This window comes from Pseudoxanthomonas sp. CCNWLW251, assembly GCF_037402255.1.
GTDB lineage: Bacteria > Pseudomonadota > Gammaproteobacteria > Xanthomonadales > Xanthomonadaceae > Pseudoxanthomonas_A.
Genome location: NZ_JBBEGA010000002.1, coordinates 615,990 through 672,023 on the forward strand (window position 1 = coordinate 615,990; position 56,034 = coordinate 672,023).

General features: G+C 67.8%; 57 protein-coding genes (2 of these 57 running past the window's edge). 22 read left to right on the plus strand and 35 right to left on the minus strand.

Features of this window, described 5'->3' with window-relative positions; all coding sequences use genetic code 11:
- A protein-coding gene (locus tag WBN46_RS09920; RefSeq protein WP_337731354.1) for a glutathione S-transferase family protein crosses the window boundary here: on the minus strand, positions 1-240 show its start. It extends 429 nt beyond the left edge of the window; the window shows 240 of its 669 coding nt (coding positions 1-240); the start codon lies at positions 238-240; the stop codon falls past the left edge of the window.
- A 91-nt stretch (positions 241-331) separates the two neighbouring features.
- Between WBN46_RS09920 and WBN46_RS09925 the strand changes: the two genes are divergently transcribed.
- The 6 genes from WBN46_RS09925 to WBN46_RS09950 all read left to right on the plus strand — a co-directional run bounded on the left by WBN46_RS09925 (position 332) and on the right by WBN46_RS09950 (position 6,057).
- Entirely contained in the window at positions 332-2,089 is a 1,758-nt protein-coding gene (locus WBN46_RS09925) for a glutamine--tRNA ligase/YqeY domain fusion protein (RefSeq protein WP_337731355.1), read from the plus strand.
- A 74-nt stretch (positions 2,090-2,163) separates the two neighbouring features.
- The gene (locus tag WBN46_RS09930) at positions 2,164-2,586 is read left to right on the plus strand and encodes a hypothetical protein (RefSeq protein WP_337731356.1); all 423 of its coding nucleotides are present in this window, start codon (positions 2,164-2,166) and stop codon (positions 2,584-2,586) included.
- On the plus strand, positions 2,586-3,146 hold the full coding sequence (locus WBN46_RS09935; RefSeq protein WP_192201916.1) for a nucleoside deaminase: 561 nt from the start codon (positions 2,586-2,588) through the stop codon (positions 3,144-3,146). The genes WBN46_RS09930 and WBN46_RS09935 overlap by 1 nt, the downstream gene beginning before the upstream one ends.
- Before the next feature lie 90 nt (positions 3,147-3,236).
- Complete coding sequence (rlmM, locus tag WBN46_RS09940; RefSeq protein ID WP_337731357.1) at positions 3,237-4,289, plus strand: 23S rRNA (cytidine(2498)-2'-O)-methyltransferase RlmM; 1,053 nt, start codon at positions 3,237-3,239, stop codon at positions 4,287-4,289.
- Between the two features lie 40 nt (positions 4,290-4,329).
- Complete coding sequence (locus tag WBN46_RS09945; RefSeq protein WP_337731358.1) at positions 4,330-5,262, plus strand: SMP-30/gluconolactonase/LRE family protein; 933 nt, start codon at positions 4,330-4,332, stop codon at positions 5,260-5,262.
- A gap of 72 nt (positions 5,263-5,334) precedes the next feature.
- On the plus strand, positions 5,335-6,057 hold the full coding sequence (locus WBN46_RS09950; protein ID WP_337731359.1) for a hypothetical protein: 723 nt from the start codon (positions 5,335-5,337) through the stop codon (positions 6,055-6,057).
- Positions 6,058-6,063: 6 nt separating this feature from the next.
- Here the strand turns inward: WBN46_RS09950 and WBN46_RS09955 are convergent, their stop codons facing one another.
- Genes WBN46_RS09955 through ubiH form a run of 3 tightly spaced genes read right to left on the minus strand, consistent with a single transcriptional unit; the run spans position 6,064 to position 9,636 of the window.
- Positions 6,064-7,188 carry a Gfo/Idh/MocA family oxidoreductase gene (locus tag WBN46_RS09955; RefSeq protein ID WP_337731360.1) on the minus strand — a complete coding sequence of 375 codons (1,125 nt, stop codon included), beginning with the start codon at positions 7,186-7,188 and terminating at the stop codon, positions 6,064-6,066.
- A gap of 55 nt (positions 7,189-7,243) precedes the next feature.
- Positions 7,244-8,431 (minus strand): UbiH/UbiF family hydroxylase, encoded by a 1,188-nt coding sequence (locus WBN46_RS09960; RefSeq protein ID WP_337731361.1) that lies wholly within the window; start codon positions 8,429-8,431, stop codon positions 7,244-7,246.
- On the minus strand, positions 8,428-9,636 hold the full coding sequence (ubiH, locus tag WBN46_RS09965) for a 2-octaprenyl-6-methoxyphenyl hydroxylase (protein ID WP_337731362.1): 1,209 nt from the start codon (positions 9,634-9,636) through the stop codon (positions 8,428-8,430). The genes WBN46_RS09960 and ubiH overlap by 4 nt, the downstream gene beginning before the upstream one ends.
- Before the next feature lie 97 nt (positions 9,637-9,733).
- On the opposite strand from ubiH, the gene WBN46_RS09970 reads away from it, so the two are divergent.
- The 10 genes from WBN46_RS09970 (at position 9,734) to WBN46_RS10015 (ending at position 19,626) form a co-directional block, all read left to right on the plus strand.
- Entirely contained in the window at positions 9,734-10,336 is a 603-nt protein-coding gene (locus WBN46_RS09970) for a hypothetical protein (protein WP_337731363.1), read from the plus strand.
- A gap of 16 nt (positions 10,337-10,352) precedes the next feature.
- Positions 10,353-10,910 carry a cob(I)yrinic acid a,c-diamide adenosyltransferase gene (locus tag WBN46_RS09975; protein WP_192201923.1) on the plus strand — a complete coding sequence of 186 codons (558 nt, stop codon included), beginning with the start codon at positions 10,353-10,355 and terminating at the stop codon, positions 10,908-10,910.
- A gap of 115 nt (positions 10,911-11,025) precedes the next feature.
- Positions 11,026-11,934, plus strand: coding sequence for a histone deacetylase family protein (locus tag WBN46_RS09980; protein WP_337731364.1), 909 nt, complete (start codon positions 11,026-11,028; stop codon positions 11,932-11,934).
- A 119-nt stretch (positions 11,935-12,053) separates the two neighbouring features.
- On the plus strand, positions 12,054-14,522 hold the full coding sequence (gene lptD / locus WBN46_RS09985; RefSeq protein ID WP_337731365.1) for an LPS assembly protein LptD: 2,469 nt from the start codon (positions 12,054-12,056) through the stop codon (positions 14,520-14,522).
- Complete coding sequence (locus WBN46_RS09990; protein ID WP_337731366.1) at positions 14,519-15,847, plus strand: peptidylprolyl isomerase; 1,329 nt, start codon at positions 14,519-14,521, stop codon at positions 15,845-15,847. Before lptD ends, WBN46_RS09990 begins: the two co-directional genes overlap by 4 nt.
- A gap of 1 nt (position 15,848) precedes the next feature.
- On the plus strand, positions 15,849-16,832 hold the full coding sequence (pdxA, locus tag WBN46_RS09995) for a 4-hydroxythreonine-4-phosphate dehydrogenase PdxA (RefSeq protein WP_337731367.1): 984 nt from the start codon (positions 15,849-15,851) through the stop codon (positions 16,830-16,832).
- Positions 16,833-16,870: 38 nt separating this feature from the next.
- The gene (gene rsmA / locus WBN46_RS10000) at positions 16,871-17,659 is read left to right on the plus strand and encodes a 16S rRNA (adenine(1518)-N(6)/adenine(1519)-N(6))-dimethyltransferase RsmA (protein WP_337731368.1); all 789 of its coding nucleotides are present in this window, start codon (positions 16,871-16,873) and stop codon (positions 17,657-17,659) included.
- 51 nt (positions 17,660-17,710) lie between these two features.
- Positions 17,711-18,091: a Co2+/Mg2+ efflux protein ApaG gene (gene apaG, locus WBN46_RS10005; protein WP_192201929.1), complete on the plus strand. Its 381-nt coding sequence runs from the start codon at positions 17,711-17,713 to the stop codon at positions 18,089-18,091.
- Between the two features lie 12 nt (positions 18,092-18,103).
- Positions 18,104-18,958, plus strand: coding sequence for a symmetrical bis(5'-nucleosyl)-tetraphosphatase (locus tag WBN46_RS10010; RefSeq protein WP_337731369.1), 855 nt, complete (start codon positions 18,104-18,106; stop codon positions 18,956-18,958).
- A gap of 2 nt (positions 18,959-18,960) precedes the next feature.
- On the plus strand, positions 18,961-19,626 hold the full coding sequence (locus tag WBN46_RS10015) for a DUF1287 domain-containing protein (protein WP_337731370.1): 666 nt from the start codon (positions 18,961-18,963) through the stop codon (positions 19,624-19,626).
- A 199-nt stretch (positions 19,627-19,825) separates the two neighbouring features.
- Here WBN46_RS10015 and WBN46_RS10020 read toward each other — a convergent pair whose 3' ends face one another.
- From WBN46_RS10020 to WBN46_RS10055, 8 genes are all read right to left on the minus strand, one after another.
- Entirely contained in the window at positions 19,826-20,320 is a 495-nt protein-coding gene (locus WBN46_RS10020; protein ID WP_337731371.1) for a dihydrofolate reductase, read from the minus strand.
- 6 nt (positions 20,321-20,326) lie between these two features.
- Entirely contained in the window at positions 20,327-21,121 is a 795-nt protein-coding gene (locus WBN46_RS10025) for a thymidylate synthase (protein ID WP_337731372.1), read from the minus strand.
- Between the two features lie 22 nt (positions 21,122-21,143).
- Positions 21,144-22,034 carry a prolipoprotein diacylglyceryl transferase gene (gene lgt, locus WBN46_RS10030; RefSeq protein ID WP_337731373.1) on the minus strand — a complete coding sequence of 297 codons (891 nt, stop codon included), beginning with the start codon at positions 22,032-22,034 and terminating at the stop codon, positions 21,144-21,146.
- 87 nt (positions 22,035-22,121) lie between these two features.
- Positions 22,122-22,613: a TPM domain-containing protein gene (locus tag WBN46_RS10035; protein ID WP_142125810.1), complete on the minus strand. Its 492-nt coding sequence runs from the start codon at positions 22,611-22,613 to the stop codon at positions 22,122-22,124.
- Positions 22,613-23,494 (minus strand): TPM domain-containing protein, encoded by an 882-nt coding sequence (locus WBN46_RS10040; protein WP_337731374.1) that lies wholly within the window; start codon positions 23,492-23,494, stop codon positions 22,613-22,615. Before WBN46_RS10040 ends, WBN46_RS10035 begins: the two co-directional genes overlap by 1 nt.
- Positions 23,495-23,513: 19 nt before the next feature.
- Complete coding sequence (locus WBN46_RS10045; protein WP_337731375.1) at positions 23,514-24,152, minus strand: LemA family protein; 639 nt, start codon at positions 24,150-24,152, stop codon at positions 23,514-23,516.
- A 162-nt stretch (positions 24,153-24,314) separates the two neighbouring features.
- Positions 24,315-25,049, minus strand: a complete 735-nt coding sequence (locus WBN46_RS10050) for a TerC family protein (protein ID WP_142125807.1) — start codon at positions 25,047-25,049, stop codon at positions 24,315-24,317.
- A gap of 29 nt (positions 25,050-25,078) precedes the next feature.
- Entirely contained in the window at positions 25,079-25,459 is a 381-nt protein-coding gene (locus WBN46_RS10055; protein ID WP_337731376.1) for a diacylglycerol kinase, read from the minus strand.
- Positions 25,460-25,673: 214 nt separating this feature from the next.
- Here WBN46_RS10055 and WBN46_RS10060 point away from each other — a divergent pair, with 214 nt between their 5' ends.
- A complete protein-coding gene (locus WBN46_RS10060; RefSeq protein WP_337731377.1) occupies positions 25,674-26,405 on the plus strand; it encodes an SGNH/GDSL hydrolase family protein in 732 nt (243 codons plus the stop codon).
- 58 nt (positions 26,406-26,463) lie between these two features.
- Here WBN46_RS10060 and WBN46_RS10065 read toward each other — a convergent pair whose 3' ends face one another.
- From WBN46_RS10065 to WBN46_RS10105, 9 genes are all read right to left on the minus strand, one after another.
- On the minus strand, positions 26,464-27,837 hold the full coding sequence (locus WBN46_RS10065; RefSeq protein ID WP_337731378.1) for a S8 family serine peptidase: 1,374 nt from the start codon (positions 27,835-27,837) through the stop codon (positions 26,464-26,466).
- Positions 27,838-28,043: 206 nt separating this feature from the next.
- On the minus strand, positions 28,044-28,421 hold the full coding sequence (locus WBN46_RS10070) for a VOC family protein (protein WP_337731379.1): 378 nt from the start codon (positions 28,419-28,421) through the stop codon (positions 28,044-28,046).
- 20 nt (positions 28,422-28,441) lie between these two features.
- Positions 28,442-29,107, minus strand: a complete 666-nt coding sequence (locus WBN46_RS10075) for a hypothetical protein (protein WP_337731380.1) — start codon at positions 29,105-29,107, stop codon at positions 28,442-28,444.
- Positions 29,108-30,064 (minus strand): isoaspartyl peptidase/L-asparaginase, encoded by a 957-nt coding sequence (locus tag WBN46_RS10080; RefSeq protein ID WP_337731381.1) that lies wholly within the window; start codon positions 30,062-30,064, stop codon positions 29,108-29,110. It lies immediately after the preceding gene.
- 75 nt (positions 30,065-30,139) lie between these two features.
- Positions 30,140-31,381, minus strand: a complete 1,242-nt coding sequence (locus WBN46_RS10085) for an ABC transporter permease (RefSeq protein ID WP_337731382.1) — start codon at positions 31,379-31,381, stop codon at positions 30,140-30,142.
- Positions 31,378-32,103 (minus strand): ABC transporter ATP-binding protein, encoded by a 726-nt coding sequence (locus WBN46_RS10090; protein ID WP_337731383.1) that lies wholly within the window; start codon positions 32,101-32,103, stop codon positions 31,378-31,380. Before WBN46_RS10090 ends, WBN46_RS10085 begins: the two co-directional genes overlap by 4 nt.
- A gap of 2 nt (positions 32,104-32,105) precedes the next feature.
- Positions 32,106-33,641 carry an efflux RND transporter periplasmic adaptor subunit gene (locus WBN46_RS10095; RefSeq protein WP_337731384.1) on the minus strand — a complete coding sequence of 512 codons (1,536 nt, stop codon included), beginning with the start codon at positions 33,639-33,641 and terminating at the stop codon, positions 32,106-32,108.
- Positions 33,642-33,737: 96 nt separating this feature from the next.
- Positions 33,738-35,009 (minus strand): HAMP domain-containing sensor histidine kinase, encoded by a 1,272-nt coding sequence (locus WBN46_RS10100; protein WP_192201944.1) that lies wholly within the window; start codon positions 35,007-35,009, stop codon positions 33,738-33,740.
- Between the two features lie 53 nt (positions 35,010-35,062).
- A complete protein-coding gene (locus WBN46_RS10105) occupies positions 35,063-35,764 on the minus strand; it encodes a response regulator transcription factor (protein WP_055940490.1) in 702 nt (233 codons plus the stop codon).
- Between the two features lie 128 nt (positions 35,765-35,892).
- Here WBN46_RS10105 and WBN46_RS10110 point away from each other — a divergent pair, with 128 nt between their 5' ends.
- Positions 35,893-36,231: a DMT family protein gene (locus WBN46_RS10110; RefSeq protein ID WP_337731385.1), complete on the plus strand. Its 339-nt coding sequence runs from the start codon at positions 35,893-35,895 to the stop codon at positions 36,229-36,231.
- A 19-nt stretch (positions 36,232-36,250) separates the two neighbouring features.
- Here WBN46_RS10110 and WBN46_RS10115 read toward each other — a convergent pair whose 3' ends face one another.
- From WBN46_RS10115 to nudE, 6 genes are all read right to left on the minus strand, one after another.
- Positions 36,251-36,793 (minus strand): hypothetical protein, encoded by a 543-nt coding sequence (locus WBN46_RS10115; RefSeq protein WP_337731386.1) that lies wholly within the window; start codon positions 36,791-36,793, stop codon positions 36,251-36,253.
- Between the two features lie 7 nt (positions 36,794-36,800).
- Entirely contained in the window at positions 36,801-37,103 is a 303-nt protein-coding gene (locus tag WBN46_RS10120) for a DUF962 domain-containing protein (protein WP_337731387.1), read from the minus strand.
- A 16-nt stretch (positions 37,104-37,119) separates the two neighbouring features.
- Positions 37,120-37,443, minus strand: coding sequence for a YnfA family protein (locus tag WBN46_RS10125; protein ID WP_337731388.1), 324 nt, complete (start codon positions 37,441-37,443; stop codon positions 37,120-37,122).
- A gap of 61 nt (positions 37,444-37,504) precedes the next feature.
- Complete coding sequence (gene mazG / locus WBN46_RS10130) at positions 37,505-38,317, minus strand: nucleoside triphosphate pyrophosphohydrolase (protein ID WP_337731911.1); 813 nt, start codon at positions 38,315-38,317, stop codon at positions 37,505-37,507.
- Positions 38,301-39,137, minus strand: coding sequence for a 3'(2'),5'-bisphosphate nucleotidase CysQ (gene cysQ, locus WBN46_RS10135; protein ID WP_337731389.1), 837 nt, complete (start codon positions 39,135-39,137; stop codon positions 38,301-38,303). Before cysQ ends, mazG begins: the two co-directional genes overlap by 17 nt.
- Positions 39,134-39,682, minus strand: a complete 549-nt coding sequence (gene nudE / locus WBN46_RS10140) for an ADP compounds hydrolase NudE (RefSeq protein WP_142125793.1) — start codon at positions 39,680-39,682, stop codon at positions 39,134-39,136. The genes cysQ and nudE overlap by 4 nt, the downstream gene beginning before the upstream one ends.
- Positions 39,683-39,756: 74 nt before the next feature.
- On the opposite strand from nudE, the gene bioA reads away from it, so the two are divergent.
- On the plus strand, positions 39,757-41,151 hold the full coding sequence (gene bioA / locus WBN46_RS10145; protein ID WP_337731390.1) for an adenosylmethionine--8-amino-7-oxononanoate transaminase: 1,395 nt from the start codon (positions 39,757-39,759) through the stop codon (positions 41,149-41,151).
- 166 nt (positions 41,152-41,317) lie between these two features.
- Complete coding sequence (locus WBN46_RS10150; RefSeq protein ID WP_337731391.1) at positions 41,318-42,049, plus strand: 16S rRNA (uracil(1498)-N(3))-methyltransferase; 732 nt, start codon at positions 41,318-41,320, stop codon at positions 42,047-42,049.
- A gap of 96 nt (positions 42,050-42,145) precedes the next feature.
- Here the strand turns inward: WBN46_RS10150 and WBN46_RS10155 are convergent, their stop codons facing one another.
- The 6 genes from WBN46_RS10155 to WBN46_RS10180 all read right to left on the minus strand — a co-directional run bounded on the left by WBN46_RS10155 (position 42,146) and on the right by WBN46_RS10180 (position 53,122).
- Complete coding sequence (locus WBN46_RS10155; protein WP_192201951.1) at positions 42,146-42,616, minus strand: chemotaxis protein CheW; 471 nt, start codon at positions 42,614-42,616, stop codon at positions 42,146-42,148.
- A 10-nt stretch (positions 42,617-42,626) separates the two neighbouring features.
- Positions 42,627-43,868, minus strand: coding sequence for a chemotaxis protein CheB (locus WBN46_RS10160; RefSeq protein WP_337731392.1), 1,242 nt, complete (start codon positions 43,866-43,868; stop codon positions 42,627-42,629).
- Complete coding sequence (locus tag WBN46_RS10165; RefSeq protein ID WP_337731393.1) at positions 43,861-49,974, minus strand: Hpt domain-containing protein; 6,114 nt, start codon at positions 49,972-49,974, stop codon at positions 43,861-43,863. The genes WBN46_RS10160 and WBN46_RS10165 overlap by 8 nt, the downstream gene beginning before the upstream one ends.
- A 90-nt stretch (positions 49,975-50,064) precedes the next feature.
- Positions 50,065-52,101 (minus strand): methyl-accepting chemotaxis protein, encoded by a 2,037-nt coding sequence (locus WBN46_RS10170; protein ID WP_337731394.1) that lies wholly within the window; start codon positions 52,099-52,101, stop codon positions 50,065-50,067.
- 34 nt (positions 52,102-52,135) lie between these two features.
- Positions 52,136-52,666 carry a chemotaxis protein CheW gene (locus tag WBN46_RS10175; RefSeq protein WP_185742153.1) on the minus strand — a complete coding sequence of 177 codons (531 nt, stop codon included), beginning with the start codon at positions 52,664-52,666 and terminating at the stop codon, positions 52,136-52,138.
- A gap of 54 nt (positions 52,667-52,720) precedes the next feature.
- Positions 52,721-53,122: a response regulator gene (locus tag WBN46_RS10180; protein ID WP_055940451.1), complete on the minus strand. Its 402-nt coding sequence runs from the start codon at positions 53,120-53,122 to the stop codon at positions 52,721-52,723.
- A 242-nt stretch (positions 53,123-53,364) separates the two neighbouring features.
- On the opposite strand from WBN46_RS10180, the gene gshB reads away from it, so the two are divergent.
- A complete protein-coding gene (gshB, locus tag WBN46_RS10185; RefSeq protein ID WP_337731395.1) occupies positions 53,365-54,309 on the plus strand; it encodes a glutathione synthase in 945 nt (314 codons plus the stop codon).
- A gap of 1 nt (position 54,310) precedes the next feature.
- Positions 54,311-55,186 carry a TonB family protein gene (locus WBN46_RS10190; protein ID WP_337731396.1) on the plus strand — a complete coding sequence of 292 codons (876 nt, stop codon included), beginning with the start codon at positions 54,311-54,313 and terminating at the stop codon, positions 55,184-55,186.
- Between the two features lie 11 nt (positions 55,187-55,197).
- Here WBN46_RS10190 and tsaB read toward each other — a convergent pair whose 3' ends face one another.
- Together tsaB and WBN46_RS10200 are read right to left on the minus strand one after the other, a co-directional pair.
- Positions 55,198-55,938 (minus strand): tRNA (adenosine(37)-N6)-threonylcarbamoyltransferase complex dimerization subunit type 1 TsaB, encoded by a 741-nt coding sequence (gene tsaB, locus WBN46_RS10195; protein ID WP_337731397.1) that lies wholly within the window; start codon positions 55,936-55,938, stop codon positions 55,198-55,200.
- Positions 55,939-55,993: 55 nt separating this feature from the next.
- Positions 55,994-56,034, minus strand: partial view of an ATP-dependent DNA helicase gene (locus tag WBN46_RS10200; protein ID WP_337731398.1) — the 3' end only. The gene runs 2,005 nt beyond the window's last position; the window shows 41 of its 2,046 coding nt (coding positions 2,006-2,046); its start codon lies beyond the right edge, outside the window; it ends in the stop codon at positions 55,994-55,996.

Genomic DNA, 56,034 nt, shown 5'->3' on the forward strand with positions numbered 1-56,034 from the left:
CCAGCGCTCGTTGGCGTACTCGCAGATGGCCAGCGAATCCCAGACCTGGACGTCGCCATCATGCAGTGCAGGTACCTTGCCCGTCGGGGAGTGGCGCAGGACCTCATCGGCGAACTGCGGCGTATCGAGGGGCAACCGGACCTCCTCGAAGCCCACCCCGAAGTGCCGCAGCAGCAGCCACGGCCGCAGCGACCAGGACGAGTAGTTCTTGTTGCCGATGACCAGGACGGGAAGGCTCATGCGGGGATCCACGCGCGTCGGGCTGTTCAGGATAGACCAGTGCGAGCGCCGGACCGGCTAAACTTGCGTTTTTCCGAGCCTGTCCGCCCCGATGTCCAACGACGACGCCCGCCCTGCCGCCCTTCCGGATGATGTCGCTCCCGAGAAACGGGATTTCATCCGCCAGATCGTGCGCGAGGACCTGGCCAGCGGTCGCCACACCTCGGTGAAGACCCGCTTCCCGCCCGAGCCCAACGGCTACCTGCACATCGGCCACGCCAAGGCGATCTGTCTGGATTTCGGCATCGCCGGCGAGTTCGATGGCGTGTGCAACCTGCGCCTGGACGACACCAATCCGGCCAAGGAAGACCCCGAGTACGTCCGCGCCATCCAGGACGACGTGCGCTGGCTGGGCTTCGACTGGCACGACCTGCGCCACGCCTCGGATTACTTCGAGGTGCTGTACCTGGCCGGCGAGAAGCTGATCCGCCAGGGCGACGCGTTCGTATGCGATCTGAGCGCGGACGAAGTGCGCGCATACCGCGGCACGCTGACCGAACCCGGCCGCAACTCGCCGTATCGCGACCGCAGCGTGGAAGAGAACCTGGACCTGTTCCGGCGCATGCGCGCGGGCGAGTTCCCGGACGGCGCGCGCACGCTGCGCGCGAAGATCGACATGGCCAGCGGCAACATCAACCTGCGCGACCCTGCGCTGTACCGCATCAAGCACGTCGAGCACCAGAACACCGGCAATGACTGGCCGATCTACCCGATGTACGACTACGCGCACTCGCTGAGCGACGCGGTGGAAGGCATCACCCATTCGCTGTGCACGCTGGAATTCGAAGACCACCGGCCGCTGTACGACTGGTGCGTGGACAAGGTGGACCTGGCCGGCTCGCCGGACCTGATCGCGCCGCTGCTGGCCAAGGGCCTGCCGAAGGAAGCCAGCAAGCCGCGCCAGATCGAGTTCTCGCGCCTGAACTTCAACTACCTGGTGATGAGCAAGCGCAAGCTGCTCGCGATGGTGGAAGACAACCTGGTCGACGGCTGGGACGACCCGCGCATGCCGACCCTGCAGGGCATCCGCCGCCGCGGCTACACGCCGTCCGCGTTGCGCCTGATGGTGGACCGCGTGGGCATCAGCAAGCAGAACTCGCTGCTCGACATCTCCATCCTGGAAGGCGCGCTGCGCGAGGACCTGGATGCCGCCGCCCCGCGTCGCATGGGCGTGATCGATCCGGTGAAGCTGGTGCTGGCGAACCTGCCGGACGGCCACGAGGAAACGCTGACGTTCTCCAACCACCCGAAGGACGAATCCTTCGGTCAGCGCAGCGTGCCGTTCTCGCGTGAGCTGTGGATCGAGCGCGAGGACTTCGAGGAGGTGCCGCCGAAGGGCTTCAAGCGCCTGACCACCGGCGGCGAAGTGCGCCTGCGCGGCGCCGGCATCGTGCGCTGCGATGAAGTGGTCAAGAACGACGCAGGCGAGATCGTCGAGTTGCGCGGCTGGCTGGACCCCGAATCCCGCCCCGGCATGGCCGGTGCCGAGCGCAAGATCAAGGGCACCATCCACTGGGTCAGTGCGAAGCATGCCGTCGCTGCGGAAATCCGCCTGTACGACCGCCTGTTCACCGTGCCGAACCCGGACGACGAGTCGGAAGGCAAGACCTACCGCGACTACATGAACCCGGAATCGCGTCGCACGGTGACCGGCTACGTGGAGCCTGCCGCAGCGAGCGCCGCGCCCGAGCAGTCGTTCCAGTTCGAACGCACCGGCTATTTCGTCGCCGACCGCTACGACCACACCCCCGAACGACCGGTGTTCAATCGCAGCGTGACCCTGCGCGATACCTGGGCCAGCAAGGGCTGAGCCGGCGGTTTCACTGCCCGTTGAGGCGGTGCGCGGCAGGCTGTCGTTTCCAACAACGAAGAATGGAGTCCGCCATGCCCCGCACCGTCCTGCGCCTGCCGTTCGCCCTGCTGCTGATGCTGGCCCCGTTGATGGCGCTGGTCGGGTGCGCGGCACCGGCGTCCACCGACAGTTCCGCTGCCGAGCCGCCCGCCGCGTCCGCGCACGCGCCCAAACCCACGGGCGGCACATTGCCGCCGCGCGAAGCCGGCGCAGTCACCGTCGACTACGCCTGCAGGACCAGCGCCGACTGCGCGGTGAAGAACGTGGGCAACTGCTGTGGTGCGATGCCGGCCTGCGTGAACAAGAACAGCCTCACCGATCCGCAGGGCGTGCAGGCGCAGTGCGCCGCCAGCGGTCGCATGGGTGTTTGCGGCTTCGCTGACGTGACCGCCTGCCAATGCGTCAGCGGCCGCTGCGAATCCGATTCCTCCATCGCCAGACTCCCTGCCCAGTAATGCTCTACCAACAGATCCACCTCACCCTGCCCGCCTGGACCCACGACCTGGTCGACCCCGCGGCGACCTACGCGAGCGACGAAGCCAAGGTCGCGCTGGCCATCGACCTGTCGCGCCGCAATGTGGACGCCAATACCGGCGGCCCGTTCGGCGCGGTGGTGTTCGGCCCCGATGACCGCGTCATCGCCCTCGGCGTGAACCGCGTAATGCCCCACACCTGCTCGCTGGCGCATGCCGAGAACATGGCCTACATGCTGGCGCAGCAGCGCCTGCAGACGCCGCGCCTCAACGACCGCATCGCGCCCGTGGTGCTGGCCACGTCCTCGCAGCCGTGCTGCCAGTGCTACGGCGCCACGGTGTGGGCCGGCATCGACCGCCTGCTGATCGGCGCGCGCGCCGAAGACGTGATGGAACTGACCGAGTTCGATGAAGGTCCGCTGCCGGCGGACTGGATCGGCGAGCTCAACAAGCGCGGCATCGAGGTCGTGCGCGACCTGCGCCGCGAGGATGCGCGCGCGGTGCTCCGGCACTATGGCGAGTCGGGCGGCGACACGTACTGAGCGACGCGCGGAGAAGCCATCGCACCCGGCTTCTCCTGTACCCTGTCCTCGCGGCAGGAGCCGCAGCCATCCGCTTCACGCGACCGCGCCATGTCATCGACGACCGGCCTGCTGGCTTATTGCCGCCAGGGATTCGAACCCGAACTTGCTGCCGAACTGACCGAGCGCGCCGCGTTGGCCGGGTTCGCCGGCTATGCGCGCGCGCAGCGCAACGATGGTCATGTCGTGTTTGTCTGCGAGGAAGCGCAGGCGCTGGACCGCGCCCTGCCCTGGCGCGACCTGATCTTCGCCCGGCAGAAGCTGCGACTGCTCGCCGAACTGCGTGGCATCGACCCCAAGGACCGCATCACGCCGCTCCTCGCCGCCCTGGCGGGCAGCGGGCGTTACGGCGACCTGTGGGTGGAACACCCGGACTCCGACAGCGCCAAGCCGTTGGCGGGACTCGCGCGGAGTTTCGGCAATGCGCTGCGGCCGGCACTGCGCAAGGCCGGCTTCCTGAGCGAGAAGGACGATGCGCGCCTGCCGCGCCTGCATGTGGTGTTCGTGCAGGGCGACCACCTGTTCCTGTGTATCGCCGATGCACGCGACAGCGCGCCCTGGCCGCTCGGTATCCCACGCCTGAAGTTGCTGCCCGACGCACCGTCGCGCTCTGCATTGAAGCTGGAAGAAGCCTTCCTGTCGCTGCTCGACGAACGCCAGCGCGAGGCCCTGCTGAGGCCCGGCATGACCGCCGCCGATCTCGGCGCCGCGCCGGGTGGCTGGACCTGGGTACTCACGCGCCATCACCTGCGCGTGACCAGCGTCGACAACGGCCCGCTGCGCGAGCACGTGCTGGCGACCGGCCTGGTCGAGCATCTGCGCGCCGACGGCTTCCACTGGAAACCCTCGCAGCCGCTGGACTGGATGGTCTGCGACATGGTGGAGCAACCGCGGCGCGTGGCCGAGCGCATGGCGTACTGGTTCCGCGAAGGCTGGTGCCGGCACGCCGTGTTCAATCTCAAGCTGCCGATGAAGAAACGCTGGGACGAAACGAAGCTGTGCCTGGACCTGTTCGCCGAACAGGCCGGCAGGTCGCTGGAGGTGCGGGCACGCCAGCTCTACCACGACCGCGAAGAGATCACGGTATTCGCCACGCCCGGCTGAGCCGTGGAGACCTGCCTACACGCCACCCGAGGGGATACGGATGACGTTGCACCGAATGAAGACGCTGCTCGCACTTGGCTTGGCCGCAGGGCTGGCGGGCTGCACCCACACGGACGACGTCGCGCGGGCGACGCCGGAATCCCTGTACGTTGCACGCGACGTCGTGGGCGATGGTGTTTTCAGCACGGGGATCGAAGGCCCGGCCTTCGGCCCCGACGGCGCGCTGTATGCGGTGGGTTTCGGGCGCGATGGCACGATCGGCCGGGTGACGTTCGATGCCGACGGCGCCGGCGACGCGGCCCTGTACGTGACGCTGCCGGAGGGCAGCACCGGCAACGGCATCCGCTTCGATGCAGACGGCTTCATGTACGTGGCCGACTACACCGGCCACCGGATCCTGCGCATCGATCCCCGCGACCGCACGATCGGCGTGTTCGCCACCTTGCCCGGCGCGCACCAGCCCAACGACATCGCGTTCGCGCCCAACGGGATGTTCTACGCCAGCGATCCGGACTGGAGCACGGGCACGGGCCAGCTCTGGCGCGTGCTGCCCTACGGGGCGGCGACCCTGCTGGAAACCGGCATGGGCACCACCAACGGGGTGGAAGTCGGCCCGAAGGGAGATGTCCTGTACGTCAACGAAAGCGTGCAGCGACGCGTGTGGGCATACGACCTGGATGGCAGCGGCGGGATATCCGGCAAGCGCCTGCTGATCGCCTTCCCCGACCACGGGCTGGATGGCATGCGCACCGATGCGAGGGGCAATCTCTACATCGCCCGCTACGGCGCGGGCACGGTGGCAGTGGTGTCGCCGCAGGGCAAGGTGCTGCGCGAGGTGAGACTGAAAGGCCGGAAACCCACCAACGTCGCCTTCGGCGGACCGGACGGACGCACCGTCTTCGTCACCCTGCAGGACCGGGGTGCCATCGAAGCCTTCCGCGCGGACTATCCGGGGCGCGAGACCGGCCTGTGACGGCGTGCCGCGGACGTCTCAGGCGCTGACATGCCGGCGTGGCAAGATGCCTCCCTGACAAGGAGACCCGCGATGCTGCCGATCGAACTCAAGGACCCCGCCGGTTTCGGCAACGAGTTCCTGCGCCTGACCCTGCTGCAGGGCTTCCAGTCGCTGACCAAGCGCGATCTTGAACTGCTGATCTTCGTGCTGCTGGAACGCGACGGCGCCATCGGCCGCGACGAATCCAATTTCACCGTCGCCGGCAAGCTGCGGGTCACGCCGGCCAAGATCAAGGCGCTGCGCCGCGATGGTTACGCACGCTGGCGGGCGCTGGTGCCCGAGGAGCGCGATGCCGCCCTGCAACGCATCGTCGCGACGGCATTGACCGAGACCAACCTGAAATCGGGTGCGAAGCATGTCAGCGAACGCAGCCGCAAGGAAGGCTTCCTCGCCATCCGCATCGAGCATCCCGACGACCATCAGCAGTTCGAACAGGCCATCCTCGAGGTGGGTGCGCTGCCCGTGTACGAACGCAATCGCGACGTGGTGGCGGTGCGCTTCGATACGCTGCTGGCCATTGCCGAACGCTGGGGCTACCTGCAACCCGACCCCGCTGCCGTGACGGCCGAGCTGAAGAAGCTGATGCCCGCGACGGAAGAGGTCACCGACCTGCTGAAGAAGGACCTCACCAAACTGCGCTGGCAGGATGCGCGCAATGCGCTCAACAGCCTCGGCGCCAAGGCCGTTGCCAGCACCGCCGAGGGCGGATTGAAGGGCGTGCTGAAGATCGTCTTCCCCTTCATCCCCGGCTGACGGATTTCAGGCCGCCGCAATCGCCACGCGCGTACCCCCGGCGCGTGCCGAGGCGAAGATCGCATCCAGCGCCACCATGTCCCGCAACCCCTCCTCGCCCGGCACGCGCGGCGGCATGCGCTGCAGGATGGCCAGCGCGTCGGCGTCCATCTGCCTCGCCTGCTGCGCGGGCGTCGCGCCGATCACGGCGTCGAACCGGCGCCCGTCGCTGGCTTCGCCGCGAACGCCTTCGTAGGCCTGGAACGGCGACAGTTCGTACCATCCGTCCGTGCAGTCGGCATGCAGCAGGTTCATGTTGCGGCCGAAGCTGGTCGCGCAGTCGGCCACGACGCCATCGGGGAATTCGAGCCGGAAGCGCATCGACTCGTCGACGCCGCGGAAGATATCGGCGCGCTCCACATGCGGCATCGCCGTCACCGCGATGGGCTCGGTACCGGTGGTATAGCGCGCAGCATTCAATGCGTATACGCCCATGTCATACATCGCGCCGCCGCCACGCACGGGATCCAGGCGCCAGTTGTCGCCGCTCGCGCCATCGAATCCGCGGAACCCGGCTTCCGCGCGGATCCGCTGCAGGCGCCCGAACGGATGCGACCGGGCCAATGCCATGACCGCCTGCGTATTGGGTTCGTGCTGCATGCGGTAGCCGACCGTCAGCTGCACGCGATGCTGCCGGCAGGCCTCGATCATCGTGCGCGCCTCCGCCGCGTCCATTGCCATGGGCTTCTCGCACCACACGTGCTTGCCCGCGGCCGCCGCGCGCAGGGTGAACGGCTTGTGCAGGTGGTTCGGCAGGACGATGTACACGACATCGATGTCGGGATTGTCCGCGATGCGGTCGAAGCCCGCGTAGTCGTAGACGTTGCGGTCGGGAATGCGGTGACGACGCTGCCATTCCTCCGCCTTGGCCGGCGTACCGGTGACGATGCCGGCCAACCGGCAGTGCTTCGTCATCTGCAGCGCAGGTGCGAGCAGGTCGCGGCTGTAATAACCCAGGCCGACCAGGGCGACGCCGAGCGGGCGTCGGTCCGTCGCCCGCGCGGCAGGCAACATGCCGACCAGGCCGGCGGCGCCAAGCCCGCCCAGCACACGGCGGCGTGAAGGGTCATGGGGGGGATGCGCAGGATTCATCGCGGATACTCCGGCCGGGAACGGCGAGGCTACCGCATGCGCTGCATGCCCGTCGTCAGCGCGCGCGCTGTCCCGCCGCGTGCCGCCAGAGGAAATCCACCAGCGGCGGCACCCTGCCCGCGAGGCCCAGCAAGGGCCCGCGCACCAGGGTCAGGTGCATCTCATCATTCGAGAACACCTTGTTGATGCCGTCGAAGGCATGGGCGGCAGTGGCGTTCTCGCTGCGTCGCTGCCGCGCCCATCGTTCCAGACGGTGGGGCGCCGACCAGTCCACATGCCGGGCCAACGCGTCACGGATACCTTCGCGCAAGGCCGCGACGTCACGCAGGCCCAGGTTGACGCCCTGCCCGGCCAGGGGATGCACCACGTGCGCCGCGTCGCCGGCCACGATCACGCGACCTGCGACATAGTCCTTCGCCAGTTGCCGCCGCAGCGGGAAGGCCGCCCGCTCCGATGCCACCACCACCTCGCCGAGTTGCCCGCCCATCGCCAGCGCGAGTTCATGCCCGAACGCCGCATCGTCGAGCGCCAGCACGCGCACGGCCTCGGCGTCGGGGAGCGTCCAGACGATCGAGCTGCGGCCGTCGGTGAAGGGCAGGAAAGCCAGGGGACCGGTCGGCAGGAATCGTTGCCACGCCGTGTCCTCGTGCGGCCGCTGCGTCCGCACGAAGGCCACGACGCCGCGCTGCGCGTAATCGTGCGAGGTGACGTCCAGGCCAGCGAGCCGGCGCAGCGTGGAGTCGGCGCCATCGGCGGCGACCGCAAGCCTGGCGTCGACGCGCGCGCCATCGTCCAGCCGCAACGTCACGCCCGCTTCGTCCTGCTCCATGGCTTCCACGCGGGCGGGGCAGCACAGCTGCACGCCCGCCGCCGGCAGGGCCGCCCACAGCCGGTCCACCAGCAATGCGTTCTCGACAATCCAGCCCAACTGCGAACGCCCCAGGGCATCGGCATCGAACTGGAGCTCACCGCCACCGGCGGCATCCCACACCCGCATGCGCCGATAGGGCTGCGCGCGCGCATCGCGCACCGCGCGCCATGCGCCGGCCTCCTCCAGCAGTGCCGCATTGTCGGGCGCGAACGCGTATACGCGCAGGTCCGGCTGGTCCTGCGACCAGCGCGGAGGCTCGCGGCCGTCGACCAGCGTCACCTGCAATCCCTCGCGCGCCAGCACCAGGGCGCACGCGGCGCCCACCACGCCGCCGCCGACGATGGCGACATCGATCTGTCCGCGACGCTTCATGCGCTCTCTCCGCGGCACAACGCCGGCACATCCCCGCGGAATCCCATGGCGCCCCCCACCAGGAACGATTGCAGCGACGCATGTGAATCCACCGCCACCAGGCCCAGACTGCGCAGGGGCTTCAGCAGCGGCGACGGGTTGGCGGTCAGCCGCGCCAGCCCGTCGGAGAACGCCAGCGTGCGTTCGCGGTCTTCGTGCCGGCGCGTCGCATAGGCCGCGAGGCTGCCCGCATCGCCGGGATCGTCGCTGCGTGCGATCTCTTCGGCCAGCGTCAGTGCGTCCCGCAGGCCCAGATTGAAGCCCTGTGCGCCGATCGGATGGATCGTCTGCGCGGCGTTGCCCAGCACGACTGCCCGCTCGGCGACAATCCGTTGCGCGACGACACGCACGATGGGGTAGCCGCTGCGCTCCCCGCTGCCGACCAGCCTGCCGATGCGCCAGCCCGCCTCGCGCTGCAGGCGCGCAAGCCACGCAGCCTCGCCCAGCGCCGCGACTTCGTCGGCTTCCGCGCGCGCCACGCCGTGCACCACGCCCCAGTGGCGATCACCGCGTGGCAGCAATGCCGTGGGGCCGGCATCACCGAAACGCTCGTATGCCGTGCCATCCGGCGCACGCGTGGCGCGCACCCGGGCGACGAACAGGGTCTGCAGGTAGTCGTGTTCATCCACCTCGATGCCGAGCGCATCGCGCACGGTGCTGCGCGTGCCATCGGCAGCCACCACCAGCGACGCGCGCAGTTCGCGCTCGCCGCCCGCATCGGCGATGCGCAGGACGCGGCTTCCCGCGTCGCCCGGCGCGAACCCGACAAAGCGTGCCGGCCGATACCGCGTCAGCCGCGCCAGTTGGTCGAGCCGCGCTTCCAGTGCCTCGCCGAAATCGCGCGCCACGACCACCTGCCCGAAAGCCTCGCGGCCATAGTCCACGGCATCGAGTTGCACGCGACCGAAATCGCCCTGCCGGCTGATGTGGATGCGGCGGATCGGGCCGGTGGGCGCACGCAGCTGCTGCATCACGCCGAGCACGGTCAAGGCATTGACGGTGGCCGCCGCGAAACTGAGGTTGCGCTGGTCGAACACCGCCGGCATCTGGCCCGCAGGCGTCGCCTCGACCAGACCCACGTCCAGTCCCTGCCGGTCCAGGGCGATGGCCAGGCTTGCACCGACCAGCCCGCCGCCCACGATCACCACGTCATGCCGTTCTGTCATGCGGCCATGATACCGCCCCGGTCTCCAGGCCCCGTCCTGCGGCCTGCCGGACGCAGGCTCCGGTAGAATGCGGGGCTGAGTCTCCGGAACCCTGCCGATGAACACCACTTTCCAACGCGCCCTCGTGCTGATGCTGGTCGCCGCCCTGCTGGTCCTCACCCGCCTGCACCTGCCCACCACGTTCGGCCACATCGGCCCGTTGCCCGATGCCAGCTGGGCCGCCTTCTTCATCGGCGGCTACTACCTGCGCACCTGGTCGCGCTGGGCGTTCCCGTTGTTCATGGCGGCAGCGGTCGTGGTGGACTACATCGTCATCAGCGGCCAGGGCATCAACTTCTGGACGCACTACTGCGTGTCGCCGGCGTACTGGTTCCTGCTGCCGGCCTACGGCGCGCTCTGGCTGGGCGGCACGCTGCTGCGCCGCTACCAGACCGAGAGCCATGGCCGCACGCTGGCGCTGCTGGTGGGCAGCCTGCTGGCCTCGGTCACCCTCTGCCACCTGCTGAGCCAGGGCAGCTTCTACTGGCTGAGCCCGGTCGTCAGCGAACCGACGCTGGCCGGCTGGTGGAAGAACTTCAGCGACTGGTACCTGCCGTACCTGCGCGTGGCTGCGATCTACGTGGGCCTGGCCGTCATCGTGCACGTGGTGGTCGAACAGGTCGTCCGCCTGGCCCGGCCGCACGGCCGTACCGCCGACTGACCGACCCGGCTTCGCGATGGGCAACCGGCTCTCGAAGATCTATACCCGCACCGGTGACGACGGCAGCACCGGCCTCGGTGACGGCACGCGCGTAGGCAAGGACTCCGCGCGCGTCACCGCCTACGGCACGGTGGACGAAGCCAACTCGGCGCTCGGCGTGCTGCTGGCGGTACCCGGCGTGCCGGACGACATCCGGGCCCTGCTGACCACGGTGCAGCACCAGCTGTTCGACTTGGGCGGCGAACTGTGCATCCCCGGCCATGCCGCGATCACCGGCGACGACGTGGATGCGCTGGAACGGCAGCTGGACCAGTACAACGACGACTTGCCGCCGCTGAAAGACTTCATCCTGCCGGCCGGCGGCGAGGCGGCTTCGCGCTGCCACCTGGCCCGCACCATCGTGCGCCGCGCCGAACGCGAGACCGTCACCCTGGCCCGCCACGACGCGGTGCGACCGGAAGCGATCCGCTACCTCAACCGGCTTTCGGACCTGCTGTTCGTGCTGGCGCGCGTGCTCGCGCGTGCCGACGGCCAGGGCGAAGTGCTGTGGAAGCACGAACGACGCCACTCCTGAGCGGGCGTCTTCCCCCAAGGTCGAGTGCCGGCACACCCGGCGCCGCGCTTAGAATGGCGCCGGACTTCCATAGCGGAGAGGCGGATCCCGCCCCGTCGAGGGCAACGCCGGCACCTTGATCATCTTCACCCACCCCGCCTGCCTGCTGCACGATCCCGGCCCCGACCATCCGGAGCGGCCGGCGCGGCTGGAAGTGGTACTCGAGGCGCTGCGGCTGCACCACGGCGACGCTGACTGGCGCGAAGCGCCGATGGTCAAGCTGGGCGACCTGCGCCGGGTGCACGACGAGGCATTGGTGCGCGAGGTGCTGGAGGCGGATGTGTCCGGCTACCGCATGCTCGACCCGGACACGGTGATGTGCCCGGCCTCCCGTGCCGCCGCCCTGCGTGCCGCCGGTGCCGGCGTGGCGGCGGTGGACGCCGTGATGAACGGCGAGGACCTGACCGTCTTCTGCGCGGTGCGGCCCCCCGGCCACCATGCGACCAGCAGTGCCGCCATGGGCTTCTGCCTGTTCAACAACGTCGCCGTGGCGGCCGCGTATGCCTGCGACAAACACGGGCTGGAGCGCGTGGCAGTCATCGACTTCGATGTGCACCACGGCAACGGCACCCAGGCGATCTTCTACGACGACCCGCGGGTGGCCTACTTCAGCAGCCACGAATCGGGCATCTACCCGCACAGCGGCGCAACCTACGAGCGCGGGGTGGGCAACGTGTTCAACGCCCTGCTGCCGCCGGGCAGTGGTGGTTTCCGTTTCCAGAACACCTGGGCGGACGAACTGCTGCCTGCACTGGACGACTTCAAGCCCCAGTTGCTGCTGGTCTCGGCGGGTTTCGACGCGCACATGCGCGATCCGCTGGCGGACCTGATGCTGGAGACCGAAGACTTCGGGTGGCTGACCCGGCAGTTGCGCACCCTGGCACAGCGCCATGCCGGGGGACGGATCGTCTCGATGCTCGAGGGCGGTTACGACCTGGATGCCCTGCGCGAGTGTGCCGTGGTCCACGTGGAGGCGTTGCGCTGAGGCCCGAAAGCCCTGTCGCTGAACCCTGCCCGACATCGGCCGATGGCCTTCATTGCCCGCATGCATGGGATGGGGCAAGCTAACGACCGTTTTTCGTTCGACAGCGAGCCCAGCACCGCGTGCGCCCTGCCCTTCGCCTGCTCCCGTTGCCCTTCAGCATCGCCCTGTGCCTGCCCGCGCTGGCGGCTGACGAAAAGCCCGAAAGCTGGGCGTTGTGTCCTATCCAGGATGTGATCCCGACATTCGGGGGAGCGCCGCAGCTACCGGCGCCCGGCAGCGCCCAGGCGTCGCGGGAGCAGCGCGCCGAGCAACCGACCTCGATCGAGGGCGACCAGCTCTCCGGCACCGAGGCCAATCCCCAGTACAGCGGCGAGGTCGTCCTCACCCGTGGCGACCAGTTCCTGGGCGCAGACAACCTGAAGTACGACCAGGAGCAGGACACCTACGTCGCTGACGGCCACATCCGTTACCAGGATGCCGGCATCCGCCTGATCGCCGACAGCGCCCGTGGCGACCAGGGGGCCGACGCCCACCAGATCGACAACGTCCGCTACCAGCTGGTCTCCCGGCGCGGCAACGGCGGCGCCGACCGTATCGACATGAAGGGGCCGGAAGGCAGCCTGCTGCATTCCACCTACTCCACCTGCGATCCCGAGGACCGCCGCTGGGAGCTGCGCTCGCGTCGGATCGACATCAACACCGACGACGGCTGGGGCGTGGCCCGCGGCGCGACGATCCGGCTCGGCAAGGTACCGGTGCTGTACGTGCCCTACCTGAAATTCCCGATCGACGACCAGCGCCACACGGGCCTGCTGTACCCGGCGGTGGGGCTGTCCGGCCGCAACGGCTTCGACTACCAGCAGCCGATCTACCTGAACCTGGCGCCGAACTACGACGCCACCCTTGAACCGCGCTACATGAGCGAGCGCGGGTTCCAACTGGGCGCGGAATTCCGCTACCTGTACGAGAAGGGCCGTGGCGAGATCCAGGGCTCCTGGATGAACAAGGACGACCTGATCCGGGACCGGATGAACGAGGTGGACTACAGGCCACTCAATCCGAACAATCCGGATCCGGACGACGGCCGCGGCTTCTTCTCGTTTGAAGGCAACCATCGTTTCAACCCCCATTGGCAGGCGCGCGCCAGCCTGATCTGGCTGAGCGACGCGCGCTACCAGGAGGACTTCGGCAGCTCGCTGTACGGACAAGCCTATTCGTCGGTAACCAGCACCGCAGGTGTGTACGGGGTGGGTGAATACTGGAACGCCGGGGTGATGGCCGATCACTGGCAGCTGTCGGACTACCTCAGCAGTGAGGAATCGCTGCCTTACAACCGCCTGCCACGCACCTACCTCAACTGGAACCAGCCGCTGAGCCGCTGGATCAGCGTAGGCGGCCATGCGGAAGCGGTGAAGTTCCAGCACGACGAGCATCCCGGCGGCAGCCGCATCGACATCAAACCGACCATCTCGTTCCCGCTGCAGGGCGCGGCCTGGTACGTCACGCCGACGCTTGCCTATCGCCATACCGAGTATCGCCTTGACGCCGAACTGGCCGAGACTACCGCAGCGGACCGTGCGCGCGTTGCCTACGGTATTCCTGCGAACCAACCCGTCAGCCCGGCCCAGGTCGCGGAGTTCTACGACCGGTCGCCCAGCCGCAGCCTGCCGATCGGCTCGCTTGATGCCGGCGTGTACTTCGACCGCGAAACCGAGATCAAGGGCGACCGTTTCCTGCACACGCTCGAGCCGCGCATGTTCTACCTCAACGCGCCCTATCGCGAGCAGGACGGGCTGCCGATCTTCGATACCCGCCCGTTCAATTTCAGCTACGGTCAGCTGTTCCGCGACAACCGCTACACCGGTGCCGACCGCCAGGCCGACGCCAACCAGCTGACGCTGGCGCTGACCACGCGCCTGCTGCGGCAGAAGGACGGCTTCGAACGGCTGTCGGCCAGCATCGGCCAGATCCGCTACTTCGATGACAGTCGCGTCACCGCACCGAACGAAGTGCCGCTTGAACAAGGCAAGTCGGCCTGGGTGGTGGACGCCAACTACGCCCCGACCGATCGCTGGACCATCGGTGCCTCGTACCAGTGGGACCCGAAGTTCCGCCGCGAGGACCTGGCCAGCGTCCGCGCACGCTACCTGCTGCCGGACGATGGCGTGGTCAACATCACTTACCGCCGCCGCCGCGACCTGCTGGAGCAGGCCGACTTCTCGTTCCTCTATCCGGTGACCCCGGCATGGAGCGTGGTGGGCCGCTACTACCACTCGTTCTACCGTGATGCCGCCACCGACCAGGAGCCTGGCCTGCTGGAAGGCGTGGCAGGCGTGCAGTGGGACAGCTGCTGCCTTGCCGTGCGTGCGCTGGTGCGTCGCTACGTACGGAATCGCGAGGGCGACATGAACACCGGCTTCCAGGTCGAGTTCGTCCTGAAGGGCTTGGGCTCGGCGGGCCAGAACACGGACCGCACGCTGCGCCGTGCTATCCTCGGTTATTACCGAGACGACCTCTATCTCGTCCCGCCGAGCAATATCGCGCCGCGACCGGACGACAACACTTACGATCCGGATCCGATGCCATGAACAAGCCTCTTTCCCACCTCCTGATCGCCGGCCTGCTGGCCCTGTCGGCAGCCTCGACGCCCGTGGCAGCGCAGACACTGCGGCCGCTGGACCGGATCGCCGCTGTCGTCAACGAAGACGTCGTCCTGCAGAGCGAGCTGGAGCGCGCCGTGAGCAACGTCCTCGCCCAGTACGCCAACCAGCCCGGCCAGCTGCCCCCGCGCGCGGTGCTGGAGCGCCAGGTGCTGGAGCGCCTGGTGCTGGTGAAGCTCCAGGTGGCACGAGCTGCGGAGACGGGTGTCCGTGTCAGCGATGCCGACCTCAACAACGCTGTCAACGCCGTCGCCCAGCAGAACGGGACCACGCCCGACGGCTTGCGCCAGCGGCTTGAAGCCGATGGCATGTCGTTCGCCGAATTCCGCAACTCGATGCGTGATGAAATAACGATCCAGCGCCTCAAGCAGAGCTTCGCGCAGAGCCGCGTGCAGGTCAGCGAAGCCGAGGTGGACGCTGCCCTGGCCATGCAGGCCAACAGCGGCGCGCAGTACCACCTGGCGCATATCCTCGTCAGCCTGCCGGATGGTGCAACCGCCGAGCAGATCACCGCCGGCCAAGGCAAGATCGATGGCATCAAGGCGTTGATCGACAAGGGCGAACTGGACTTTTCCGCCGCTGCCGTCCGCTATTCCGACAGCCCGAATGCACTGGAAGGCGGCGACCTCGGCTGGCGCAGCCTGGACGAAATCCCCACCGCCTTCGTGGAGATGCTCAAGGGCATGTCGCCGGGCCAATCGGTCGGCCCGTTGCGCGGCCCCAGCGGATTCCAGCTGCTGAAGCTGGTGGAAGTCCGCGATGCCACGCAGGCCGAGAAGCGCAGCGTGACCGAGTACAACGCCCGGCACATCCTTGTACGGATCACCGAAACCCAGGACGCCGCCGCCGCCAAGGCCAAGATCGACACGCTGCGCGCCCGCATCGCGGGGGGCGCCGACTTCGTTGCCGTAGCAAAGGAATCCACCGAGGACGCCAACAGCCGCGATGACGGTGGCGACCTGGGCTGGTTCCCCGCCGATGCGTTCGGTCCGGCCTTCGGCCAGCAGGTGACCGCGCTGCAGGATGGCCAGGTAGGTGCACCGTTCCGTACCGATGCCGGCTGGCACATCGTGCAACGCGTGGGCAGCCGCCAGACCGACGTGACCGACCAGAACCGCCGCGCGCAGCTCCGCGACACCATCGGCCGTCGCAAGGCCGAGGACGAATACAACCGTTACCTGCAGGAGTTGCGCGGCGAAGCCTATGTCAGCTTCCGCAGCGGTGACCGCGCCGAGACTACGCCGGGCGGCTGAGGTGATTCCGCGGCTGGCGCTGGTACCGGGCGAGCCGGGCGGCATCGGCCCCGAACTCTGCGTACGGCTCGCGCAGCACCCGCGCAGCGACTGTACCCTGCTCGCGTTCGGGGATCCCGGCACACTGCGCGCCGCGGCCGACGCACTCGGTCTGCCGCTTCGCCTGCTCGACGAGGCCGTCGTCGCCGTCGAACCGGGTGACCTGCGCTTGCGGGCGGTGCCCAATGCAGCGCCCAACACCTTTGGCGTTACCGATCCCCGCAATGCGCGCGCCGTCATCGATGCACTGACGCAGGCCGCCGATGCGTGCCTGCAGGCATCCCTGGATGGCATGGTGACGGGCCCCGTGCACAAGGCGGCCATCAACGCCGGCGGAATCGCGTACAGCGGCACTACCGAACTGCTGGCAGAACACGCCGGCCGCAAGGTCGTGATGATGCTCGCCAACGACATCGTCCGCGTCGCACTGGCGACCACCCACCTGCCGTTGCGGGATGTCGCGGAAGCGATCACGCCCGCGTTGCTGGAAGAGATCCTGCGCATCACGCACGCGTCCTTGCGGCGGGACTTCGGCATCGAAGATCCGGTCATCGCCGTCCTGGGACTGAATCCGCATGCCGGTGAAGCTGGACACCTCGGACGCGAGGAGATCGAGGTGATCGGGCCGGTGCTCGCCGTCCTGCGTGCAGAGGGCATGCGCCTGGAAGGCCCGCTGCCCGCCGACACCGCCTTCCTGCCCCAGAAGCTGCGCGGCTTTGATTCCGTGGTGGCGATGTACCATGACCAGGGCCTGCCCGTGCTCAAGTACAGCGGGTTCGAGCAGGCGGTGAACCTGACCCTGGGTCTTCCCTACCCGCGCGTGGCCGTCGACCACGGCACGGCACTGGACCTGGCCGGCAAAGGCATCGCGGATCCTTCCAGCCTGTTCGCGGCCGTCGCCACCTGCGCACGGATGGCCTCCCAACGCATCATGGGCCGCACTTGACGCCACGCAGTACGCGAGCGTTCCCGCATAATCCATCCATGTCGCATTTCAAGGCTCCCCCCAAGAAGTCCCTCGGCCAGCATTTCCTGACCGATCGCAGCTACATCGACAAGATCGTGAGGGCAGTGAATCCGCAGCCCGGCGACCGCCTGGTCGAGATCGGCCCGGGCCAGGGCGCGATCACGTTCCCGCTTCTGAAGAAGCATGGCGAGCTGACCGCCATCGAGTTCGACCGCGATCTGATCACGCCGCTGATGGAAGCATCGGAAGGCATCGGGCGATTGACCATCATCCACAAGGACGTGCTGTCGGTGGACTTCGGCAAGCTCGCGGGCGAAGACACGCTGCGCCTGGTCGGCAACCTGCCCTACAACCTGTCCTCGCCGATCCTGTTCCACGCCATCGAACATGCCGCGGCGATCACCGACATGGTCTTCATGCTGCAGAAGGAGGTCGTCGACCGCATGGCGGCCGAGCCGGGCAGCAAGGTCTACGGCCGGCTCAGCGTGATGCTCCAGGCCTACTGCCAGGTGGATGCCCTGTTCGTGGTGCCCCCGGGCGCCTTCCGTCCGCCGCCCAAGGTGGACTCCGCTGTCGCGCGCCTGGTCCCGCGCGATCCGGCCACCATCGGCATCCATGACCCTAAGCGCTTCGAGCATGTCGTGCGCGCCGCCTTCGGCCAGCGCCGCAAGACCTTGCGCAATGCGCTGTCCGAGGTGTGCAGCAGCGAGTCGATCGAAGCCGCCGGTGTGCGCCCGGATGCGCGCGCCGAGCAGATCGCGGTGGAAGATTTCATCCGGCTGGCCAATCAGGTGGCCACTGCCTGAGATGGAGGCGGGTAGTTTCCGCTTTCACCTGCGTTTGAATACACTGCGGGGATGAATTCCCCCGACTATGCCATCGATGTGGACGTGGCCACGCGCTTCCTGGACGACCAGTCCGCGCCCGAGGACGGGCGCTACGTGTTCGCGTACACCATCCGTATCCACAACCGTGGGCGCGTACCCGCGCAGCTGCTGCGCCGCCACTGGGTCATCACCGATGCCAACGGCAAGGTGGAGGAAGTGGAAGGCGAAGGCGTCGTCGGCGAGCAGCCCTGGCTGAGGCCCGGTGAAGATTTCCGCTATACCTCCGGTGCCATCCTGGAAACGGCGCTGGGCACCATGCAGGGAAGCTACGACATGCTGGCCGACGACGGCACCCGGTTCGACGCCCCCATCGCCCCGTTCACCCTGTCCGTTCCACGGACCCTGCACTGAGGCCACGGCACAATGAGTGTCTGGGCCATCGGCGACCTCCAGGGCTGCTACGACGCCACGCAGCGACTGCTCGAGAAGATCCGCTTCGATCCGGCGCAGGACCGCCTGTGGTTCTGCGGTGACCTGGTCAACCGCGGTGGCCAATCACTGGAAACGTTGCGCCTGGTGCATTCGCTGCGCGAGCACAGCACCGTGGTCCTGGGCAACCACGACCTGTCACTGCTGGCCATCGGCGAGCGGTCACCGGACGAGCAGCGCAAGGTCAATCCCGACCTCCAGCGCGTAGTGCTGGCCGACGATGCACGCACGCTGCTGGACTGGCTGCGCCTGCAGAAGCTGGTGCATGCGGACCGCGAACTCGGGTGGATGATGGTGCATGCCGGTCTCGCTCCGAAATGGACCACCACGCTCGCCGAGAAACATGCGCGCGAGGTCGAGCAGCAGCTGCATGGCAACGCCTACCGCAAGCTGTTCCGCAACATGTACGGCGACAAGCCGAACTGGGCACCGCACCTGTCCGGCTACGACCGTGCACGCGCCATCATCAACGTGCTGACGCGCATGCGTTATTGCACCCCGCGCGGCCGCATGGCGATCGAGGAAAAGGGCGCGCCCGGCCGCCAGGCCCAGGGCCTCTACCCCTGGTATGAAGTCCCCGGTCGCGCCGAGCGCGACCTGAAGATCGTGTGCGGCCACTGGTCCACGCTCGGCCTGATGATCGGCCACGGCGTGCATGCCATCGACACCGGTGCCGTGTGGGGCGGCAAGCTCACTGCGCTGCAGTTGGATACGGACGACATCCGGCTGGTGCAGGTCCCCGGCCGCGACGTGCCGCCACCGCCGAAGGGCGAGTTGCCGAAGGACTGAACATGCGGCTGGCACGGTGCGCATCGCTGTGCCTGATGCTGCTGACGCTCGCGGCATGCCGCAACGAAACACCCGTCGCCTTCGAACCCGCGGCGGCGCCGACGACGGTGCCGGACGCGCCGCCCATCCTTTCTCCGTCGCTGGTCTCGGCGGCACGCGCGCAGATCGGCGTGGTCCGCGCCTACGACCCGGCCTACTTCAGCCTGTCCTATCCCGGCGGCGACGTGCCGGCCGATCGGGGCGTGTGCACGGACGTGGTGATTCGCGCGCTGCGTACGCAAGGGCTGGATCTTCAGCAGGCGATCCACGAGGACATGCGCGCGCACTTCGCCCTGTACCCGCGCCAGTGGGGCCTGAGCCGACCCGACCGCAGCATCGACCATCGCCGCGTCCCCAACCAGATGCGCTGGTTCGAACGGCAGGGATGGCAGCAGGCCACCGGCGTTTCGGCGGACGATTTCTCGCCGGGCGACATCGTGGCGTGGAAACTCACCGGCAGTGGCCTGCTGCACATCGGCATCGTCTCCGACCGCCGCAGCCACGACGGCACGCCATTGATCCTGCACAACATCAACGCCGGCACGCAGGAAGACGACATCCTGTTCCGCCACGCCATCATCGGACACTACCGGCAACCGGAGACGCGCACGCCGGGCGCGCCTCCCTAGCGCAGGACCCGCTCGATGCCGCAGGCCGACCGCTCGCTGCGAACCCGCCCAAAGACGCCAGGGGGTGGACTCCGCCGGTCATTCCGGCGAAAGCCGGAATCCATCTTGATCCTACGGTCAGATGTGCGTCAGCTGACGACCAATGGATTCCGGCTTTCGCCGGAATGACGGACCAGGGTTGAAGGCGTACCGCCTGCTTTCAGGTGCGCCGATACTCGACGAAGTCAAAATCCAACGCATGCTTCGCATCCACCGGATGCGATTCGCGCGCGATCTCATGCCACTGCGCGGTATCGAACGCGGGGAAGAAGGCGTGCGCGTCCTCGACGACGGTATCGACCTCGGTCAGATGCAGCACGTCGGCGCGGGACAGCGTCAACGCATAGATCTCGCCGCCGCCGATCACGCACAGTTCGTCGCTTCCCCGCTCCATGGCGATCCGGACCGCCTCGTCGATCGAGGCCACCGGCTGCATGCCGTCGAACGGCACGTGGCCGCTGCGTGTCATCACGAGATTGAGCCGGCCGGGCAACGCCCGCCCCAACGACTCGGCCGTCCTGCGCCCCATCACTACCGGCTTGCCCAGCGTCAGCGCCTTGAAGCGCTTCAGGTCATCCGGCAGTCGCCACGGCAGGTCGTTGTCGCGGCCGATGGCGCGGTTGCGGTCGAGGGCGGCGATCAGGGAAATACGCATCGGCACCTAGACCGCCACCGGCGCCTTGATCGCGGGATGAGGATCATAGCCGTGGATCTCGATGTCGTCGTAGGTGAAGGCGAACAGATCCGTGACGTCGGGACTCAGGTGCAGTTTCGGCAGCGGGCGCGGTTCGCGCGACAGCTGTTCACGCGCCTGCTCGTAGTGGTTGGAATACAGGTGCGCGTCACCCAGCGTGTGCACGAAGTCGCCCACGCCCAATCCGCAGGCCTGCGCCACCATGTGGGTCAGCAGCGCATAGCTGGCGATGTTGAACGGCACGCCCAGGAAGATGTCGCCGCTGCGCTGGTAGAGCTGGCAGCTGAGCTTTCCCTCCACCACGTAGAACTGGAACATCGTGTGGCAGGGCATCAGCGCCATCTTCGGCAGGTCGGCCACGTTCCAGGCCGACACGATCAGCCGGCGCGAGTCCGGGTTGCGCTTGATCTCCTCGACGACCCATTTGATCTGGTCGATCTCGCCGCCGTCGGCCGTGGCCCAGCGACGCCATTGCTTGCCGTAGACCGGGCCGAGTTCGCCGTCGGCATCGGCCCATTCATCCCAGATGCTGACCTTGTTGTCCTTGAGGTAGGCGATGTTGGTCTCGCCCTTCAGGAACCACAGCAGCTCGTGCACGATCGAGCGCAGGTGCAGCTTCTTCGTCGTGACCAGCGGGAAGCCTTCGTTGAGGTCGAAGCGCATCTGCCAGCCGAACACGCTGCGCGTGCCGGTGCCGGTGCGGTCGGACTTTTCGGTGCCCTGCTCCAGCACGTGTCGCAGCAGGTCGAGGTACTGCTTCATTCTTTGCCTCCGGCAGATGGCTTCATGCGATGTCCTTGCCGGCACCGGGCGCGGGCAGGACGGGCTGCAGGGTGGGCGCGCGACGCGACAACGCGAGCAGGAACAGGCCCAGTGCCACCAGCGGCAGGCTCAGCACCTGGCCCATCGTCAGCCAACCGAAGGCGAGATAGCCGATGTCCGCATCCGGCACGCGCACGAACTCCACCACGAAACGGAACACGCCGTACATCAGCGCGAACAGGCCGGAGATGGTGTAGCGCGCGCGTGGCTTGCGCGACACTGTCCACAGCACCACGAACATCACCAGCCCCTCGAGGAGCGCCTGGTAGAGCTGCGAAGGATGGCGCGCGAACGGATCCAGCGCACCCGCCGCATACTGCGCCTGCAACTGCGCCGCATCCAGGCCGCGCAGCGCGGGATCGGTCGGGAAGATCACGCCCCAGTCGGCACCGGTCGGCTTGCCCCACAGTTCGGCGCCGATGAAGTTGCCGATGCGGCCAAAGCCGAGCCCGGGAGCGACCACCGGTGCAACGAAATCCATCGTGTCGAAAAAATGCAGGCGATGTTTGCGCGACCACCACCATGCGGCGGCCATCACGCCCAGCAGGCCGCCATGGAAGCTCATGCCGCCTTCCCAGACCTTGAAGATCGACAAGGGATTTTCGAGGAAGGTGCCAAAGCCGTAGAACAGCACATAGCCGATGCGGCCGCCCAGCACCACGCCCAGCATGCCGTAGAACATCAGGTCGGAGAACGCGTTGGCGTCCACGCCGGGCAATCGCCCTTGCGATGCGCGCATGCGTCCCAGCCACCAGGCGGTGACGAACGCCAGCAGGTACATCAGGCCGTACCAGTGCAGCTTCAGCGGACCCAGCGAAAGGATGATCGGATCGATCTGGTGGAGGTAGATCATGCGCCTCGGCTTGGCCGGTGGGGATGGGCTATTTTGCCCCACCCTGCCCGCGCGTGGCGGATCCCGGACTGATCGGCGATCGGCGGATCAGTCCAGCAAGTGCGGCCGGTTGGGCAGTTCGTCCTCGTCCGGACGGCCGTCCAGCTGCGGAAAATGCAGCGCCAGCAGGTCCGAGACTGCGCGGATGCCGTCGATGACGGCCTGTTCCGCCCGGTTCTCCGCCATGCCCACTTCAATCAGGTGGCAGACCTCGCGCCATGCCGCGTCGCTGACGAGGCCGTTCAAACCGCGGTCGGCGACGATCTCGATGCGGTGGTCGGCCAGCAGCAGGTAGATGAGCACGCCGTTGTTGGCTTCCGTGTCCCAGGTGCGCAGCCGCACGAACACCTCGTGCGCGCGCTCGCGCGGATCCACCCCGGAAAGTACCGCACCCAATGGCAGGTCCGACTCCACCGCGAACATCACCTCGCCGCGGTGCCTGCGCTCGCCCTCGGCAATGGCGTCGGTGATGTGGTGCAGGGTCGATTCCGGGAACAGCCGGCGCGCCGAACGGGCGAACAGATGGCGGAGAACGCGCATCACCAACTCCCGGAGGCGCCACCGCCCCCCGACATGCCACCGCCACCACCCCAGCCACCTCCGCCGAAGCCCCCGCCTCCCCCACCAAAGCCGCCGCCTCCGCCACCCCAGCCGCCCCAGTCCCGGTGCCGGGCGTACCCGCCGCGGGTCGACACCGACATCAGACCGTAGAGCAATCCCAGCACGGCGGCGATCCCACCGACCGCAAGCAGCGACGACAGCAGCAGTGCAACACCACCGGCCGCACCGCCCGTGAACAGTCCGCGGATGCCGGAGGGCGCACGGCTGAACATGCCGCGCACGATGGTGGCCACGACGAAGGCGGCGAATGCGGCGAACAGCACGCCGCCGCCCTTGCCGCCCTCACCGGAAACGCGATGCGTGCTGACCGGTTCGGGCAGCGCTTCACCGTCGATCAGTTTCACCAGCGTCGCGGTCGCGTCGGCAATGCCGCCCGCGTAGTCACCGGCGCGGAACCTGGGCGCTAGGTATTCCTGGATCACGCGGTTGGCGATGGCGTCGGGAATCGCGCCCTCCAGTCCGTAGCCTGTTTCGATCCGAACGCGGCGGTCGTCCTTGGCCACCAGCAGCAGTACGCCGTCATCCACGCCCTTGCGGCCCAGCTTCCATTGTTCGAACACGCGCACCGCGTACTGTTCGATGGTTTCGGGCTGCGTGCTGGGCACCATCAACACCTGCAGCTGGCTGCCCTTGCGCTGCTGCAACGCCAATGCCTGCGCTTCCAGTTGCTGCTTCTGCGCGGCATCCAGCGTGCCGGTGGTATCGACCACCGGCGAATCGAGCGCGGGAATCGGCGCCAGCGACTGCGCCCAAGCGGGCGCGGCGATCAGCAGCAGGCAGAGCGCCAGCGCACGCAGCATGGAAGCGCCGGGACGCTGATCAGTTGCCGGGCGACGGCGGAGGCGGCGGTGTCGGAGCCTGCGGCGTCGCCGGGGCCGACGTACCGAAGTCGACGGCCGGCGCTTCGGAGATGGCCGCTTCGTTCTCGACGGTGAAGTTCGGCTTCTCCTTCGCGCCGGTGACCTTGGCGGTGATCACCTGCGGGAACTGGCGGATGTAGGTGTTGTAGTCCTGCACCGTCTGGATGTAGCGCCCGCGCGCCACGGTGATGCGGTTCTCGGTGCCTTCGAGTTGCGCCTGCAGGTCGCGGAAGGACTGGTCGGATTTCAGGTTCGGGTAGTTCTCGGTGACGACCAGCAGCCGGGACAGTGCCCCGGAAAGTTCACCCTGCGCCTGCTGGAACTGCTGGAGCGAGGCGGCATCGTCGGCATTGACCTGGATCTGGCCCACGCGCGCGCGCGCGTTCGTCACGTCGGTCAGCACCTGGCGCTCCTGCTGCGCATAGCCCTGCACGGTCTTGACCAGGTTGGGAATGAGGTCCGCACGACGCTTGTACTGGTTGAGCACCTCGGACCAGCCCGCCTTCACGGCTTCGTCCTTCTGCTGGATGGTGTTGTAGCCGCAGCCGGACAGCAGCACGGTCAACACGACGAGCAACCACAGACGCGAAACCTGCATGGCACGACACTCCCTTGGACGGACGCGCCGATTGCAGCACCTTGCCCATGACCACGCAAGCATCCGCCACGTCACAATGCGTGGTGCGCCGACTTGTTAGCCCCCCGTGAAAATAAAAGGGCTCCCGAAGGAGCCCTTTGCGGCACGCGATGGATGCAAGGCTCACTCGCGCAGCATGCGCCGGCCGGCCCGCTTCTTCGCCCACAGGTTGAGGCACTCGACCACGGCCGAGAAGCCCATCGCGCCGTAGAGGTAACCCTTCGGGATATGCATCTCGAAGCCGTCCAGCAGCAGATAGGCGCCGACGGCCACGATGAAGGCCAGCGCCAGCATCTTGATGGTCGGGTTGTTGTCGATGAACTGTCCCAGCGGCTTGGCCGCCAGCAGCATCACCGCCACCGCCAGCAGGATCGCCGCCACCATCACCGGGGTGTGGTTGGCCATGCCGACTGCCGCGATCACCGAGTCCAGCGAGAACACGATGTCGATCACCGCGATCTGCGCGATCACGCCGGCGAACGACACCGCCGGGCGCGTGTGCACGTCTTCGGAATCGGGTTCGCCCTTCACCAGTTCCAGGATTTCCTTGGTGCCCTTCACCAGCAGGAACACACCACCCAGGATCAGCACCAGGTCGCGCACCGAGATGCCTTGCCCGAACAGCGTGAACAGGTCGGCGGTCAGGCCGGCCAGCCAGGCCAGCGTCAGCAGCAGCAGGATGCGGGTGATGCACGCCACCGCGATGCCGAACTTGCGTGCGACTTCGCGCTGGTGCGGCGGCAGCTTGCTGACCGCGATGGAGATGAAGACCAGGTTGTCGATGCCCAGCACGATTTCGATCGCACTCAGCGTGATCAGCGTGATCCACACCTGCGGATCGGTAAGCAATTCCATCATCGGGTAGAGACCTTGTTCATATCAGGATTTCACAGGTAGCGCGGCGCAAGGATCAATCCCCAGCACAGCAGCACATTCATCATCAGCACGAAGACCGCCGCCGAACCCATGTCCTTCGCGCGGCCGGCGAGTTCGTGGTGTTCCGGACCATAGCGTTCGATCACGGCTTCCACCGCGGAGTTCAGCAGTTCGGCGGCCAGCACCAGCAGGCAGCTGCCGATCATCAGCGCGCGCTCCAGGCCGGTTCCGCCCAGCCACAGCGCCAGCGGCGCGAGCACGACAAGCAGGTACACCTCCAGCCGGAAGGAGGATTCGTGCATCCACGCCGCGCGCAGGCCCTGGATGGACCACACGGTGGCTTTGAGGATGCGGCCGGGGCCGCGGGGAAGGTGTCCGGTTTCGTCAGCCATGGCAGGTCGATGCGAAGGAAGCCCCGCATCGTCTCCGGCCGGTCAGGCAAGGGCCTGGTCCAGCGGGAGGTCGGATCGGGTGGAGCCGGCGCGGATACCGCGCCAAGGTGGCAATTTTGCCACAAGGCGCCCGCGTACCGCCCCAGGGCGGTTTGCATCGCCCGGCACGGGCTGGTCCACTAGGGCCCGTCCGACAAGAAGGAGCCCTCCCCCCGTGCCTTTCCTGAACACGTTCCGCCTTTCCCTGTCCGTCGTGCTGCTGGCTGCCCTGGCCGCGTGTGCCGGCACCCCGCCCACCGGGCCGGAGGCGGTCGCGGAGCCCCGGGCGCAGACGGCCCCGCGCATCCCGGACCAGGTCTCGAGCCCGGCCTGGGAGGCCGACATGCAGCGTTTCGAGGCTGCCGACGCGAAGTCCCCGCCCCCGCGCCGTGGCGTGCTGTTCATCGGCAGCTCTTCGATCCGTTTCTGGGACACGCTCGCGCAGGACTTCCCCGGCGTGCCGGTGATCAACCGCGGCTTCGGCGGCTCCGAACTGCGCGACAGCACCTGGTACGCCGATCGCATCATCGTGCCGTATGCACCCCGGCAGCTCCTGATCTACGCAGGCGACAACGACCTCAACGCCGGCCGCACGCCGCAACAGCTGCAACAGGACTTCACCGCCTTCGTCCAGCGCATCCGCCGCGATCTGCCGGAAACGAAGATCGCCTACATCAGCACCAAGCCGAGCCCCTCGCGCGCCCAACTGCTTGCGACACAACGCGAAGCCAACATGCTGATCCAGGCCGAAGCGAAACGGCTGGGCGTGGACTACATCGACATCTTCACGCCGATGCTGGATGCCAAGGGCCAGCCGGACGAGACCTTGTTCATCGACGACCGCCTGCACATGAATGCCGCCGGCTACGATATCTGGCAGCGGGTGATCGCGCCGTACGTGAAGTAACTGCAAAAAAGAAGCCCGGCATTGCCGGGCTTCTTCATGCCTGGAGCATCGCGGAGCGTCAGAAACCGCTGACGTCGAGGCGTCCGCCCGTGACCGTTTTGCCCTGCAGCGAGGGTGTAGGCACGGCGGCACCGAGGATCGCCGCCTTGATCTGCGCCGCGGTCACGCCCGGGCGCGTGGACGCATACAGGGCCGCTGCGCCGGTGACGTGCGGCGTCGCCATCGACGTGCCGTTGTAGCTGGCATAGCCGGACACGATCTTGCCCTTCGACGAGGTCGGCACCGTCGACCAGATACCGTAGCCGGGCGCGCCTAGGTCCACGGTGGTCACGCCATAGTTGTAGACCAGCGCGCCGGTGGAGCGCAGTGCCGCCACCGAGATGATGCTCGCATTGGGATACGACGCCGGGTAGCAGGCACCGGAGGTGTTGCCTTCGCAATTGACGCTGTCGTTGCCCGCCGCGACGATCGTCAGGATCTCGGCCTGGCCGGCGCGGTCGATCGCATCGCTCAGGGCCTGCGAATAACCACCGCCGCCCCACGAATTGTTGGTCGCCACCAGGTTCAGGCCATGGCGGGTCTTGAGGTCGGTGAAGTAGTCCAGCGCCTTGACCGCATTGGCCGTGTTGCCGCCGCGACGGCCGAGGAACTTGCCGCTGATCAACTTGACGCCGCTCCAGCACACGCCGGCCACGCCCTTGCCGTTGCCGCCGACGCCGGCGATGGTGCCGGCCACGTGGGTGCCGTGGTCGTCGTTGGCGCCGCCGGAATTGATGTTATTGCTGTTGCCATCGAAGTCCCAGCCCCGCACGTCATCGACGTAGCCGTTGCCGTCGTTGTCCACGCCGTCGACCGGGTCGTACGGATTGGTCCAGATGTTGGCCGCCAGGTCTTCGTGGCTGAAGTAGATGCCTTCGTCGATCACGCCGACGACGACGTTGCCGCAGCTGGTGTGGCCGGCCGCCCATGCCTCGGAGGCCTGCGAGCCGTAAGCATTCGCGGGCGTGCCCGCATCACCGTACATGCCCCACAGCGAGCCGTTGGTGGCGTAGGTGTCGTTGGATACTGCGTTGTGCTGATACGTCCAGTTCGGTTCAGCGTACTCGACGGCCGGATCGGCGCTGAGCGCCTGCACGGCCGCAGACAGGTCCACGTTGCCCGGCAGCTTCAGCAGCGCGATTTCGCCACGGCGGCCATTGCCGCGACGCACCGTCTCCAGCTTCTGCGCACCCAGCCCGTGCACGACGGCGTCACGGTCGCCGGCCACCGCGCCATCGCGATACTTCACCAGCAGCTCGCCACTGACGTGGGGCTGACCTGCTTTCAATCCGTTGATCACCAGGTCCGGCCTGCCGCCCGCGTTGGCGGCTTGCGCCGCGCCCATCGTCACCAGCGCCAAACCCACCCACTTCGCCATGCGATTCTTCTTCATAAGCCGATCCGACTCCGAGTGTTGTGATTGCCGCGCCGGAAAGCGCAGTGGGCCGAATCTAGCTTGTAATTTTCGTTCTAGATACGGATTTACAGCTCACATTTTCATGCCTGGGAGTGAAGTGCAGGATGCCACCGGTAGCCATGAGAACGAGTCGCATCGCGAAGGGCTGTTCCGCCGTGACGCAACCCCCCATGTGATGCGATTCAGCGCCTGCGGGCGGCGCCGGCAGGTTGATGGAGGCTCAGGACGTTGCCGTCGGGATCGAGGAAATCCAGTGACAGACCTCCATCGGGCGATTCGCTCACGGGCACCACGATCTCCACCTGACTGGCTGCCAATGCCTCGGCATAGTCATCGATGCCACCCTCGAGACTGAAGACGACGACCGGCGATTCTCCCGCGCGGGCAGGGCGTGGAATCAGGACCAACGCCAGCCCGTCCACTTCGCCCGTCGCCCATGGGCCGTCATGCCCGTCCAGCAACTCCAGCGGCAGCCCGAGGGTGTCGCGATAGAACGTCACCGACCGGGCCAGATCGGAAACGAAGAAAACGATGGCGCCTACCTTGCAGTTCGTGAGCATGGGATCTCTTTCTGTGGGATTCACTTCTTTCTGTTGCCGCGGGAAGGCGATGTGTGAGCACCGGCGTCGATCAGGATCAGGTGGCCGTCGGGATCGTGCGTTCCCAGGCCCTTGCCCACGCGCATGGCGGCCTTCAGCACTCGCCGGGTCAAACCGAACTGCAGCGCCACGCAGCGCGTCGGATCGCGTGCATACGCCAGGGCGATGCTGTCCGCACGCACCGCCGATGTTTGGGCCGCCAGTGTCCGCCGGATGCGCGTGAGGCGCTGGCGGAACGCCGTGGGTTCGATGCGCAGCAGCCAGCGGATCTCGTCCGCGGACAGCCCGTGCAGCGCCAGTACCGCGACGCGACGCGCCGAAGGCGGCAGCCCCTCCAGCCAGGGCGGCATCAACGCCGCGGTCTCCCCTGCGGATCCGTCGGCGGCATCATCGATGTCCGCCGCCGTCGCTTCGCGTGCGCGCCGCCGCACCGCCGTGCGCGCGGTGAGCATGGCCTGCCGTCGCAGCACGCCCGAGAGCCAGGGCAGATCATGGCGACCCGCCTGCAGGGCGATCAGCAAGGTGTCCTGCACCAGGTCATCGGCATCCTGCGCACGCCGGCACAGGCGCAGGGCCTGAGTGCGCAGCTGGCGGCACGTGTCCTCACCGAGCTCAAATCCACGCGCACCACCGGACGCAGGCGACACTCAGGCGTCCTGGTAGATGGCGATGCCGCGCGAACCATCCGGACCGATCCAGCCCCGGTACATGCCTGTCGTGCTCAATACCAGCGCGATGTTGCCCTCCCGGTCGAGCGCGATCGCACCTCCATCGCCACCGTGCGCGGGCACTTCTCCCAGGATCACGTCCTCCGCGGCCACCTGCAGCCGGTCGCCGCGATACGCCACGCGTGCCGCGATGTCGTGCGCCACCGCATTGCGGATGTAGTACTCGCCCCAGCCGGTGCATGAAACGGCGCAATGTGCATCGGCCCATGTGCCTGCGCCGATCAGTGGCGAATCACCGACACGGCCCCAGCGCTTGTTGGTCATGCCGCCGGTGGAAGTAGCCGCCGCAACGTGCCCGTGCGAATCCAGCGCGACCGCACCCACCGTGCCGAAGTACTTCCCGCGCAGGTCCTGGCTGGCCTGCCACGCGCGCTGCTCACGCTGCTGCGCCTGCCGCAGCTGTTCGCGGCGCGGCTCGGTGTCGAACCATTCGTTGGGTACGCGCTCGATGTCGGGATGGGTGTCGGCATATTGTTCAGCGCCTTCCCCGATCAGGAACACGTGCGACGACTCCTCCAGCACCCGGCGTGCCAGCCGCACGGGATGACGCACCGTCGACACGCCCGCGACCGCGCCGGCGCGGCGACCGTGGCCATCCATGATGGAAGCATCCAGTTCGTGTCGTCCGTCGGCAGTAAACACGGCCCCGTAGCCGGCATTGAAGTAAGGCGAGTCCTCGAGCATCGCGACTGCCGCTTCCACCGCATCCAGCGCCGTGCCGCCGTTGCCGAGGACCGCGTGGCCCGCATCCAGCACGCGATCCAGTTCGGCCCGGATCGCACGCTCGGCCTCCGCGCCCAGCGCGTTCCGTTCGATGACACCGGCACCGCCATGGATCGCCAGCGCCAGGGGCCTGCGTAGTTGACGCGCACTCATGGCAAGCGGCCACCGTACGAGGCGACGGGGGACCAGCATACTCCCGCCATCGCGTCGCACCAGCCCCGCCGCCGGCTATTGCGAACGCAGCGCTTCGATGGGGTCCAGCTGCGAGGCCTTGCGCGCGGGGTAGTAGCCGAAGAACAGGCCGGTCGCGATCGAGAAGCCGGCGGCCAGGCCGATCACCTGCCCGTTCAACGCCACCGGCAGCTCGCTGAACTGGCCCACCAGCAGCGCGCCGACCACGCCGATGACGATGCCCAGCACACCGCCGCCCAGCGACAGCAACATGGCCTCGGCGAGGAACTGCCGGCGCACGTCGCCGGGCCCCGCACCCACCGCCATGCGCAGGCCGATCTCGCGGATGCGCTCGGTCACCGACACCAGCATGATGTTCATGATGCCGATGCCGCCGACGATCAGCGAAATGGTGGCCACCGCGCCCAGCAGCAGCGACATCAACTTGGTCGTGGCCGTTCGCGTGGCGACGATCTCGGAGATGTTGCGGACGTTGAAGTCGTCCTCTTCGCCCGGATTGATCTTGTGCCGCTGGCGGAGCAGCGCTTCCACTTCGCCCTGCACGTAGCTCAGGTCCTTGGCATCGGCCACGGTCAGCGCCACCTGCATCACCGCGCCCGGCGGCAGGCCCATCGAACCGAGCAGGCGACGGCGCGCGGTCTCCAGCGGCACCATCATCACGTCGTCCTGGTCCTGGCCGAAGCCGCCCTGGCCCTTCGGCGCCAGCGTGCCCACCACGGTGAACGGCACGCGCCCCAGGCGCACGGTCTGGCCGACGCCGCTGTCCTCGCCGAACAGGGTGCGTCGCACCGTCTCGCCGAGGATCACCACCTTGCCGGCGCTGGAGTAGTCCTGCGCATCGAAGCCTTCGCCATTGGCGATGACCCAGCCGTTGATGTCGAAGAAGTCGGCCTGCACGCCTTGCCAGCTGGTCGACGCATTGTTCTCGGCGAACACGATCTGGGTGTTGCCGCGCAACGCACCGGCCACGTACTGCACTTCGGGGATCTCGTTGCGGATCGCTTCCACGTCGCCCTCGTTGAGGGTGTAGAAACTACTGGAACTCATGCGCACGCCACCCCCGCCGGGACCCCGGCCGGCACCCGGGCTGATGTCCAGTCGCTGGGAACCCAGGCCGGAGACCAGCTTGTCGATCTCGGCCTGCGTGCCCTGCCCCACCGACACCATGACGATGACGGCCGCGATGCCGATGATCACGCCCAGCGAGGTCAGCGCGCTGCGCATCCAGTTCCCGCGCAGCGCATGCAACGCCGTGCGCAGGATGTCGGAGAACTTCATGACCAGCCTCCCGCGTGGTCCAGGTCTTCGTGCAACTCACCATCGCGCATCACCAGGATGCGGTCGGCATGCGCGGCGACTTCCGCGTCGTGGGTGATCAGGATGACGGTGTGGCCGTCGTCGCGCAGGCGCTTGAACAGCGACAGGATTTCCTCGCCGGTCTTGCTGTCCAGTGCGCCGGTGGGCTCGTCGGCCAGCAGGATGGGCGGCTGGTTGATCAGTGCGCGCGCGATCGCCACGCGTTGCTGCTGGCCGCCGGAAAGCTCGCTGGGCCGGTGGCCGGCGCGCTCAGCCAGCCCGACCGCGGCCAGCGCCTGGCGCGCGCGCTCGGTGCGTTCGGCCGGCGGTACCTGCGCGTACCCCAGCGGCATGGCGACATTCTCCAGCGCGGTCATGCGCGGCAGCAGGTGGAAGCCCTGGAAGACGAAGCCGATCTTCTCGCGCCGCAGGATCGCCAACTGCTCGGCGTCCAGCGTGGCCACGTCGATGCCGTCGCAGGCATAGCTGCCATCGCTGGGGGTGTCCAGGCAGCCGATCAGGTTCATCAGCGTGGACTTGCCCGAGCCCGACGGCCCCATGATCGCGACGAAGTCGCCCCGTGCCACGCGCATGTCCACGCCGCGCAATGCGACCACTTCCGCTTCGGTGCCTGCGGAATAGACCTTCCCCAGCGCGCGTGTCTGGATGACCGGCACGCGGTCGTCGGCATTCGCTGACGGCATGCTCATTCCTTCGCGCGCTCGCCCACGACCACCACGTCGCCTTCCTTCACCGGACCGGACACCTCGGTGCTGGTACCGTCGCTGGCGCCGATGCGGACCTGCACCATCTCGGGCTTGCCGTTGACCAGCGCGTACACCGGCGCACGCTTGGCGGCAAGCAGCGTGCGCAGTTCGCCGTCCCAGCGTTGTTTCTGCGTGTCGTCGAGCGTGGCGCGGAACGGCGCGAAATCCTGCTGCATGCGGTCGGCCATGCGCTGGCGCATCTGCGCCTGCATCGCGCCCGAACCACCCCCGGCATTGCCACCGGAGCGTTGCCCGCCACCCGGTCCGCCGAACATGCTGGCCCCGCGTTCCTGCGCCTGCGCCATGCGGGCGGCCTGGCGCTCGCGCAGCGCGGCAAGCGCCGCATCGAAAGCGGCCTGCTGTTCGGGCTTCAGCTGCAGGGTGCCGGCCACGCGCACCAGATCGTCGCTGACGCCACCCCCGCGATTCTGTCCGCCCTGCGGCGTCGCCTGCGCGGGCGACGCCGCGCCCGACTGTTCACCGGTCGGCTTGTAGCGCAGGGCCGCGTTGGAGATCTTGAGGATGTTGTCGCGCTTGCTGACCTCGATCTCGGCGTTGACGGTGAGGCCCGGCAGCAGGGTGCCGTCGCTGTTGTCCACGCTGACCACCACCGGATACGTCACGACGTTGCTGGTGGTGGTCGCCGACAACCGCACCTGCTGCACTTCGCCGCGGAACTGGCGATCGGCGAACGCATCGACGGTGAACGAGACCGACTGCCCGACCTTCACCTGGCCGATGTCGGCTTCATCGACGGCCAGCTCGATCTTCATCTTCGACAGATCTTCGGCGATGGTGAACAGTTCCGGTGCCTGCAGGCTGGCCGCCACGGTCTGGCCGGGCTCGATGGTGCGGGTCAGCACCACGCCGTCCACCGGCGAGCGGATCACGGTGCGGTCGAGGTTGACGCGGGTGGTTTGCGTGGACGCGGTCTGTTGGCGGATCTGCGCCTGCGCCGCGTTGACCTGCGCGCGCGCCTGGTCGCGCGAGGCGCGCGCCAGGTCGACGTCGCTCTGCGCGACCAGCTTCTGCTGGCCAAGGTCGGCCTTGCGCGTGTAATCCAGTTCGGCGTTCGCCAGCGTTGCCTGCGCCTGCCTCAGGCTGGCCTGGGCGTTGGCGATCTGCGCGTTGCCCTGTTCGATCTGGGCCTCGTAGGTGCTCGGGTCGATGCGCGCAAGCACCTCGCCCTTCTTCACTTCGCTGTTGTAGTCGACCAGCACGTCGGTGACCTGGCCGGAAATCTGGCTGCCCACGGTCACGGTGGAGATGGCGCTGAGCGTGCCGGTGGCCGAAATGGCCACGCGGATATCGCCGCGCTCGACCGTCGCCGTGCGATAGGCGCTTTCGACGCCGTCTCCCTTCCGCGTGGTCCAGTACCAGGCGCCGCCGCCCAGAATGGCGACCACGGCAATACCCAGCAGGAGGGTGGGCAGCGGGGATTTCTTGCGGAGAGGAGTGCGTGCAGGCTGGCTCATGCAGTGAGTCGGCTCGGAAGGTGGGGAGTCGTGGAAGGGAACGCGTCGGGAGCGACATGGTTGACAACCCGTGCCGCGGGTCAGTTCCCGTTCGGTTTACGGAACGAAGCGGATCGTCGCCGTGGTTCCGCGCCCCGGCTCGCTGTCCAGTTCGATCTTCCAGCCGAAGCGGTCGCACAAGCGGCTGACGATGGACAGGCCCAGACCGCTGCCGTGCGGACGCGTGGGGTCTGCACGGTAGAACGGCTCGAACACCCGTGTCATCGATTCGGCCGACATGCCGATGCCGGTGTCGCGCACGATCACGCGGTCCGGCTCCAGCACCACGTCTATGCGGCCCCGGTCGGTGTACGCGCATGCGTTGCGCAGCAGGTTGCTGACCACCACCTGGAACACCCGTGGCGGTGCGTGCAGCCTCGGCCGTGCATGCAGGGTGACTTCCAGGTCCACGGGCTTGTTCAACAGCAGGGCACGTGCGTTCTCGGCCTCGTCCATGACGATGTCGGCGACATCGAAGTCCTCGCTCTGCGGTTCGACCTCGGCTTCGCGGGCCAGGATCAGGAACGCATCGATCACGGCCTCCATGTCGCGGCCGGCGCGCTGGATGCGTTGCAGCGCGCGCGCGACGCGCGGCGGCGCGTCTTCGGCCATGCCCATGTCGGTGGCCACGCGGATCACGGTCAGCGGCGTCCGCAATTCATGGCTGGCGTCGCGGGTGAAGTCGCGCTCGCGTGCCACGTGTGCGGTCACGCGCTGCGCCAGCCCGTGCAGCGCGGAAGCGAGCTGGCGCGCCTCGCCCTGCACGTCGCTGGGAAGGCGATCCGGGGCCAGAACGCTGACGTCGGGACGGCGCGGATCCCACTCAGCCACCTGCCGCGCGAGCCAGCTGACCGGGGACACCAGCCGCTTGGAGGCGCGATAGGTCAGCCAGGACACCAGGTAGATCGCCACCAGCGTCATGATGATCGGCACGGTGCCGAAGTAGAACGCCAGCCGCTCGGCCTGGGAACGCAGGAACACCAGGTAGAGGCGGCCGGCGGGCTCTTCGTCCACCAGCACCAGCTGGTCGTCCTGCTTCAGCTCATGGAACCCGGGCGCGAGGTTGCGCAGGTTCTCCGGCAGGACGAGGTTGGAATGCCCCTTGACCACCAGGTAGCCGCGCAGGTTGTGGGTGTTGGGCGGCGGCTGCGCGGTGCTGGCGCTGTACAGCTCCCAGAAGTGCGTCGCCTCTTCCTGCAGGGCGGTATTCATCAGGCTGTGCTTGATCACCGCGGAGATGAGGTACACGCCCAGCACGATGGCCAGGCTGACCATCACGGCCTGCAGGATGAAGGCGATCCTGAGTTTGCGGGGCAGGCCGTGGCGCATCGGCGTATCGTCGGGCGAGGACGGGATTATGACGCGCGTGCCCGACGGTCGGATCAGCCGATGTCCGCGATGCGGTAGCCCGCGCTCTGCACCGTATGCAGCAGAGGCTTGTCGAACGGCTTGTCGATCACCTTGCGCAGGTTGTACAGGTGGCTGCGCAGCGTGTCCGAATCCGGCAGGCCGTTGCCCCAGATCTCGCGTTCGATCTCCTGCCGGGTCACCACGCGCGGCGATTCACGCATCAGGATGGTGAGCAGACGCAGGCCGATCGGCGACAGCATCAGTTCGGTGCCGCCGCGGGTCGCGCGCATGCTGACCGGGTCCAGCACCAGGTCGGCGACCTTCAGCACTTCGGCGCCGACCTGGCGGCGCTCACGGCGGATCAGCGCGCGCAGGCGGGCTTCCAATTCCTGGATGGCGAAGGGCTTGGTGAGATAATCGTCGGCGCCGGAACTCAGGCCGGTCAGCTTGTCGTCCAGGGTGTCGCGCGCGGTAAGCATCAGCACGGGCGTGGATTTGCGGGCCTCGGTGCGCAGGCGCTTGCAGACTTCCATCCCGTCCAGGCGCGGCAGCATCAGGTCCAGCACCAGCACGTCGTAGCTGTTCTCCACCGCCAACCGGTACCCATCCAGGCCATCGGTGGCGTAATCGACCTCGAATCCCCGGCCCTCGAGATACTCTCCAATCATCTCCGAGATGTTCCGGTTGTCTTCCACCACCAACACCAGACCTGCGGTTTCCTGACTGTGTCGCATGACAACTCCTTCAGAGGCTTCAGGTTTGTGAAGCTACCGGCCTCCCGGTGGACATCATGTGAAGGTGGCAGCTCCATTCAGCCCACAGTTGGGATTACGCTTCGCCACCCCTCCCCGACGGCCCCGCCATGATCGAACGCGTTCTCCCCCTGTTCCTGCTGCTGGCCTCCAACGTCTTCATGACCTTCGCCTGGTACGGGCACCTGAAGTACAAGTCCTCTCCGCTGTTCGTCGCGATCCTGGCCAGCTGGGGCATCGCCTTCTTCGAGTACACCCTGATGGTGCCCGCCAACCGGATGGGCAGCACGGTCTACTCGGTGGTGCAGCTGAAGACGATCCAGGAGGTCCTGACCCTGCTGGTCTTCGCCGGCTTCAGCACCTGGTACCTGGGGCAGCCGCTGAAATGGAACCACTACGCGGCCTTCGCCCTGATCGTGGGCGCGGCGTTCCTGATGTTCTACGAGTGAGGTCGCTCGTCACCGGTACTCAACGGGCGTGTCCGGTGCGGGCCAGCAGCCACTCGGCGCGCGCTTCCACCCGCCGGTGGTCCCGCAACACGTAGGAACCCTGGATGACGGCAACGGTGCGCGCCGCTTCGAGGGGCGACAAGGCATCCAGGGACGTGCGATGTTCGCGTCGCGCGAGTGCCGCCAGGCCACGGTCAGTACCGTTGTAAGCCTGGGACACGATGAGGCCATACATCGCGGAGTCGTCCAGGTGCAGCGGCAGCAGGAACCGCCAGAGCAGTTCGCGCACGTGCCGGCCCACCACACTGCGCCTGTCCGTGCCATCCACGTGCGCCAGCGCGAGACGTGCTCCGTAGGCGTCCGGGGAAGCCACTCCGGCATCGATGAGGTCGCGAACACGCTGCGGAGGCGATGCCTCCAGCGGTTCCGCCCTTGCAAGCAGCACCTCGACCTCGGCGACATGCGGCCTGACTGCCACCCAGTCGTATGCGAACAGTCCGGCCAACGGTAAGCCGACCAGCAACGCCGCGGCGTGGACGGTGTGCCGGACCACGCGGCTCATGCGCCGCTCAGAACCGGATCTTGCCGGTGAGGATGTCCTTGAACATCACCCAGTCGCCGGCGAAGGAATAGAACGGATGCTTGAAGGTCGCGGGCCGGTTCTTCTCGAAAAAGAAGTGGCCTATCCAGGCGAAGCCGTAGCCGCAGAACAGCGCGGCGAGCATCCACCACGCATTGCGTTCGACGAGGGCCAACACCAGCAGGGCCAGCACGCCGCAGCTGCCGATGAAGTGCAGCCGGCGCGAGGTGCGGTTGCTGTGTTCGTTGAGGTAGAACGGATAGAACTCGCGGAAGCTGGCGAAGCGGCTCATGTCCCCTCCCACAGGGTCAGGCGGCGCGTGGCGAGAACATGATCACCGCCATGCCGGCCAGGCACAAGCCGGCGCCGAGCAGGTCCCAGCGGGTGGGCTTCACCGCGTCCACCGCCCACAACCAGAAGATCGCGGTGGCGACATAGACGCCGCCGTAGGCCGCGTACACACGGCCGGAGGCGGTGGGATGCAAGGTCAGCAACCACGCGAACAGCGCCAGGCTGACGGCGGCCGGCAGCAGCAGCCAGGCGCTGCCGCCTTTGCGCAGCCACAGGTACGGCAGGTAGCAGCCGACGATCTCGGTCAGTGCGGTCAGCAGGAAGAGCAGCAGGATTTTCATGAGACCCCTGTAGGAGGGGCTTCAGCCCCGATGCCTTGCGCGGTCGGGGCTGAAGCCCCTCCTACAGCCCTTGCTGCTTCACCCGCGCCCACAACGCTTCCTGTTGCTCCAGCGACAGCGCGGACATCGAGGTGCCGTCTGCCGCGGCCAGCGCTTCCATCGCACGGAAGCGACGTTCGAACTTCAGGTTGGCGCGACGCAGCGCACCGCCCACATCCACCTTGGCATGGCGCGCCAGGTTGGCGGCGACGAACAGCAGGTCGCCGATCTCGTCCTCCAGCCGCGCGTCGCGTTCGGGCGAAGGGGCGGCAGCGAGTTCAACGCGGACTTCATCGATCTCCTCGTGCAGCTTGTCGATCACCGGCGCGGTATCCGGCCAGTCGAAACCGACCCGCGCCGCGCGCGACTGCAGCTTCACCGCGCGCTGCCACTCGGGCAGGCCGCGCGAGACGCCGGCGAGCGCGGAAGCATCCTCTTCACCGGCCGCTTTCCGCTCGGCCGCCTTGATCGCTTCCCAGTTGGCGGTCTGCGCCTCGGCATCGGCGAACGAGGCATCGCCGAAGACATGCGGATGACGCCGCACCATCTTGTCGCAGATGGCATCGACCACGTCCCCGAACGCGAACGCGCCCTGTTCGTTCGCCATCTGCGCATGGAAGACGACCTGCAGCAGCAGATCGCCGAGCTCGTCCTTCAGCGCCGGCAGGTCATTGCGGTCGATCGCGTCGGCGACTTCGTACGCTTCCTCGATCGTGTAGGGCGCGATCGAGGCGAAGTCCTGCTCGAGGTCCCACGGACAACCGCCCTCGGGATCGCGCAGGCGGGCCATGATGCCCAGCAGGCGCGCGATGTCGCCGTCAGGCGCTGCGGGCATGTCCATGGTCGCCGTCCTGCGCCCGCGCCAGCCAGTCACGCCATGGCAGCGTCATGTCGCCCAGGGCCACGAAATCACCATTGAGCAGGGTCTCGCGGCGGTTGTAGCGGAATGCACGTCCATCCGGCGCGAGCAGTGCGCCACCGGCAGCTTCCAGCACGCACTGCGCGGCGGCGGTGTCCCACTCGCTGGTGGGGCCGAAGCGCGGATAGACGTCCAGGGTGCCTTCGGCGATGCGGCAGAACTTCAGCGAGGAGCCGAGCGAGACCTCCTCGATCCCGCCCATGCCCTCCAGGAAAGCCTGCGTGCGCGCGTCGCGGTGCGAACGGCTGGCCGCCACCTTCAGCGTGCCCCTGGCGGGCGCACGCGTGCGGATCTGCGCGTCGACCTCGCCGATGCGGCGGTACGCATTGCGGCCCTGGCGCGCATGCCAGGTCTCGCCGGTCACCGGCGCATGCACCACGCCGAAGATGGGCTCGTTCTGTTCGATCAGCGCGATGTTCACGGTGAACTCGCCATTGCGCTTGATGAACTCGCGCGTGCCGTCCAGCGGGTCCACCAGCCAGTACGTCGGCCACTGGCTGCGCTCGGCCCACGGAATGTCGGAGGCTTCCTCCGACAGCACCGGCCATTGCGGGGTCAGCCGGCGCAGGCCATCGGCGATGACCTGGTGCGCGGCCATGTCGGCGGCGGTCAGCGGGCTGTCGTCACTCTTGCGCTGCACATCGAAGGCGTTCTCGTACACGGCCAGGATGGCCTGGCCCGCTTCGCGGGCGATGACGATGACGGCTTCGTGCAGGTCGGCGGTCATGCGACTCATGTCCGCTCTTTCAGCCATTCGCGGGCGATGAACAGAGCCGCCAGCGAACGACCTTCCGAAAAATCCTCGCGCAGCATCAGCTGGTCGAGGTCTTGCAACTTCCAGGGCACTACTTCCAACTCCTCGGGTTCATCCCCCGGCAGGCGCTCGGGGTACAGGTCTCTTGCCACCACCAGCCAGGACTGGTGGCTCATGTAAGTGGGTGCCAAGGTCAGGGCGCGCAGCACATCGATACGGCGCGCACCGAAGCCGGCTTCTTCCTTCAGTTCGCGGTCGGCCGCCTGCTCGGGCGTTTCGCCGGCATCGATCCGGCCCTTCACCAGGCCCAGTTCGTAACGGTGCATGCCAGCGGCGTATTCGCGCACTAGGAGCACGGTGTCCTCGTCCTGCATCGGCACCACGACCACCGCGCCATGACCCTGCGCACGGAGCCGATGGTAGCGACGGCGTTCGCCGTTGCTGAACTCCAGGTCGAGTTCCTCGACATGGCGGTCCGGCCCGTCTGCGCGCTGGGTGATGCCGTGGATGGTGGGAAGACGGCTCATGCGGCGGCGCGGCGTCCACGCCCGGCACGCAGGGCGTGGCGACGGAAGGGGGTGGGGGCCGATATCATGTGGGGATGCGACAACAGGATCATCAAGCGGGAATGCTAGCAGAGGCGGACGCTTGGCGTGCCCGCGATCTGTCGGTGGTGTGGCATCCCTGCACCCAGATGCGTGAGCACCCGCACACCTTGCCACTGGTACCCATCGCGCGCGGCGATGGTGCATGGCTCATCGGGCACGATGGCACGCGTTACCTGGACGCCGTCAGCAGTTGGTGGACCAACCTGTTCGGGCATGCGGAGCCGCGCATCGGCGCCGCCATCGCCACCCAGGCCATGGCCCTGGAACAGGTGATGCTGGCCGGCTTCACCCACGCACCGGCGGTGGAACTGGCCGAACGCCTGCTTGCGATCGCACCGCGCCAACAGGGACGCACGCCGCTATCGAAGGTGTTCTACGCCGACAACGGCTCCGCCGGCGTGGAAGTGGCATTGAAGATGGCGTTCCACTGGTTCCACAACCGGGGCGAACACCGCCGCACCCGGTTCATCGCGCTCGAGAATGGCTACCACGGCGAGACGCTGGGAGCGCTGGCGGTGGGCGACATCCCGCTTTACCGGCGCGTCTATGCACCGCTGCTGGCCGAGGCGCTGTTCGCACCCTCGCCCGATGCCTACCTCGCGCTGCCCGATGAATCGCCGGCCGACTGCGCCGCGCGCGCCGCGGCCGCGCTGGCGACCCTGCTGGAGCAGCATCCGGGTGAAGTCTGCGCGGTGATCGTGGAGCCACGCGTGCAGTGCGCGGGCGGCATGCGCATGCACCACCCGGATTACCTCGCCCGCGTGCGCGAACTCTGCGACGCCAGCGGCGCGTTCCTGATCGCCGACGAGATCGCCGTAGGCTTCGGCCGCACCGGCACGCTGTTCGCCAGCGAGCAGAGCGGCGTGATGCCCGACCTGCTGTGCCTGTCGAAGGGGCTGACCGGTGGCTTCCTGCCACTGGCCGCAGTCCTGGCCACGGAGACGATCTACGATGGCTTCCTCGATGATGCGCGCGAACGCGCCTTCCTGCATTCGCACAGCTACACGGGCAATCCCCTGGCCTGCGCGGCGGCATTGGCCTCGCTGGACATCTTCCGCGCCGACGACGTGCTGGCGCGCAATCGCACCACGGCGCGCGCCATGGCGGCGCTGGCCGAGCCGCTGGCCGCGCACCGCCACGTGGCGGACGTGCGCCAGGCCGGCATGATGCTGGCATTCGAACTGACCCGGGACGGCGACAAGGCCACGCCCTTTCCGGCAACGGCGCGCGTTGGCCTGAAAGCCTACCGGGCTGCATTGGCCCGCGGCGTGGTGCTGCGCCCGCTCGGCGACGTGCTGTACTGGATGCCGCCGTACTGCGTGGACGAAGAGCAACTGCAGATGCTGGCCGATGTCACCCGCGCGGCGATCGACGAGGCGACGGCATGACGTGCCTCCGCCAGAACGCTCCCTGTCGGAGCTTCAGCCCCGACTGTGGGTCCGGAAGCGCCGACATGGCCATCCACCCAACGGGTGCGCTGCAGCGCGTTCGTTGTCATGGCGGCGGGCATGTCGTCGTGGCGCGGGCTGAAGCCCCTCCTGCAGGGAGCGTCACATGCGTCTGACTCGTTGTTTCGTTGAACGGCCGTTGCAGACGGGCGCGCGGCTCGCCCTGCCTGAGTCCACCGCCAACCACCTGGCCCGTGTCCTGCGCCTGCGCGAAGGCGACGCCTGCGTGCTGTTCAATGGCGACGGCCACGACTACAACGCGCGCATCACCACCATCGGCAAGCGCGAGGTCGTGGCCGAGATCGCGTCGATGCGCGCGGTGGACCACGAATCCCCGCTGCACATCACCCTGCTGCAGGGCATCGCGCGGGGCGAGAAGATGGACCTGATCCTGCAGAAAGCGACTGAGTTGGGCGTGGCCGCGATCATCCCCGTGACGGCCGAACGCACCGAAGTGAAGCTGGACGCCGAGCGCGCCGGGAAGCGCGTGGCGCACTGGCGCAATGTCATCGCGTCCGCCTGTGAACAGAGTGCGCGTGCGCGCCTGCCGTCGCTGTCGCCACCGGCCGCACTGGCGGATGCGGCGCGCATGGTCGACAGCGGCGCGACGCGACTGACGCTGGATCCTGCCGGCGACGTGTCGATGGCCACCGTGCAGGTGGCATCAGGCGCAGTGGTGGTGGCGATCGGGCCGGAAGGCGGCTGGTCACCACGCGACCGCGAGGTCCTGTCGGCGGCGGGATTCACCGGATTGCGCCTCGGCCCCCGCATCCTGCGCACGGAAACCGCAGGACTGGCCGCCATCGCCGCCTTGCAATCGCGCTTCGGCGACCTGTAGGGCGGGCCCTGGCCCGCCAGCATGCATCGCGGAAAAGCCGCTTCGCTTGCAGGATTTGTGGAGGCGGGCTGAAGCCCACCCTGCGACAGCGATATCTCAGGCCGCGTTGGCCAGCGCGTCGCCGATCATCGATTCGACCACTTCCAGGTCGGGCAGCACGGCGGCTTCGTCACCGAGCAGCACGCGCACCTTCACCCCGACCGGCAGGTCTTCTTCGGTCGCGTCGGCCAGCAGGCCGTCACGCGGGACCGACACCAGGCGCGGGAACGATGGTGTCAGCAGCGCGAAGTACGGGCGATCCTTGTCGCCACTCAGCGCCTTCAGCACCACGATCTTGCTGTTGAGCGCCACCGGCTCGTTCGGATTGCCACTCAGGCGGCCGAACGCGACCAGCGGGACCGGCCAGCCATGCCAGTCGATCCGGCCCGGCAGCCAGTCGGGCATGTCGGCGATCGGCTCGACCGGCGCCCGCGTGAGCACTTCGGCCACGGTGGCGTTGGGCAGCAGCAGGCGGTACTCGCCTGCCTGGATCAGGACGCCGCGGATTTCGTCGTTGGAATGGGCCATCGTATGTTCCTCAGAACCAGCGGTCGGTCAGGCGTTGCGCGAGCTGCATGGGCGCGGCCAGTTCGGCACCACGCGATGCCAGCGCCTTCGGTGCCGCCGGGTCGTAGCAGCCGTCCTGCGACTGGCCCAGCACCAGCGCACCCTGCTCGCCCAGCGCGGCGACCGGATCCACCAGTGCGCTGTCGCTGCCGCTGAGCAGCAGCACCGCGCTGTCGGCGGGCGGCAGTTGCGGGATCATCGTGTGGATCACGGCACCCGGGCGGAAGCTCACCACACCTGCATCGACAAAAGGCACCACGTCACCGGGCAGCACGTAGATGTGTCCCGCTTCGGCGGGTTTGCCGGCTTCGGCCAGCAACACCGGCATGTGCGCCACGCGCTCCATCTGCCGGACCAGGTTGTCGTAGCGGCCACCGTCCAGGCGCAGATGCACCAGCACGGGTTTGGGGAAGCCATCCGGCAACTCGGCCAGCAGCTTCCGCACTGCGTCGGGACCGCCGATGCCAGCGAAGACCAGCACGGCGCCCTGCACGCGCGCCGCACCCGTGGCACCGCCGGATTCCAGCGGTTCCAGTTCCAGCGTGGACAGGTCGAAGGTCGGAGCTGGCACTGGCGGCGGCGCCACGACGGGCGCTTCCGGGAGCGGCGGGGGGATGGAGGGTGCCGGCGCGCCAGCGGGCGCCGCGTCGACCGTGGCATGACGCAGCCAGTCGTCCGCGTCGATGACCTGTTCCGCGGCTGAGCGCGTCGCCAGGCCACCGGTGTAGGCGAAATCATCACGCGGAAGTTCGAACGCGATGTCGGCCGCTTCTTCCAGGTGCAGGGAAATCTCCGCGCCCTCGTGCAATTGCGCGGGCGTCACCGGCAAGCCGGGCTCGAGCTGCAGGCCGACGTCTTCTTCGCGACCAGGCGGCAATACGTCCTGGTGCCCGTGCAGTTTCGCCGCCAGGTGCCGCGCCCAGCGCTGGGCTTCCCAGCCCTGGCGCCGCGCAGCCAATTCGGCTTCGTCGAATATCACCGCGACCGCCGGGTCGTGCAGCACGCTGTCGAAGCGCTCCAGGCTGTCTTCGATGGCCGGCTCCAGCGCCACCAGCACCACCTGCGGCGCGCTGCCGCCGAGGGCTTCCACATCGAGCGCATTGGGATCGTCTTCCAGCACGATGTCGGCGCCGGCTTCATGCAGCGCCACACGCAGGCGCTCGCGCGCTTCGCCCGGCCGCGCCAGCAAGGCAACGCGTTTGGCTTCACTCACGGACACGGGCGATTCCCAGCAGGTCGTAGACGTTGCGCATCAGGTCAAGCTCCTGGTACGGCTTGCCCAGGTAGCGCTGCACGCCGATATCGAAGGCGCGCTGGCGGTGCTTGTCGCCGGTACGCGACGTGATCATCACGATGGGCACGTCCTTGAAACGCGGATCGGCCTTCATCGCGGTGGCCAGCTCGTAACCGTCCATGCGTGGCATTTCGATGTCCAGCAGCATCAGGTCGGGCACGCGTTCTTCCAGTTTCTCCAGCGCTTCGACGCCATCGCGCGCGGCGCTGACCTCGAAGTTGTGGCGTTCCAGCACGCGGCTGGTCACCTTGCGCATGGTCAGCGAGTCGTCGACCACCATCACCAGCGGCACCCGGCGCTGCTCGACCGCGGTGACCTGCTGCGTCGGCTGCTGCGGCTGCGCGAGATGGCGACGCACCAGCGGCGCGGCATCCAGGATCACCACCACGCTGCCGTCGCCGGTGATCGTGGCGCCGTAGATGCCGGGGATGGACGCGATCTGCGGCCCCACCGGCTTGACCACGATCTCGCGATTGCCGAGCACCTGGTCGACCGCGACGGCCGCGCGCAGATCGCCCGCGCGCACCAGCAACAGCGGCACCTGCGGCTGGCCTTCCGCCTTCGCCGGTCCCTGTCCCACCAGGTGGCCCAGGTTGTAGAGCGGATAGTCCTCGCCGGCGTAGTGGTAGCTGCCCACGCCCGCACTGAAGCGCGCGTGGCTGATGCGGCCGATGCCGCTGACCGCCGCCACGGGCACCGCGAACTGCGTTTCGCCGATCTGCACGAACACGGCCTGACTGACCGCCAGCGTCTGGGGCAGGCGCAGGGTGAAGGTCGCCCCCTTGCCCGGTACCGAATTGATTTCCAGCGAGCCGCCCAGCTGGCGCACCTCGTTGTACACCACGTCCATGCCCACGCCGCGGCCCGCCAGCTGGCTGACCTGGTCGTAGGTGCTGAATCCGGGCTCCAGGATCAGGCGGTCCAACGCGCTGTCGGGCAGCACCGCGCCCGGCTGCAGCAGACCGCGCTGCTCGGCGCGCTTGCGGATGGCATCACGGTTGAGGCCGGCACCGTCATCGGATACCTCCAGCACCATTTCCGAGCCTTCGCGACGCAGCGCCACGTGCACGGTGCCTTCTTCCGGCTTGCCGGCCTTGCGGCGTTCCTTGGGTCCTTCCAGCCCGTGCGCGACCGAGTTGCGCAGCAGGTGCTCCAGCGGCGCGGTCATGCGGTCCAGCACGTTGCGGTCCATTTCACCGTGCGTCCCGGAGAACTGCAGGCTGACCTGCTTGTGCGTCTCGGTGGCGGCCTGCCTCAGCACGCGGCGCAGGCGCGGCACGATGCCTTCGAACGGCAGCATGCGCGCACGCATCAGGCCATCCTGGAGCTCCGAACTGACGCGGGACTGCTGTTGCAGCAGGCCGTCGTACTGGCGCGCCAGGTCGTCGAGCACGCCCTGCAGGCCGCTGATGTCCGCCGCCGATTCGGCCAGCGCGCGACTGAGCTGCTGCAGCGTGGAGAAGCGGTCCAGTTCCAGCGGATCGAACGTCGGGTCCTGCTTGTCGTGCTCGCGCTGGTAACGCGCGACGATCTGCGCCTCCGTCTCCAGGTCGAGACGGCGCAACTGATCGTGCATACGGATGTTGGTGCGGTCCAGTTCGGCCATCGCACCGCGGAACGCGCCCAGCTGCTGTTCGAGGCGGGCACGGTAGATCGCCACTTCGCCGGCGTTGTTGACCAGGCGATCCAGCAGGTCCGCGCGCACGCGCACCTGCTCCTGCTGGCCCATCGGGAAGAACTCTTCCTCCACCTGGACCGCGACCTCGGTCTCGATCGGCGCCGACAACGGCGCCAGCTCGACCGGGGCGATGGACGTTTCCGCCGCCGTCGGCGTCTCAGGCAGTTCGATGCCGCGGGCGCGCGCATTGAACTCCGCGATCATGCCGTCCGGAATGGCGACGGCGCGACGCGCGGTGACGCGGGCGAGTTGCGCATGCAGCGTGTCGAAGCCGCGTTCCAGCAACTGGATGGCGCGACGGTCCAGCTCGGTGCGCTGGCCGGCGATCGACTCCAGCATCGATTCGATCGCGTGGCCCAGGTCGCCCACGGCATGGATGCCGGCCATCCGGGCGCCGCCCTTCAGCGTGTGCAGATCGCGCTGCAGGCCGATGACCAGCGAACGGTCTTCCGGTGTCTCCCGCAACTTTGCGATCAGATCGTCGGAGTGGTCGAGCAGGTCGTTGCCTTCTTCGATGAAGATCTCGACCAGGTCTAGGTCGAGCCCGGTCAGGTCGAGGGCCTCTTCCGGCTCCGGCATGTCGGCGGGTGCACTGGTCACGGCAGACTCCTCGACTTCCACGGAGGCGACGACATCGGACGGCGCTTGTTCGGCAGCTTCGAAGGCTTCCGCGTCTTCCGTTGTTTCAACCGGCTCGGCAGCGTCTTCGACAGGCGTGTGCTCCGCCGCGACGGCGTCGTCCACCAACGGCTCTTCCACGGCGCCATCGAAGCCGGTCGTCCCGTCGGCAACCTCGGTCGCCGCGTCTTCGATGGAGAGACTCTCGACTGCAGGCGCGTCGGCACCCTGCTCCGCGGTGCCGTCCTCTTCGACGATGAGCGGCGTTACCTCGCCCATCGCAACCTCGTCTTCCTGCACCGCCACGCGCTCATCGATGGCATCGGCGACGGACGCCGTTTCGTCGGTGACGTCGACGGTCACGACCGCATCGACGGACGCTTCCACCGGATCAGGCTCGCCTGCTTCCGGCACATCCATCGCGGCAACGTCGGCGAGATCGTTCGCGTCGGTGATGTCGCCCGTGCTTCCGGTGCCTTCGGCGACCGCCACGTCCGTGATCGCGTCATCCGGCACCGGCGCCGTGTCGACAACGACGGCTTCGGTTTCGACCAGGAACGCAGGCAGGTCGGCGTCCACCAGCAGCGCGTCATCGATCGGCTCGGCGAACGCGTCCTCTTCCTGCGCCTGTACTGCGGCTTCCAACGATGCGTCGGCAACGGTGGAGGACCCCATGCCGATCATGGCGTCATCCGCCACCTCCGCATGAACGTCTTCGCCCACCTCTTCCGGCGGCGTCGCGTGTTCGACTTCCGATTGCCGTGCGCGAGGCAGGATGCGGTAGTCGATGTCGTAGAACGTCACGCCCTGCGATGCAGGCTGCTCCACGTCCGCCGGGGTGGTTTCCCCGGTGTGCAGCACTGCATCGGGTGCGGCATCGGCCGTTTCGACGACCGCATCTTCCGGCGTGGCGTCGTCCGCCATTCCGGTCGCGGCAAGATCGCCCGCACCGTTGGCGGCGTCGCTGTCGAGATACGCGGACAGGTCCAACGCGGACAGCTCGATGTCGGACGGCGCAACCGGCGGTGCGATCGTCGGCATCTGGCCGACATAGGTCCCCTGGTGCGCGTCGTCGACGATCTGCGCGCCATGGCGCAGGTCTGGCAGGCTGTCGCGCAGCGCGGCGAGCTGGCCCGCCAGCGCCGCGAATACCGGAATGCGCGGCGACGGCGCCTGCAGGGCGGCGATGCTGCGGCGGATCGCCTGCGCGGTGTCGGCCAGTGCGGCCACGCCTTCCGGCGGTGGCGTCTCGCCCGCCGACAGCAGGCGTTTGACGTACTGCTCCGCGGACGAGGTGACATGGGTGATTTCCGGCACGTCCGCCATCGCCAGCGCACCGTTCATCGTATGCACGGCGCGCAGCAGTTCTTCCGTGACCGGCGTGGCTTCCACCTGGGCCTTCTGCAGCCAGGTATCGACCGTGTCGAGATGGTTGTCGACCTCGGTCTCCAGGATCTCGCGCAGCACCGCATCGACCGACGCCGGCGTGCCTTCGGTCTCGGGTTCGAACACCGCAGGCACGTCTTCGGTGACCGGCACGGTCGTCTGCGCGAACGCCGGCTCGACGAAGTCCGCTTCCTCGTCCAGCACGGTCGGCTGGGCGCTGTAGTACGCCTCTTCACCCGCGGCCAGGCGATCCGCCACGTCCTGCAGGCCGGCCAGGTCGGCCGTCACGCTGCCCTGGCCGCGCAGCGCGGCGTTGAGTTGCGGCAATGCGTCGCAAGCCTGTTCCAGCAGGACTTCCACCGCGTGGCTCGGCGCGCGCGTGCGGTCGAGCACGCGATTGAGCATGTTCTCGACCTTCCAGCTGAATTCGCCCAGCGTCTTGGCGCCCACCAGGCGTCCACTGCCCTTCAGGGTATGGAACACGCGGCGGATCGGGCGCAGGCGATCGAAATCTTCGGGATTGCTGCGCCAGGCGGGCAGCAGCTGGCGCAGGTTGACGATTTCCTCGTCGAACTCTTCGAGGAAGACGTCGCGGATCTCGTCGTCGATATCCGTGGCATCGCCGTCGAAGCCGCCCACCACGCTCGCCGCCGGCAGCGCGGCCGCCGCAGCGGCAATCTCGTGGCGCAGGTCGGGCAACGCATCGGCATCGGTATCGACGACGTCCGGCGTCGCCTCGGACAGGTCCGCGGCGGTTTCGATGTGATCCCCGGCAAAAGGTGCATCGCCAGCTTCCAAGACGGGCGCGCCGGTGTCTTCCAGCACCGACACCGGCGAGGCCGCCTCGGCATCACCGTCTGCTTCTTCGAAGCCGACCGGATCGAATGGATTGGCGCCGCCGGGCGAAGATACGGCGGGCGCGGCGTCGATCGGTTCCAGCGACAGCCCGGAGAACGAGACTGGCGCGGGCGCTTCCTCCACGGGGACGGGAATTCCATCGACCACGGGCGCTTCAACGACAGGCGCTTCGGCGACCGGCGCCACGACGGGGGCCACCGCGACCGGCGGGATTGCTTCTTCAGCCGCCGGGGCTTCGGCCGGCAGCGGCCAGTAGCGCAGGGCTTCCAGGCTGCCGCGGGTGATCTCGAGGATGTCCTCGCGATTCGGGCGGCGCTCGCGCAGCGCTTCCAGGTAGTACTCGAGGCTGGCCATCGCATCGGCCAGGGTGTCCAGCTGCTGGCCGCCGGGCACGCGCTTCTTGCCGATCAACTCGCCGCTGACGTAACGGCGCACACCGATGACGTAGTCGCCCGCCTGCGCCAGTTCGAGCATGCGCAGCGCGCCCGCGACCTCGTCCAGCAGGCGCGGCACGTCGGTCAGTTCGGCATGGTCCCAGTTGGTCTCGATGAACGCGACGAAACGCTCGCGTGCACCGGCGAAATTGATGATGGCCTCCTGTGCCAGCACTTCGACCGTGCGTTGCGATTCGGCCGTGCTGGGATCGGGCGCCGCATCGCCGGCACTGCCCAGGCGCGCGACCTGATCGTCCAGCGAGGCATCGACATACAGCAGTGCGCCGGCGACATCGAGCAGCGTGCCTTCGTCCGCAGGACGGGCGCCCGCCACGACTTCGCGCAGGGTGTCGCGCTGCTGCATCACCACATCGCGCGCCACGCCCAGGCCCATCATGCCCAGGGTGTCGGCCACGTTGCCGAGTTCGGCAACCTGCGATTCGAGTTCCTGCGCCTCGCTGCCGGTGCGCAAATGCAGGTCCAGCGCGTCCTTCACGCGCAGGAGCTCTTCCTTGACCGCGTTGCCGACGGTATCGAGCAGTTCGCGGTTGCGCCCGCTGAGGCTGCTGCGCGCGTGGTCGATCTCGGCCTCGCTGGGCGTCGCGTCGTCGCGCGCACCCGGCGGGAACAGCATGCTTTCGTTGAGGCCCGATGCACCGCGCGACGCGCGGATTTCGTTGAGCAACGGCAGCAGCACGATGGGGATGTCCCGGTGGCCGTCCTGCAACCGTTCCAGGTAATCCGGCAACAGCACCGCGCCGCGCATCAAGGTGGAGCAGGCTTCGTCACGGTCTACCACGCCGCCTTCCTGCAGCGCCTTGGCGAGCAGCTCCAGCTCTTCGGCCACCATCGCGGGCGCGTACAACTCGACCATGCGCAGCGTGCCCTGCACCTGGTGCAGGTAGCCGGCGCAGAAGCGCATGCGGCTGGTATCGGCGGGCGTTTCGACGAAGGCTTCGATTTCCTGCCGCACCAGGCGCAGGGTTTCGTCGAGCTCGGGCTTCACCCAGCCGAGCACGGCGTGGCTCATGGCTTCGCGCAGCGCACTCATGGGCATGCTCCCGCGGCGACGGCAGAACCGTCAGCCTCGCGCTGCTGGCAGGCGGGATGGCGTAGGAAGTTCATGCAGTGCGTCCCGTCCTCAGCCCGGCAGCTTGAAGTCGGCGACCGAGCGGCGCAGGTCCGCAGCCAGTTGCGCCAGGTGACCGATGGATTCCGCCGTCTGCCCCGCACCCAGCGAGGTCTGCGAGGTGATCTGGCGGATCACGCCCATGGTCTGGGTGATGTCCAGCGCGGCGGCGGACTGCTGCTGCGCGGCGCCGGAGATGCCCTTGATGAGGTTGTTCAGGTCGTTGGACACGCGCTCGATCTCTCCCAGCGCGGTACCCGCGTCCTCGGCCAGGCGTGCACCGGAGACCACTTCGGCCGTCGTCTGCTCCATCGAGCTGACCGCTTCGTTGGTATCGGCCTGAATCGTCTGCACCAGCGATTCGATGCGGCGCGTCGCGCCCGAGGTGCGTTCGGCGAGGCGCTGCACTTCGTCGGCCACGACCGCGAAGCCACGGCCCGCTTCACCCGCCGAGGCCGCCTGCACGGCGGCGTTGAGCGCCAGGATGTTGGTCTGTTCGGAAATGTCGTTGATCAGTTCCACCACCGAGCCGATTTCTTGCGAGGACTCGCCCAGGCGCTTGATGCGCTTGGAGGTCTCCTGGATCTGGTCGCGGATCTGGTCCATGCCGCGGATCGTCTCGCGCACGACGCCCGCGCCCTCGGTCGCGATCTGCACCGAGCGCTGCGCCACTTCGGCCGACTCGGTGGAATTCTTCGACACCTGGTCGATGCTGGTCGCGATTTCGCTGATGCGATCGGAGGCGGTGGTGATCTGGTCGGCCTGGTGGCCGGCGGCTTCCGCCAGCTGCAGGGCGGTGGCCTGGGTTTCCTGCGTCGATGCGGCCACCTGCACGGAGGTGTCGTTGATCGTGGTCACCAGGTTGCGCAGTTCGTCCACGGCGTAGTTGATGGCGTCCGCGATGGCGCCGGTCATGTCCTCGGTCACCGAGGCCTTCACCGTCAGGTCGCCTTCACCCAGCGAGCTGATTTCGTCCAGCAGCCGCATGATCGCCTGCTGGTTGCGGCTGTTGTATTCCACCTGCGTCTGGTAGCGCACTTCCTGCTCGCGCTGGCGGGTGCGGTACAACGAATACAACAGGCCGATGATGGAGATCAGCGCCGCGATACCCGACGCGATGCCGAGCCAGAAGTTCGGGAAGAAACGCGTGTCGCGCACCGAACCGAACGCCGTAAACGCCTGGAACAGGTTGGTGCTGTCCTGGAGCATCTGGCCCGAGCCGTTGGTCAGCGCCGCCGCCGCAGACTGCGCGGCGAACAGGTTGCGCGAGCTGGCCAGGATCGCGTCCAGGTCCTTCTTCATCGCGGTCCACAGGGTCTGCGAGTTCTGCAGCGCAGCCAGCGCAGCGGCATTGCGGACCGGCGCGATGCCCAGGTCCGGATTGCCGTCGCGCAGGCCTTCCAGCACCTGGCCGAACAGCACGGCGTCACGGCCGAGCGCGTCGCCGGCGGTGGCGGCACCGACACCACCGGCGCGGATTTCCGTCACGCGGCGGGCCATGGTGCCCGCCAGCACGACCTGCTGCAGCGCGCTGTAGATCTGCGAGGATGGCGCGCCGCCCGCGGACATCGCGCGCACCACTTCGTTCAACTGTGCCTGCAGGCTGGGCACTTGGCCAGCGAAGCGGTCGCCGTTGCCGGCCAGCGCCAGCACGGCGGCTTCGGAGGCGACGATCTGGTCGGCACTCTTGCCCAGTGGTGCCCACGTGGCGCTCAGCCTGGCCAGCGGGCCGGAGATGGTGCTATCAGCTCCATAGCGCGCTTGAAGGTCCGAGACGGTGGACTCGACCGACTGCTTGGTTTCCTTGAACGCCTTGAACGCCTCGGCGTTGCCCGCGACGGCCTCTCGACCCTGGTTGGCCAGCTGCTGCGACAACACGCGCATGTCCGAGGCGCCGGTACTGGCGCCGGATAGACGGCTGCCGTTGTATGTCGACACACCGGTGTTGGCACCGAAGACCAGCACCGAAAGCGCGAGCAGCAGCAACCAGAAGCTGTTGCCGAAACTGCCGATCTTGCTGGCGCTGGGAGAATCCGTCGCAGTGCTCATCGTTCAACCCCTGGATTGTTCTTGTTGTCCGCGCTCAAAGCGCGGTCTGACGGAATTCGGGCGTGCGCGCGAGCAGTCCCAGCGCAAAAACACCCCATCGCTGGTCGTCGCTGGCGAAGGCCCGCTCGATGAAATGCGCGTAGCGGCCGTCCGCCAGTTCCCCCGGCTCGACCTGCTGCGATTCATGGAAGCTGCGCTGCCCGTACAGCTCGTCGATGGTCAGCGCGACATCGCCGCCGGCCTGGCGCATGACCAGTACGCGCTGGCCTTCATGCAGCACCGTGCGCTCGCCCTCGAGGAACTGCTTCAGGTCGACCACCGGGAACAGGTTGCCGCGCAGGTTGCCGATGCCCAGCAGCCACGGATGCGCGCCCGGCACCGGCGTGACCGGCGGCATCTGCACGATTTCCACCACTTCCCCGAAGTTGGAAATCAGCCGGCGCTTGCCCACGCGGTAGCCGACGCCACGGTACTGGTCCTGCGCGATTTCCCGCGCCGGCTGCGCCACGGCGTGCGCCAGGCTGCGGCGTTCGTATTCGGCAAGCGTATCGAACGGTGTGCGGATCATGGCCCGCCCCCTGTGCGTTCAGTGCGAATGGTCGCCATGCCGCCAGCCCCCTCAGGTGCTGACGTGGGCGCGGATGGCGTCGAGGAGTTCCTCGCGCGTGAACGGCTTGGTCAGGTACTGCTCCGAGCCGACGATGCGCCCGCGCGCCTTGTCGAACAGGCTGTCCTTGGACGACAGCATGATGACCGGCGTGGACTTGAACACCTGGTTGTTCTTGATCAGCGCGCAGGTCTGATACCCGTCCAGGCGCGGCATCATGATATCCACGAAGATGATCTGCGGCTGCTGGTCGGCGATCTTGGCCAAGGCCTCGAAGCCGTCCGTCGCGGTCACGACTTCGCAACCCTCGCGTTTGAGCAGGGTTTCCGCGGTGCGGCGGATCGTTTTCGAGTCATCGATCACCATGACCCGTAGGCCGTGGAGTCCACCGGCCTGGCCTTCGTTCTGCGTCATTACCTGATTTCCCCATGCGCGCGGCGCTTCATTGACGAACCGGCCCCGCTGCGTTGCTACTTATATCCCAATCCCCTTGCGCACTGTCAAGCGACACCTTCAGCGCCCCTGCCGCTGAACGGCGCGATGCGAACTGCGTCTCAATTTTGCGGCGGCCCGGCAAACGCGGTGTTCCGCCAGTGCCGGGGCGTGGAATGCGCGCCGCCTGATACCATCCCCGCGTCTCCTGCAGAACCGCCCCCATGCCGCTGGACGTCGTCGTCGTCATGGATCCGATCGGGTCCATCAAGATCGCCAAGGACACCACTTTCGCCATGCTGCTGGAAGCCCAGCGGCGCGGCCATCGCCTCCTCTACGTCGTCCCGGGCCGGCTGGCCCTGCGGGACGGGCAGGCCAGCGCGCAGGTCGCCCCACTGACAGTCAGGGACGACAAGACGGACTGGTTCACCCTGGGCGAAGCGCGCGAGCTGGCGTTCGGTCCCGGCCAGGTGGTGCTGATGCGCAAGGATCCCCCTGTCGACGACCAGTACCTCTACGACACCCACGTGCTGGGCATCGCCCAGCAGGCGGGCGCGCTGATCGTCAACGACCCGCAGGGCCTGCGCGACTACAACGAGAAGCTGGCCGCCCTGCTCTTCCCGCAGTGCTGCCCTCCCACCCTGGTCAGCCGCGATCCGGCCGCGCTCAAGGCGTTCGTTGCCGAACATGGCGAGGCCGTGCTGAAGCCGCTGGACGGGATGGGCGGGCGCTCGATCTTCCGCGTGAAGGCCGGCGACCCCAACACCAACGTCATCCTGGAAACCCTGGTCGGCGACGGCAGACTGACCCTGGCGCAGCGCTTCATTCCCGGCATCAGGGATGGCGACAAGCGCGTGCTGCTGGTCGATGGCGAGCCGGTGGACTACGCGCTTGCACGCATCCCGCAGGGCGACGAATTCCGCGGCAACCTTGCGGCGGGTGGTCGCGGCGAAGGCCGCCCACTGAGCGAACGCGACCGCTGGATAGCGGCGCAGGTGGGGCCGGAGATGAAGCGCCGCGGCATGCTGTTCGTCGGGCTGGACGTGATCGGCGACTATCTGACCGAGGTCAACGTCACCAGCCCCACCTGCGTGCGCGAGCTGGACGCACAGTTCGGCCTCAACATCGCCGGCCTGCTGTTCGACGTCATCGAGAAGAAGCTGGCCTGAGATGTCGGCGGTTCCCATGACCCCGCCGAAGATCGGCGCGAACGAGCGCCTCGGCGCCACCCTCGCCCTGTCGCTGATCGTGCATGGCCTGCTGGTGCTGGGCGTGGGCTTCGCGCTCGACGACGCCGCGCCCGTGATGCCGACGCTCGACGTCATCCTCAGCCAGACCAGTACGCCGCTGACGCCGAAGGAAGCCGACTTCCTGGCCGCCGCGAACCAGGAAGGCGGCGGCGAACACGACCAGGCCAGGCGCCCGCGCGACAGCCAGGCCGGCTGGATTCCGCAGCCCGATACCGGTCTGGCGCCACAGCCACTGCGTGCGCAGACCACGGCCCCGGTGCCCCCCCCGGAGAGCCGCGTCGTCACCGCCCGCGACGGCGAAGCCCGTGCGCCGGCACCGGAAGCGCGCCCGCAACCCGACCGGCCCGAGCTGCCCCAGGGCGAACAGAAGGTGCAGCGCGATGCCGAGATGGCGCGGCTCGCCGCCGAGTACCACCTGCGCTCGGAGCTCTACGCCAAGCGGCCGAAGCGCAAGTTCGTCTCGGCCAGCACCAAGGAGTACGTCTACGCGAACTACCTGCGCGCCTGGGTCGATCGCGCCGAACGCGTGGGCAATCTCAACTATCCCGACGAGGCGCGCCGCAAGCGCCTGGCCGGCACGCTGGTGATCAGCGTGGCGGTGCGCCGCGATGGCAGCGTGGAGCAGACCCGCATCATCCAGTCCAGCGGCATCCCCCTGCTGGATTCCACCGCGCAGCGCATCGTGCAGCTGTCCTCGCCGTTCCCGCCATTGCCGGAAACCGCCGAGAACGTCGACATCCTGCATGTCACCCGCACCTGGCGCTTCCTGGCGGGCGGTGAAGTGCGCGACGAGTAGCGTGCGGGCCTTCAGCGCGAGGCGCGCAGCGCCTTCTGCTCTTCGAGGGTAAGGGCGACGTTGTTGCGCAGGTAGGCCGGTTCGACGTGCTCGGGCGCGATGATCTCGCCACGACGCAAGGCGTCGGCCGCCAGTCGCGCGAGATCGGCGGCATGCGGCAGTGCCTGCGCATCGACCCGACGGAAGCGGTCCTGCAGGCGCGCGGCGAACACGCCGTCGGCTGCGGCGAATCCCGTGCCCACGCCTATCCAGTCATTGTCCGCGCCCGGCAGCGCATAGTCGGCCGGGGCCCCCACGGCTTCGGCTGACGTGGCTTCCAAACGGTCGCCGCGATGCACGAACGTGCCCGTGTAGACCTCGCCCATGCGCGCATCGATGGCCGCCAGGATCGCATGCGCCATGCCGACATCGCAGCCGCATTCGCCCGCCGTCACGCGGGGCGCCGGCACCTGCGACGCCAGCACGGCAAGCGTGGATACCGGCACCAACGGCCGATCCAGCGCCAGCGCGATGCCTTGCGCCAGCGCGATGGCCAGGCGCACGCCAGTGAACGCACCCGGGCCGCGACTGAGGGCGATGGCATCCAGTTGCGCGCGCGCGATGCCGGCTTCCGCCAGCAACTGATCCGCCCACGGCAAGGCGAGTTCGGCGTGCCGACGCGGCGCGACCTCGAAACGTTCGCGCACCTCGCCATCGACGTACACGGCGACGGAACAGGCTTCGGTGGCGGTTTCGAAGGCGAGCAGCTTCATGGACGGCAGGAAGTTCGTGAGGTGCCTAGCTTAAACGCTGCGATCCGCGATGCGCTCAGAAGCGGGCATCGGCGAACCAGTCATCGCCGCCGTCAC

Coding starts and splice junctions, on each gene's coding strand:
- apaG (WP_192201929.1), top strand. CDS start 17,711: ATGAATTCCCCCGACTATGCCATCGATGTGGACGTGGCCACGCGCTTC.
- WBN46_RS10015 (WP_337731370.1), top strand. CDS start 18,961: ATGCGGCTGGCACGGTGCGCATCGCTGTGCCTGATGCTGCTGACGCTC.
- WBN46_RS10150 (WP_337731391.1), top strand. CDS start 41,318: ATGCGTCTGACTCGTTGTTTCGTTGAACGGCCGTTGCAGACGGGCGCG.
- WBN46_RS09935 (WP_192201916.1), top strand. CDS start 2,586: ATGCTCTACCAACAGATCCACCTCACCCTGCCCGCCTGGACCCACGAC.
- nudE (WP_142125793.1), bottom strand. CDS start 39,682: ATGAGCCGTCTTCCCACCATCCACGGCATCACCCAGCGCGCAGACGGG.
- WBN46_RS10110 (WP_337731385.1), top strand. CDS start 35,893: ATGATCGAACGCGTTCTCCCCCTGTTCCTGCTGCTGGCCTCCAACGTC.
- cysQ (WP_337731389.1), bottom strand. CDS start 39,137: ATGAGTCGCATGACCGCCGACCTGCACGAAGCCGTCATCGTCATCGCC.
- bioA (WP_337731390.1), top strand. CDS start 39,757: ATGCGACAACAGGATCATCAAGCGGGAATGCTAGCAGAGGCGGACGCT.
- tsaB (WP_337731397.1), bottom strand. CDS start 55,938: ATGAAGCTGCTCGCCTTCGAAACCGCCACCGAAGCCTGTTCCGTCGCC.
- ubiH (WP_337731362.1), bottom strand. CDS start 9,636: ATGACAGAACGGCATGACGTGGTGATCGTGGGCGGCGGGCTGGTCGGT.
- WBN46_RS09945 (WP_337731358.1), top strand. CDS start 4,330: ATGACGTTGCACCGAATGAAGACGCTGCTCGCACTTGGCTTGGCCGCA.
- gshB (WP_337731395.1), top strand. CDS start 53,365: ATGCCGCTGGACGTCGTCGTCGTCATGGATCCGATCGGGTCCATCAAG.
- WBN46_RS10180 (WP_055940451.1), bottom strand. CDS start 53,122: ATGACGCAGAACGAAGGCCAGGCCGGTGGACTCCACGGCCTACGGGTC.
- WBN46_RS10190 (WP_337731396.1), top strand. CDS start 54,311: ATGTCGGCGGTTCCCATGACCCCGCCGAAGATCGGCGCGAACGAGCGC.
- WBN46_RS10070 (WP_337731379.1), bottom strand. CDS start 28,421: ATGCTCACGAACTGCAAGGTAGGCGCCATCGTTTTCTTCGTTTCCGAT.
- rlmM (WP_337731357.1), top strand. CDS start 3,237: ATGTCATCGACGACCGGCCTGCTGGCTTATTGCCGCCAGGGATTCGAA.
- WBN46_RS10115 (WP_337731386.1), bottom strand. CDS start 36,793: ATGAGCCGCGTGGTCCGGCACACCGTCCACGCCGCGGCGTTGCTGGTC.
- WBN46_RS10125 (WP_337731388.1), bottom strand. CDS start 37,443: ATGAAAATCCTGCTGCTCTTCCTGCTGACCGCACTGACCGAGATCGTC.
- WBN46_RS09960 (WP_337731361.1), bottom strand. CDS start 8,431: ATGAAGCGTCGCGGACAGATCGATGTCGCCATCGTCGGCGGCGGCGTG.
- WBN46_RS09950 (WP_337731359.1), top strand. CDS start 5,335: ATGCTGCCGATCGAACTCAAGGACCCCGCCGGTTTCGGCAACGAGTTC.
- WBN46_RS10045 (WP_337731375.1), bottom strand. CDS start 24,152: ATGCAGGTTTCGCGTCTGTGGTTGCTCGTCGTGTTGACCGTGCTGCTG.
- WBN46_RS09930 (WP_337731356.1), top strand. CDS start 2,164: ATGCCCCGCACCGTCCTGCGCCTGCCGTTCGCCCTGCTGCTGATGCTG.
- WBN46_RS09955 (WP_337731360.1), bottom strand. CDS start 7,188: ATGAATCCTGCGCATCCCCCCCATGACCCTTCACGCCGCCGTGTGCTG.
- WBN46_RS09925 (WP_337731355.1), top strand. CDS start 332: ATGTCCAACGACGACGCCCGCCCTGCCGCCCTTCCGGATGATGTCGCT.
- mazG (WP_337731911.1), bottom strand. CDS start 38,317: ATGCCCGCAGCGCCTGACGGCGACATCGCGCGCCTGCTGGGCATCATG.
- WBN46_RS10055 (WP_337731376.1), bottom strand. CDS start 25,459: ATGGCTGACGAAACCGGACACCTTCCCCGCGGCCCCGGCCGCATCCTC.
- WBN46_RS10050 (WP_142125807.1), bottom strand. CDS start 25,049: ATGATGGAATTGCTTACCGATCCGCAGGTGTGGATCACGCTGATCACG.
- WBN46_RS10010 (WP_337731369.1), top strand. CDS start 18,104: ATGAGTGTCTGGGCCATCGGCGACCTCCAGGGCTGCTACGACGCCACG.
- WBN46_RS10090 (WP_337731383.1), bottom strand. CDS start 32,103: ATGCCGTCAGCGAATGCCGACGACCGCGTGCCGGTCATCCAGACACGC.
- lgt (WP_337731373.1), bottom strand. CDS start 22,034: ATGATCTACCTCCACCAGATCGATCCGATCATCCTTTCGCTGGGTCCG.
- WBN46_RS10040 (WP_337731374.1), bottom strand. CDS start 23,494: ATGCTGCGTGCGCTGGCGCTCTGCCTGCTGCTGATCGCCGCGCCCGCT.
- rsmA (WP_337731368.1), top strand. CDS start 16,871: ATGTCGCATTTCAAGGCTCCCCCCAAGAAGTCCCTCGGCCAGCATTTC.
- WBN46_RS10085 (WP_337731382.1), bottom strand. CDS start 31,381: ATGAAGTTCTCCGACATCCTGCGCACGGCGTTGCATGCGCTGCGCGGG.
- WBN46_RS10105 (WP_055940490.1), bottom strand. CDS start 35,764: ATGCGACACAGTCAGGAAACCGCAGGTCTGGTGTTGGTGGTGGAAGAC.
- WBN46_RS10100 (WP_192201944.1), bottom strand. CDS start 35,009: ATGCGCCACGGCCTGCCCCGCAAACTCAGGATCGCCTTCATCCTGCAG.
- WBN46_RS09990 (WP_337731366.1), top strand. CDS start 14,519: ATGAACAAGCCTCTTTCCCACCTCCTGATCGCCGGCCTGCTGGCCCTG.
- WBN46_RS10095 (WP_337731384.1), bottom strand. CDS start 33,641: ATGAGCCAGCCTGCACGCACTCCTCTCCGCAAGAAATCCCCGCTGCCC.
- WBN46_RS10035 (WP_142125810.1), bottom strand. CDS start 22,613: ATGCGCGTTCTCCGCCATCTGTTCGCCCGTTCGGCGCGCCGGCTGTTC.
- WBN46_RS10020 (WP_337731371.1), bottom strand. CDS start 20,320: ATGCGTATTTCCCTGATCGCCGCCCTCGACCGCAACCGCGCCATCGGC.
- WBN46_RS10080 (WP_337731381.1), bottom strand. CDS start 30,064: ATGAGTGCGCGTCAACTACGCAGGCCCCTGGCGCTGGCGATCCATGGC.
- WBN46_RS10120 (WP_337731387.1), bottom strand. CDS start 37,103: ATGAGCCGCTTCGCCAGCTTCCGCGAGTTCTATCCGTTCTACCTCAAC.
- WBN46_RS10155 (WP_192201951.1), bottom strand. CDS start 42,616: ATGGCCCATTCCAACGACGAAATCCGCGGCGTCCTGATCCAGGCAGGC.
- WBN46_RS10025 (WP_337731372.1), bottom strand. CDS start 21,121: ATGAAGCAGTACCTCGACCTGCTGCGACACGTGCTGGAGCAGGGCACC.
- WBN46_RS10170 (WP_337731394.1), bottom strand. CDS start 52,101: ATGAGCACTGCGACGGATTCTCCCAGCGCCAGCAAGATCGGCAGTTTC.
- WBN46_RS09970 (WP_337731363.1), top strand. CDS start 9,734: ATGAACACCACTTTCCAACGCGCCCTCGTGCTGATGCTGGTCGCCGCC.
- WBN46_RS09975 (WP_192201923.1), top strand. CDS start 10,353: ATGGGCAACCGGCTCTCGAAGATCTATACCCGCACCGGTGACGACGGC.
- WBN46_RS10065 (WP_337731378.1), bottom strand. CDS start 27,837: ATGAAGAAGAATCGCATGGCGAAGTGGGTGGGTTTGGCGCTGGTGACG.
- WBN46_RS10165 (WP_337731393.1), bottom strand. CDS start 49,974: ATGAGTGCGCTGCGCGAAGCCATGAGCCACGCCGTGCTCGGCTGGGTG.